Source organism: Pseudomonas sp. SWRI18, from assembly GCF_014268345.1.
Classification (GTDB): Bacteria; Pseudomonadota; Gammaproteobacteria; order Pseudomonadales; family Pseudomonadaceae; genus Aquipseudomonas; species Aquipseudomonas cedrina.
On record NZ_JACCQQ010000002.1, the window covers coordinates 342851 to 400521 of the forward strand.

The 57671-nt window shown below is 62.3% G+C and carries 46 protein-coding genes (1 of these 46 cut by a window edge); 14 read left to right on the forward strand and 32 right to left on the reverse strand.

Features of this window, described 5'->3' with window-relative positions:
• Window positions 1-150 precede the first annotated feature (150 nt).
• The 3 genes from hemE (at window position 151) to H0Z09_RS04210 (ending at window position 2054) form a co-directional block, all read left to right on the forward strand.
• Complete coding sequence (hemE, locus tag H0Z09_RS04200; RefSeq protein WP_186687677.1) at window positions 151-1218, forward strand: uroporphyrinogen decarboxylase; 1068 nt, start codon at window positions 151-153, stop codon at window positions 1216-1218.
• A 135-nt stretch (window positions 1219-1353) separates the two neighbouring features.
• On the forward strand, window positions 1354-1605 hold the full coding sequence (locus H0Z09_RS04205; protein ID WP_169375921.1) for a helix-turn-helix transcriptional regulator: 252 nt from the start codon (window positions 1354-1356) through the stop codon (window positions 1603-1605).
• 29 nt (window positions 1606-1634) lie between these two features.
• Window positions 1635-2054: a hypothetical protein gene (locus tag H0Z09_RS04210; protein WP_238340196.1), complete on the forward strand. Its 420-nt coding sequence runs from the start codon at window positions 1635-1637 to the stop codon at window positions 2052-2054.
• Window positions 2055-2083: 29 nt separating this feature from the next.
• Here H0Z09_RS04210 and H0Z09_RS04215 read toward each other — a convergent pair whose 3' ends face one another.
• Window positions 2084-3358, reverse strand: coding sequence for an MFS transporter (locus H0Z09_RS04215; protein WP_186687679.1), 1275 nt, complete (start codon window positions 3356-3358; stop codon window positions 2084-2086).
• A gap of 124 nt (window positions 3359-3482) precedes the next feature.
• Between H0Z09_RS04215 and H0Z09_RS04220 the strand changes: the two genes are divergently transcribed.
• Window positions 3483-4376 (forward strand): LysR family transcriptional regulator, encoded by an 894-nt coding sequence (locus H0Z09_RS04220; protein ID WP_076951756.1) that lies wholly within the window; start codon window positions 3483-3485, stop codon window positions 4374-4376.
• 86 nt (window positions 4377-4462) lie between these two features.
• Window positions 4463-4849, forward strand: coding sequence for a type II toxin-antitoxin system PemK/MazF family toxin (locus H0Z09_RS04225; protein WP_186687680.1), 387 nt, complete (start codon window positions 4463-4465; stop codon window positions 4847-4849).
• Window positions 4850-5052: 203 nt separating this feature from the next.
• Here the strand turns inward: H0Z09_RS04225 and H0Z09_RS04230 are convergent, their stop codons facing one another.
• The 20 genes from H0Z09_RS04230 to H0Z09_RS04325 all read right to left on the reverse strand — a co-directional run bounded on the left by H0Z09_RS04230 (window position 5053) and on the right by H0Z09_RS04325 (window position 22500).
• Window positions 5053-5505 (reverse strand): hypothetical protein, encoded by a 453-nt coding sequence (locus H0Z09_RS04230; protein ID WP_186687681.1) that lies wholly within the window; start codon window positions 5503-5505, stop codon window positions 5053-5055.
• A 26-nt stretch (window positions 5506-5531) separates the two neighbouring features.
• A complete protein-coding gene (locus H0Z09_RS04235) occupies window positions 5532-6758 on the reverse strand; it encodes a beta-ketoacyl-ACP synthase (protein ID WP_186687682.1) in 1227 nt (408 codons plus the stop codon).
• A complete protein-coding gene (gene fabG / locus H0Z09_RS04240; protein ID WP_186687683.1) occupies window positions 6758-7486 on the reverse strand; it encodes a 3-oxoacyl-ACP reductase FabG in 729 nt (242 codons plus the stop codon). Before fabG ends, H0Z09_RS04235 begins: the two co-directional genes overlap by 1 nt.
• A complete protein-coding gene (locus H0Z09_RS04245) occupies window positions 7479-7943 on the reverse strand; it encodes a hotdog family protein (protein WP_186687684.1) in 465 nt (154 codons plus the stop codon). The genes fabG and H0Z09_RS04245 overlap by 8 nt, the downstream gene beginning before the upstream one ends.
• The gene (locus H0Z09_RS04250; protein WP_186687686.1) at window positions 7940-9106 is read right to left on the reverse strand and encodes a beta-ketoacyl-[acyl-carrier-protein] synthase family protein; all 1167 of its coding nucleotides are present in this window, start codon (window positions 9104-9106) and stop codon (window positions 7940-7942) included. The genes H0Z09_RS04245 and H0Z09_RS04250 overlap by 4 nt, the downstream gene beginning before the upstream one ends.
• Window positions 9103-9585, reverse strand: a complete 483-nt coding sequence (locus H0Z09_RS04255) for a hypothetical protein (protein ID WP_186687688.1) — start codon at window positions 9583-9585, stop codon at window positions 9103-9105. The genes H0Z09_RS04250 and H0Z09_RS04255 overlap by 4 nt, the downstream gene beginning before the upstream one ends.
• Entirely contained in the window at window positions 9582-10331 is a 750-nt protein-coding gene (locus tag H0Z09_RS04260) for a class I SAM-dependent methyltransferase (protein WP_186687691.1), read from the reverse strand. Before H0Z09_RS04260 ends, H0Z09_RS04255 begins: the two co-directional genes overlap by 4 nt.
• Window positions 10328-11575, reverse strand: a complete 1248-nt coding sequence (locus H0Z09_RS04265; protein ID WP_186687694.1) for a tryptophan 7-halogenase — start codon at window positions 11573-11575, stop codon at window positions 10328-10330. Before H0Z09_RS04265 ends, H0Z09_RS04260 begins: the two co-directional genes overlap by 4 nt.
• Window positions 11576-11608: 33 nt before the next feature.
• Complete coding sequence (locus tag H0Z09_RS04270) at window positions 11609-13921, reverse strand: MMPL family transporter (protein WP_186687697.1); 2313 nt, start codon at window positions 13919-13921, stop codon at window positions 11609-11611.
• Entirely contained in the window at window positions 13911-14573 is a 663-nt protein-coding gene (locus H0Z09_RS04275; protein ID WP_186687943.1) for an outer membrane lipoprotein carrier protein LolA, read from the reverse strand. Before H0Z09_RS04275 ends, H0Z09_RS04270 begins: the two co-directional genes overlap by 11 nt.
• A gap of 29 nt (window positions 14574-14602) precedes the next feature.
• Entirely contained in the window at window positions 14603-15028 is a 426-nt protein-coding gene (locus tag H0Z09_RS04280; protein ID WP_186687700.1) for an acyl-CoA thioesterase, read from the reverse strand.
• The gene (locus H0Z09_RS04285; RefSeq protein ID WP_186687703.1) at window positions 15021-16562 is read right to left on the reverse strand and encodes an aromatic amino acid ammonia-lyase; all 1542 of its coding nucleotides are present in this window, start codon (window positions 16560-16562) and stop codon (window positions 15021-15023) included. Before H0Z09_RS04285 ends, H0Z09_RS04280 begins: the two co-directional genes overlap by 8 nt.
• Complete coding sequence (locus H0Z09_RS04290) at window positions 16546-17481, reverse strand: glycosyl transferase (RefSeq protein WP_186687706.1); 936 nt, start codon at window positions 17479-17481, stop codon at window positions 16546-16548. Before H0Z09_RS04290 ends, H0Z09_RS04285 begins: the two co-directional genes overlap by 17 nt.
• Window positions 17478-18212: a glycosyltransferase family 2 protein gene (locus tag H0Z09_RS04295; protein ID WP_186687709.1), complete on the reverse strand. Its 735-nt coding sequence runs from the start codon at window positions 18210-18212 to the stop codon at window positions 17478-17480. Before H0Z09_RS04295 ends, H0Z09_RS04290 begins: the two co-directional genes overlap by 4 nt.
• Before the next feature lie 63 nt (window positions 18213-18275).
• Window positions 18276-19943: an acyl-CoA synthetase family protein gene (locus H0Z09_RS04300; RefSeq protein WP_186687712.1), complete on the reverse strand. Its 1668-nt coding sequence runs from the start codon at window positions 19941-19943 to the stop codon at window positions 18276-18278.
• Window positions 19940-20485: a hypothetical protein gene (locus H0Z09_RS04305; RefSeq protein ID WP_186687715.1), complete on the reverse strand. Its 546-nt coding sequence runs from the start codon at window positions 20483-20485 to the stop codon at window positions 19940-19942. The genes H0Z09_RS04300 and H0Z09_RS04305 overlap by 4 nt, the downstream gene beginning before the upstream one ends.
• Window positions 20482-20736, reverse strand: a complete 255-nt coding sequence (locus H0Z09_RS04310) for an acyl carrier protein (protein WP_005784088.1) — start codon at window positions 20734-20736, stop codon at window positions 20482-20484. The genes H0Z09_RS04305 and H0Z09_RS04310 overlap by 4 nt, the downstream gene beginning before the upstream one ends.
• 9 nt (window positions 20737-20745) lie before the next feature.
• A complete protein-coding gene (locus H0Z09_RS04315) occupies window positions 20746-21015 on the reverse strand; it encodes a phosphopantetheine-binding protein (RefSeq protein WP_186687719.1) in 270 nt (89 codons plus the stop codon).
• A complete protein-coding gene (locus tag H0Z09_RS04320) occupies window positions 20993-21805 on the reverse strand; it encodes a lysophospholipid acyltransferase family protein (protein ID WP_186687721.1) in 813 nt (270 codons plus the stop codon). Before H0Z09_RS04320 ends, H0Z09_RS04315 begins: the two co-directional genes overlap by 23 nt.
• The gene (locus H0Z09_RS04325; RefSeq protein ID WP_186687724.1) at window positions 21781-22500 is read right to left on the reverse strand and encodes a beta-ketoacyl synthase chain length factor; all 720 of its coding nucleotides are present in this window, start codon (window positions 22498-22500) and stop codon (window positions 21781-21783) included. Before H0Z09_RS04325 ends, H0Z09_RS04320 begins: the two co-directional genes overlap by 25 nt.
• A gap of 348 nt (window positions 22501-22848) precedes the next feature.
• Here H0Z09_RS04325 and H0Z09_RS04330 point away from each other — a divergent pair, with 348 nt between their 5' ends.
• Together H0Z09_RS04330 and H0Z09_RS04335 are read left to right on the forward strand one after the other, a co-directional pair.
• Entirely contained in the window at window positions 22849-23619 is a 771-nt protein-coding gene (locus tag H0Z09_RS04330) for a ParA family protein (protein ID WP_076951778.1), read from the forward strand.
• Between the two features lie 287 nt (window positions 23620-23906).
• On the forward strand, window positions 23907-24128 hold the full coding sequence (locus tag H0Z09_RS04335) for a DUF6124 family protein (RefSeq protein WP_186687728.1): 222 nt from the start codon (window positions 23907-23909) through the stop codon (window positions 24126-24128).
• Between the two features lie 128 nt (window positions 24129-24256).
• Here H0Z09_RS04335 and trxC read toward each other — a convergent pair whose 3' ends face one another.
• The 5 genes from trxC to H0Z09_RS04360 form a co-directional block, all read right to left on the reverse strand.
• Window positions 24257-24691 carry a thioredoxin TrxC gene (trxC, locus tag H0Z09_RS04340; protein WP_186687731.1) on the reverse strand — a complete coding sequence of 145 codons (435 nt, stop codon included), beginning with the start codon at window positions 24689-24691 and terminating at the stop codon, window positions 24257-24259.
• 163 nt (window positions 24692-24854) lie between these two features.
• The gene (locus tag H0Z09_RS04345; RefSeq protein WP_186687734.1) at window positions 24855-26318 is read right to left on the reverse strand and encodes a protein adenylyltransferase SelO; all 1464 of its coding nucleotides are present in this window, start codon (window positions 26316-26318) and stop codon (window positions 24855-24857) included.
• Window positions 26319-26368: 50 nt separating this feature from the next.
• Window positions 26369-29755, reverse strand: a complete 3387-nt coding sequence (gene mscK, locus H0Z09_RS04350; protein WP_186687745.1) for a mechanosensitive channel MscK — start codon at window positions 29753-29755, stop codon at window positions 26369-26371.
• A 49-nt stretch (window positions 29756-29804) separates the two neighbouring features.
• Window positions 29805-31547: a potassium/proton antiporter gene (locus H0Z09_RS04355; RefSeq protein WP_076951784.1), complete on the reverse strand. Its 1743-nt coding sequence runs from the start codon at window positions 31545-31547 to the stop codon at window positions 29805-29807.
• 156 nt (window positions 31548-31703) lie between these two features.
• On the reverse strand, window positions 31704-33329 hold the full coding sequence (locus tag H0Z09_RS04360) for a methyl-accepting chemotaxis protein (protein ID WP_186687746.1): 1626 nt from the start codon (window positions 33327-33329) through the stop codon (window positions 31704-31706).
• A 278-nt stretch (window positions 33330-33607) separates the two neighbouring features.
• On the opposite strand from H0Z09_RS04360, the gene H0Z09_RS04365 reads away from it, so the two are divergent.
• Entirely contained in the window at window positions 33608-33838 is a 231-nt protein-coding gene (locus H0Z09_RS04365; protein ID WP_076951786.1) for a hypothetical protein, read from the forward strand.
• The gene (locus tag H0Z09_RS04370) at window positions 33835-34128 is read left to right on the forward strand and encodes a cell division protein ZapA (protein ID WP_076951787.1); all 294 of its coding nucleotides are present in this window, start codon (window positions 33835-33837) and stop codon (window positions 34126-34128) included. Before H0Z09_RS04365 ends, H0Z09_RS04370 begins: the two co-directional genes overlap by 4 nt.
• A gap of 4 nt (window positions 34129-34132) precedes the next feature.
• Here the strand turns inward: H0Z09_RS04370 and H0Z09_RS04375 are convergent, their stop codons facing one another.
• Together H0Z09_RS04375 and putA are read right to left on the reverse strand one after the other, a co-directional pair.
• Window positions 34133-35935, reverse strand: a complete 1803-nt coding sequence (locus H0Z09_RS04375; protein WP_186687748.1) for an acyl-CoA dehydrogenase — start codon at window positions 35933-35935, stop codon at window positions 34133-34135.
• 1048 nt (window positions 35936-36983) lie between these two features.
• On the reverse strand, window positions 36984-40937 hold the full coding sequence (gene putA / locus H0Z09_RS04380) for a trifunctional transcriptional regulator/proline dehydrogenase/L-glutamate gamma-semialdehyde dehydrogenase (RefSeq protein WP_186687762.1): 3954 nt from the start codon (window positions 40935-40937) through the stop codon (window positions 36984-36986).
• A 458-nt stretch (window positions 40938-41395) separates the two neighbouring features.
• Between putA and putP the strand changes: the two genes are divergently transcribed.
• The 4 genes from putP (at window position 41396) to rlmJ (ending at window position 46710) form a co-directional block, all read left to right on the forward strand.
• Window positions 41396-42880: a sodium/proline symporter PutP gene (gene putP, locus H0Z09_RS04385; protein ID WP_186687765.1), complete on the forward strand. Its 1485-nt coding sequence runs from the start codon at window positions 41396-41398 to the stop codon at window positions 42878-42880.
• A 205-nt stretch (window positions 42881-43085) separates the two neighbouring features.
• Window positions 43086-45086 (forward strand): type VI secretion system tip protein VgrG, encoded by a 2001-nt coding sequence (locus H0Z09_RS04390; protein ID WP_186687768.1) that lies wholly within the window; start codon window positions 43086-43088, stop codon window positions 45084-45086.
• A gap of 15 nt (window positions 45087-45101) precedes the next feature.
• Window positions 45102-45791, forward strand: a complete 690-nt coding sequence (locus H0Z09_RS04395; protein WP_186687771.1) for a DUF4123 domain-containing protein — start codon at window positions 45102-45104, stop codon at window positions 45789-45791.
• An 82-nt stretch (window positions 45792-45873) separates the two neighbouring features.
• On the forward strand, window positions 45874-46710 hold the full coding sequence (gene rlmJ / locus H0Z09_RS04400; RefSeq protein WP_186687774.1) for a 23S rRNA (adenine(2030)-N(6))-methyltransferase RlmJ: 837 nt from the start codon (window positions 45874-45876) through the stop codon (window positions 46708-46710).
• A gap of 183 nt (window positions 46711-46893) precedes the next feature.
• On the opposite strand, the gene msrA is transcribed toward rlmJ, so the two are convergent.
• The 4 genes from msrA to aceE all read right to left on the reverse strand — a co-directional run bounded on the left by msrA (window position 46894) and on the right by aceE (window position 54925).
• Window positions 46894-47541, reverse strand: coding sequence for a peptide-methionine (S)-S-oxide reductase MsrA (gene msrA, locus H0Z09_RS04405; RefSeq protein ID WP_186687776.1), 648 nt, complete (start codon window positions 47539-47541; stop codon window positions 46894-46896).
• 73 nt (window positions 47542-47614) lie between these two features.
• Entirely contained in the window at window positions 47615-50299 is a 2685-nt protein-coding gene (locus H0Z09_RS04410; RefSeq protein ID WP_186687778.1) for a GGDEF and EAL domain-containing protein, read from the reverse strand.
• 316 nt (window positions 50300-50615) lie between these two features.
• On the reverse strand, window positions 50616-52268 hold the full coding sequence (aceF, locus tag H0Z09_RS04415; RefSeq protein WP_186687780.1) for a dihydrolipoyllysine-residue acetyltransferase: 1653 nt from the start codon (window positions 52266-52268) through the stop codon (window positions 50616-50618).
• A gap of 11 nt (window positions 52269-52279) precedes the next feature.
• Entirely contained in the window at window positions 52280-54925 is a 2646-nt protein-coding gene (gene aceE / locus H0Z09_RS04420) for a pyruvate dehydrogenase (acetyl-transferring), homodimeric type (RefSeq protein ID WP_076951797.1), read from the reverse strand.
• Window positions 54926-55308: 383 nt separating this feature from the next.
• Here aceE and glnE point away from each other — a divergent pair, with 383 nt between their 5' ends.
• Window positions 55309-57671, forward strand: the 5' portion of a protein-coding gene (gene glnE, locus H0Z09_RS04425) for a bifunctional [glutamate--ammonia ligase]-adenylyl-L-tyrosine phosphorylase/[glutamate--ammonia-ligase] adenylyltransferase (RefSeq protein WP_076951798.1). Its footprint extends 577 nt past the window's final position; 2363 of the gene's 2940 nt are visible here — the first part of the coding sequence; it begins with the start codon at window positions 55309-55311; its stop codon lies off the right edge, out of view.

Consider the following 57671-nt stretch of genomic DNA (forward strand, 5'->3'; position numbering starts at 1 on the left):
CGCCTTCGCGAGCAAGCCCGCTCCCACATTTGTATTGCGCTGCTTTCAAGGCCGCGACAAATTGACCCGATAGACAAAAGGCACGGCTCACTCCGTGCCTTTTGCGTCGCGCTCTGAGAAAATGCCCGCACTTTTTTTGCGGATGCCGACATGACTGCCCTCAAGAACGACCGTTTCCTGCGTGCCCTGCTCAAGCAACCCGTGGACGTCACCCCCGTGTGGATGATGCGCCAGGCCGGTCGCTACCTGCCGGAATACCGCGCCAGCCGCGCCCACGCCGGCGACTTCATGAGCCTGTGCATGAACCCGGAGTTCGCCTGCGAAGTCACCCTGCAACCGCTGGACCGCTATCCCCAACTGGACGCGGCCATCCTCTTCTCCGATATCCTCACCATTCCTGACGCGATGGGCCAAGGCCTGTACTTCGAAACCGGCGAAGGCCCGCGTTTCAAGAAAGTCGTCAGCACCCTGGCCGACATCGAAGCCCTGCCGATCCCGGACCCGCACAAAGACCTCGGTTACGTGATGGACGCCGTGAGCACCATCCGCCGCGAACTCAATGGCCGCGTGCCGCTGATCGGTTTCTCCGGCAGCCCCTGGACCCTGGCCACCTACATGGTTGAAGGCGGCTCGTCGAAAGACTTCCGCAAGACCAAGGCCATGCTCTACGACAATCCGCAAGCCATGCACCTGCTGCTCGACAAGCTGGCACAGTCGGTCACCTCGTACCTCAACGGCCAGATCATGGCCGGCGCGCAAGCGGTGCAGATCTTCGACACCTGGGGCGGCAACCTCTCGGCGGCGGCGTACCAGGAATTCTCCCTGGCCTACATGCGCAAGATCGTCAGCGGCCTGATCCGTGAACACGAAGGTCGCAAGGTCCCGGTGATCCTGTTCACCAAGGGCGGCGGCCTGTGGCTGGAAAGCATCGCCGACGCCGGCGCTGACGCACTGGGCCTGGACTGGACCTGCGACATCGGCGAAGCCCGCCAGCGCGTCGGCAACCGCGTTGCACTGCAGGGCAACATGGACCCGACCGTGCTGTACGCCAAGCCGGAAGCGATCCGCACCGAAGTCGGGCGTATCCTCGCCAGCTACGGCAAGGGCACCGGGCACGTGTTCAACCTCGGCCACGGCATCACCCCGGAAGTGAACCCGGAGCATGCCGGCGCGTTCCTGCGCGCGGTGCACGAACTGTCCGCGCAGTATCACGAGTGATCGGCGCGCAATAGAAAACGCCCGGGCTATACCGGGCGTTTTTGTTTGGTACCGACGGACATAAGGCACTGGCAATGTCCGTTATTACGGACATGCTGGCGTTTTTAATCATTAAAGTCCGTTATGGGTGACATTATGTTGCTGGCCAATCCACCCGAATTGGGTGACAGAATACGACAGCTGCGTCGCGCCAAAGGCTATAGCCAGGCGCAACTGGCGGAGCGGGCCAAGTGCAACCGCAAGACCATAATGGATCTTGAAGCAGGTGAAAACGTCGCGATGTACACCGTGTTCCGGGTAATTTCTGCGCTGGGAATGGCCCTGGACGTTGTCGATAAACGCATCGATCTCAAGTCCCTGGCCGATCTGGTGGAGCATGATGAGTAGAGTCAAATTACTCAACGTCGTCACCCCCGATGGACATTCAGGCGAACTGTCCAAGGGCTCGCAGTTCCCGTTCGCTTATTCATCCAGTGCAGCTTGCCCCTGTATTCGATGTCACCACCACAACCGTGTATCAGAATTACAATCCCAAGTCCGGTCGTTCCCTGATTGATCGCACGCTGGCAATCAAACTGAACAAGGCCAAGGCGTATCCGGATCGTCAGCAACTCATGGAGTTTGGTCGTAAGCACTGTGCGGTGGAGAAGCCAGGGGTGATCATCGAGCAAATCGCAGAGGCGATGTCCGAGGCGCTCATTACGCATCAAACCCGTATCGACGTTGAGCTGTTTTCGGCAATGCAGGCGGAGTGGGACGGGGGGCGTGCGATGGCGCTCCATACTTCGGTCGGCACCGGTATGAAGCGAAAGCCGGTTGCAAAAAAACCGCTGTAAAGAGGTTTTTCCTGGGCGGTACTGGCACTTCAAGTCGCTGCTTGCCCCAACGGCGGCAACTTCGCCAGCCTCAACGCCACCAGCAATGCGCCGATCAACAACGCCACGATAAACGCCCCAATCCCGTTCCACCCGCCGAAGTGCCAGAAGAACCCGCCCGCCGTCCCGGCAATGCTCGATCCCGCGTAGTAGCTGAACAGGTACAACGACGATGCCTGCCCTTTGGCTTTTACCGCGCGACGGCCGATCCAGCTGCTGGCCACCGAGTGGGCGCCGAAGAAGCCGAAGGTGAAGACCAGCATGCCTGGCACCACCAGCCAAAGTGGGGTGAACAGGGTCATGGCCATGCCGGCGAGCATCAGCGCGATAGTTGCCCAGAGCACGCGGCGGCGGCCCAGGCGGTCGGCCAGGGCGCCGATTTTCGCCGAGCTGTAGATGCCCGAGAGGTACACCAGCGACAGCAGGCCGACCACGGCTTGGCTGAGGTCATAAGGGTCGGCCAGCAGGCGGTAGCCGATGTAGTTGAACAGGGTCACGAACGCACCCATCAGCAGGAAGGCTTCGAGGAACAACCACGGCAGGCCCGCGTCCTTGAAGTGCATGACAAAGCCGTCCACCAGGCTGCGCGGCTTGAGGCTGGTGGCGCGGAAGTTGCGCGACTGGGGCAGGATTTTCCAGAACACCGTGGCGGCGACCAGCGCCAGGGCGCCGATGATCAGCATTGCGGTGTGCCAGCTGACGAAGTCGATCAGCACGCCGATGATCAGGCGTCCACTCATGCCGCCAATCGCGTTGCCACCGATGTAGAGGCCCATGGCCAGGCCGATGTGCTGCGGGTGGATCTCTTCGCTCAGGTAGGTCATGGCCACGGCGGCCAGCCCGCTCAGCGACAGGCCCACCAGCGCACGCATCAGCAGGATGCCTTCCCAATTGGGCATCAAGCCGCTGGCAATGGTCGCCAGTGCCGCGCAGAACAACGCGCAGACCATCACCGGCTTGCGTCCCAGCCGGTCGGAAATCGGCCCGGTGATCAGCAAGCCGAACGCGAGCATCGCGGTAGCCACGGATAGGATCAGGCTGCTCTGCGCCGCATTGATGGAAAATTCATGGGACAACGCCGGCATCATCGGCTGCACGCAATACAGCAGGGCGAAGGTGGCAAAACCGCCGCAGAACAGCGCCAGCACCGTGCGCATGAACATCGGCGTGCCTTTTTCGATGTACGCGTCATTGAGCTGGGCCACCACTTCATCCAGTGCGGTGGGTGGGCGTTCTTGAGCGAGTGGAGCGACAGCAGCTTTCACGGGTACCTCGGGGCATAAGAGCTTGCCAGGAGCGGCAATGCAAAAAAGAATATAGCTGGCTAATGATTCTTTCCAATATATTGTTCGACCTGTTTGATAGCTTTAACGACCTAATGAGGTGTGCATGGAATTGCGTCACTTGCGGTATTTCATCGCGGTTGCCGAAGAGCTGCATTTCGGCCGCGCCGCGCAGGTGCTGGGCATCTCGCAGCCGCCGCTGAGCCAGCAGATCCAGGCGCTGGAACAGCAAGTGGGTGCGCGGTTGTTCGAGCGTACCAATCGTCGCGTCGAGCTGAGCGAAGCGGGCCGGCTATTCCTGCACGAGGCACGGCTGGTGCTGGCCCAGGTCGACAAGGCGGCGGATGTGGCGCGTCGTGCGCAGCTGGGTGAGCTGGGCGAGTTGAAGATCGGCTTCACCTCATCGGCGCCATTCAATGCCAGCATTCCCCAGGCGATCTTCGCGTTTCGCCAGGCGTTCCCGGCGGTGCACCTCAATCTTCAGGAGATGAGCAGCACGGAAGTGGCCGAGTCGCTGGTGGATGAGTCGATCCAGGTGGGGCTGATGCGACCGCTGCCGTTGCCAGACTCGCTGAGCGTGGTCGAGCTGATGCGCGAGCCGCTGGTGGCCGTGTTGAATGCCGACCACCCGCTGGCAGAGGGCAGCGAGCGTGGCGTGCACCTGGCGCAACTGGCGCAGGAACCGTTCGTGTTTTTCCCGCGCGCCTACGGCAGCGGCCTGTATGCGCAGTTGCTAAGCCTGTGCCGTGACGCCGGCTTCAGCCCCCACATCGCCCAGGAGGCGGGGGAAGCGATGACCATCATCGGGCTGGTGGCGGCGGGATTGGGCGTATCGGTATTGCCGGCGTCATACCAACGCATCCGGATCGATGGCGTGGTGTATCGCACGCTGCTGGACCCGGAGGCGGTGACAGCGGTGTGGCTGGTGCAACGCAAGGGCGCGCAGACGCCGATGGCGAAGGCGTTTGTGGAGTTGTTGACGCGTAAGGCAGTGCTGTAGCGCGGACACATATCAGGTAACGCAACCGGCTTAGTTATTCGCCGAAAAGTTACGCAGAATCGCTTTTTCTCAAGCGAGTGATACGGATGGCACTTCTCTATCAGCCCAAGGAGGGCAGCGTGTTGATGTGTGATTTTCGAGGCTATGAGGTCCCGGAAATCATAAAGATCCGACCGGTCATCGTGGTACGCAAGCACCGAACCAATAAGTTGCTGGTGACGGTTGTGCCACTGAGCACCACTGCGCCGCAGACGGTCTTGGAGCACCACCTGCAGCTCGATAGCCATCTTCAAGGAGCAAGCCCTGTCTGCTGGGCAAAATGTGACATTGTGGCGACTGTCAGCCTGGGCAGGCTCGACCGGATCAAAAGCAAAGATCGCCACGGCAAACGAACTTACAAAATCGCTGAACTCACCTATGATCAATTCTTAGCAATAAAGGCGGCGGTGCGCAGTGCGCTGGGGCTGCATTGAGGGATGAACGGCATTTTGCCACGGGTTGCCGTTAAGCTGTTTTCAGGCATACTGCCCACGTTCCCGAAAGGGGCTTGTGAGACTCTGAGGATCCTGGGCAACCAGCCATCGCAGAGCCAGGCAGGACGAGGCGATGACAAGCCAACCTGTTTGTGAAGAGGGCGCCGAGAGGCGCCCTTTGTCGTTTCTGAATCCTGAGTGCCTCAGTTCTGCTTGGTAGTCCCGGTCTGCTCAAACAACTGCGCCGCCGACCCCGCCTCCCCACTCACACCATTGCTGCGCAAGCCCGTCATGATGTCGCGATCCAGGTTGTTCACCCAGCGGTTGTAGTTGCGATGGATCTTGCCGTCCTTGTAGCCCAGCTCGCGGCTGTCGCGGTAGGTGATGGCGTAGCTGTTGCGGGTGTAGCGGATGTCGATGGCGGCGTAATACTGGTTGCGCACATTGATCTCGGCCTGCACCAGTTGCGGGCTCAACCGCTGCACCGTCCAATTGCGCGTTTGCAGGGCGTTGACGATCACCGTTTTCATTTTTTCTTCACTGACCTGAGCGTTGGCCGGCAGGTCGTGCTGGGTATTGAGGATCGGTTTGCTGGTGCAGCCGGCTGTCGTCAGCAGGGCCAGGGTGATCAGGGTCGCGCGTAGCAAGGAAGACATTCCGTTTTCTCCAATCGATTAAAAAGTCAGGACCAGCGGCGGAAGATCAGCGAGGTGTTGACGCCGCCGAAGGCAAAGTTGTTGTTCATCACGTAGTCGTGGTGCATCTCGCGGAATTCACCTTGCACGTAGTCCAGTTCGCCGCATTGCGGGTCGACCGAATCCAGGTTGAAGGTGTGCACGTACTGGTTGCGGTTCATCATCTCGATGCTGAACCAGGACTCCAGCGCACCGCAGGCGCCTAAGGTATGGCCCAGAAAGCTCTTCTGCGAACTGATCGGCATGCGGCTGCCGAACAGGCTGCTGGTGGCCAGCGTTTCGGCGATATCGCCCTGGTCGGTGGCGGTGCCATGACCATTCACGTAGCCGATTGCGCCAGGCTCAAGCCCGGCATCTTCCAGGGCCAGCTCCATCGCGCGGCGCATGGTTTTCTGTTCCGGACGCGTGGTGTGCTGGCCGTCGGCGTTGCTGCCGAAGCCGACCAGCTCGGCGTGGATATGCGCACCGCGCGCCAGGGCGTGTTCCAGTTCTTCGAGCACCAGCATGCCGCCGCCTTCGCCGATCACCAGGCCATCGCGGCCGCTGTCATAGGGGCGTGGACTGGTTTGCGGGGCATCGTTCTTCAGGCTGGTGGCGTAGAGCGCGTCGAACACCATGGCTTCGGTAGGGCACAGCTCTTCGGCGCCACCGGCCAGCATCAACGGCAGGCGACCGAACTTGATCGCTTCATAGGCATAGCCGATGCCCTGGCTGCCGCTGGTGCAGGCGCTGGACGTGGGGATCAGCCGCCCGGTGAGGCCGAAAAAGATGCTGATATTCGCCGCCGTGGTGTGCGGCATCATGCGCACATAGGAGTTGGCATTCAGCCCCTCGGCCACCGAATTGAGCAACATGTTGCCGAACGCCTTGATCTCGTCGGTGCTGCCGGTGGACGAGCCACAGGCCACGCCCATGCGCCCGTCCTTGATCGACTCGTCACCGAGCAGGCCGGCGTCCTGTAACGCCTGTTCCGCCGCCCACACCGCCAGGCGCGAGACGCGGCCCATGCTGCGCAGTTGCTTACGCGTCCAATGGGCGGGCACGACAAAGTCGTCGATCGGCCCGGCCAGGCGCGTGTTCAATTCGGTAAAACGGTCCCACTCGTCCATGCGCCGGATGCCGCTGCGGTTGGCGCGGAAGTTGGCGCAAATGGTGTCCCAATTACCGCCCAGGGAGGTCATGCCGGCCATGCCGGTGACGACGACGCGCTTCATCAGCACAATCCCCCATTCACCGCCAGGACTTGGCGCGTGATATAGCCGGCTTCGGCCGACATCAGGAAGTTCACTGCGCCGGCTACCTCTTCAGGCGTGCCCATGCGCTGCGCCGGGATCATCTTCATCAGCTCTTCCACCGGTACGTTTTCATCCAGCATCGCGGTGTCGATCAAGCCGGGTGCGACGCAGTTGACGGTAATCTTGCGCTTGCCCAGCTCGATGGCCAGGGCCTTGGCCGCGCCGATCAACCCGGCTTTGGAGGCACTGTAGTTAACCTGGCCACGGTTGCCGATCAATCCGGAAACCGAGGTGATGCACACAATGCGCCCGGCGGCGCGACGACGAATCATCGGCATCATCACCGGGTGCAGGACGTTGTAGAAACCGTCGAGGTTGGTGCGCATCACCACGTCCCAATCGTCTTCCGACAACGCCGGAAACGCACCGTCACGGGTCAGACCTGCGTTGAGCACCACGCCGTAATAGGCGCCGTGTTGCTCTACGTCGGCCTCAAGGATTTCCTTGCACGTCGCGCGATCCGCCACATCGAATTGCAGCACCCGCGCCTGGCGGCCCAGCGCTTGAACCTCGGTCTGCACCGCGTCAGCTTCGGCACGGCCACTGCGGCAGTGCAGCACGATGTCATGCCCGGCCTGGGCCAGGCGCAGCGCGATGGCGCGGCCGATGCCACGGCTGGAGCCGGTGACCAGTACGGATTCAGTCATGACGTTCGTCCTTCGATTCAGCTAAATAGTTGGCCGCCTGGGGCGGTCGAAATACATTCAAGCGGGCGCTGGCCTGGATCCCGTTGCCGGTCAGGTGGCATTCGAACACACCCATGCCATTGTCGTCTTCCAGGGAACGCAGGCCGTGGATCGTCAATTCGGCGCCGGCGGGAAAGTGTTCCACGTTGCACTCGAACTTACGTGTACCGAGCAGGAAGCCCAGTTCCACGGCTTCGCCTTTCTGGCGCGCGCGGCAACCGGCATAGGCGGCGACGCTTTGCGCCATCAATTCGATGCCGACCCAGGCCGGAAGGCTGCCGTCCGCGCGGTTGAACAGGCCGCCGGGCTGGACGGTGGTACGGGTGTAAACCTGCTCTTCGTCAAACGACAGCACTTGGTCGATCAGGATCATGTCGCCGGCATGGGGCAGCAGTTCGGCGAGTGGCCAATTGATCATGGGGCCTCTGCGATAATCAGGCTGACATTGTTGCCGCCGAAAGCAAACGAGTTGCTCATCAGGCAGCGTTTTTTCAGGCCGGCTCCAGCCTGCGCCCACTGCAAGGCAGGCAGCAGCGGGTCGGCCTGGCCGTCCCAGACATGCGGCGGCACGCGGTTGTGAACCAGGCTCAACCAGCAGAACGCCGCTTCCAGCGCGCCGGCTGCGCCCAGGGTATGGCCGCTCATGGGTTTGGTCGACGAGCAAGCCACGCCTTGCGGGAACAGGCTGGCGACGGCCAGGCTTTCCATGGCGTCGTTATGCTGGGTGGCGGTGCCGTGCAGGTTCAGGTAGCCGATCGCTTCGGGCTGCAGCCTGGCACTGGCGAGCGCCTTGCGCATCGACTGCAACGCACCCTTGCCGGTGGGTTCAGGCGCGGAGATATGGTGCGCATCGCAACTGGCGCCGCTGCCCAGCAGGGCGATGGGCGCGGGTTCCCTGCTCATCAGGAACAGCACGGCCGCCTCGCCGATGTTGATGCCGTCGCGGTTCACCGAAAACGGGTTGCAGCGCTGGTTCGACACGGCTTCCAATGCGCTGAAGCCATTGAGGGTGAGCTTGCACAGGCTGTCGACGCCGCCGCAAATGACCGCATCGCACAGGCCCAGGTCCAACAGGCGTTGGGCGCTCATCAGCGCGCGGGCGCTGGAGGTGCAGGCCGTGGAGATCACATAGGCCGGGCCGCTCAGTTGCAGCCAGTCAGCCAGGAAGTTGGCCGGGGCGCTGAGTTCCTGTTGCTGGTAGTCGTAGTCGCCTGGGAACCGGTGTTCCCGCAGGTACTGGGCCATGCCGCGACTGGCCTCGTCGATGCCCGAGGTGCTGGTGCCGAGCACGACGCCGACCCGTGAAGCGCCGTAAGTCTGGATGGCGCGGCGGATCTCACCCTCGATCTGCAACGCCGCTTCCAGCAGCAGTTGGTTATTGCGGCTGCGTTGCTGGCCCAATTGCGCCGGGATGGCCGCTAATTCGCCGTGCACACCGGCTACCGGCAACTCGCGCTCCGGCACCCAGCCGCTCTCGGCGCGCATGCCCGAGCAGTCACCGGCAAACAGGCGGCGGCTGACTTCAGCCTGGCCACGGCCAAGGGCGCAGATGATGCCCAGGGCGTTGAGGTAGGCGGTCATCGCGCAGCACCGAGCGGCGTGACGCGGTAGCTCAACGGCTGCCCGGTCATGTTCACGCTGAAGACTTCGGAAGACTGATACACGATCTGCCAATGGCCCGGCAGGGTCCGCGTCAAGTCCCTGGCCTGGGCGCCGGGATACAGCGCACGCACATCATCGGCCGAGGTCAACGCAAACAGCAACGCGGCAAACAGCTCGCGCGCCTGAGGGTTGGGCGGCAGCAGGCCATCGGCCTGCCACTGGCCATCGATCAGTTTTTGCCGGGCCTGGGGGATGCCCAGCGGGTCCATCATCGACCAGCGAATGCCGCCGCCTTCGCGCTGGATCACCAGCAGCCAGTCCTGGCTCTGGCCGTCGGCCAGGCGTTGCACATGCAATTGCAGCGGCAAGGCCAGGGCTGGGGTTTTGCCGGGCAGCGGTGGCTGGCTGGCGCAGGCGCTCAGCAGCATCAGGCAGCCGATCAACAGCATGCGCATCATGGCGCGGCACTCGCCAAAGGTTTGCGTGCCACGCAGTTGACCAGGGTTTCTTCGCGCTGGCCCACCGGTGGCGCCTTGCGCAGGCCCCAGCGCTCCAACAGGCCGAAGTCGCTGGAGCGGCTCCACCACAGATACGGGTACGAGACGTTCTGCGGGCCGAATTCAAAGCCCTGCTCGCGGAGCATCTGCAGGTATTGCTCGGCGCTTTTCTGCACGTGCATCGGGTGGCGGAACAGCCAACGGATCACCCAGGTATCGATATAGGCTTCGGTGGACTCGGCAAACAGCAAGTAACCCCCCGGCTTGAGCACGCGGTAGAACTCCTTGAGTGCGCGATGCTGTTCAACCAGATGGTGGAAGGTCTGGTGGCAGAACAGGATATCGACACTGGCGTCCGGCACTTGCAACGTGGCGCAGTCGCTGCCGATCAACTCGACGGCCAGGCCCTGGCGCGCGGCTTCTTCGCGGCTCAACTCCAGGCTGTGAAGATCAGCGTCCAGGCCGATCAGCCGCCCAGGCGCGAACACTTGGTGCAGCAGCGTGAAGGATTTGCCCTGGCCGCAACCGGCGTCCAGCAGCACCGGTGCCTGGGGCAGCGGTTCGGTAAACAGGCTGCGCAGGTCGTTGATCGCTACACGCAACACGCGGTGCTGCCAGGTGTGGCTGCGCAGGAACCAGAAGCCGAACCGGGTTTCTTCGACGTAGTTGCTGCTCAAGCAGGTTTTTTCCAGCGGCGCGCTGCTCATACCGGCTCACTCGCACAGATTTCCGACAACATCCGCAACCGTCGCTTGGGCTCGTTCACGAACGGGTTGCGCTCATCCCATGCGTACCCGGCAAGGATCGCGCTGATCATGCGCCGAATCTCCGGCGAGCTGCCCGGGTGGAAAATCACATCCTGGAAGGTCCCGGCGTACCAGCCCTCGACGTAGCAGCGGAAGGTTTCGACGCCGCGCTTCAAGGGCTCGGCGAACTCGGTTTGCCAGTCCACGGTTTCGCCTTTGAGCTGACGATGCAACACGCCGGCCGCCATGCTCGCCGAGCGCATGGCAATGGTCACGCCGGACGAAAACACCGGGTCGAGAAATTCCGCGGCGTTGCCCAGCAGTGCAAAACCCGGACCGTGCAGGGTTTTGACATTGGCCGCGTAGCCGCCGATGGTCCGCGCCGGCGTATCCCATACGGCGTTGTCCAGCACGCCGGACAGGCTCGGGGTTTCGTCGATAAAACCGCGCAGGCAGGCGTCGAGGTCAGTGTCACGGCCTTCGAAATGCGCCTTGGCCGCGACCACGCCGACCGAGCAGCGGCCGTTACTGAACGGAATGGTCCAGAACCAGATATCGCGCTGTGTCGGGTGAGTCGTGATCAGGATCTTGGTGCGGTCGAAGCCTGGGTGTTCGATCCGATCTTCAACGTGGGTGAACACGGCCTGGCGCACCGGGAAGTCCGACGGCACGTCCAGGTCGAGCAGGCGCGGCAGCACACGGCCGTATCCGCTGGCGTCGAGCACGAATTTGGCTTTGAGGTGGTACTCGCTGCCGTTTTCACGGCGAACGTGCAGGTAGCGGCACTCGCCCTTGAAATCGACGCCGACGATGGTTTCGCCGTAGCGAATCTCCACGCCCTGCAGCGCGGCCTGATCGGCCAGCAACTTGTCGAACTCGCCACGCTGCACCTGGAAGGTGGTGGGCTTGCCGTGGCTGAAGGTGTCGCCGAAATCAAACGCGCTGTAGCGCTCGCCCCAGGCGAACGCGGCGCCGGTTTTCAGTTGGAAACCCGCGGCCTGCACGGCCTCGAGCATGCCGGCCTCTTCGATAAAGTCGATGCAGTGGGACAGCAGGCTTTCGCCAATCGAGAACCGTGGGAAATGCTGGCGCTCGATGATCAATACATCATGCCCATTGCGCTTGAGCAGCGCGGCGGCGATGGCCCCGGATGGACCGGCACCGATCACCACCACCTGGCGACGTTCCATTTCAACTGTGGGCACGAGGGCTCCTTGCCGTTCTGGCGATAATCACATTCATAAGGCGTGTTTCTGTTGTCCGGCCCAGGGCGCCAGCATAAAGCTGAATGCCAGGCCCAGGCTGACCGATAGGCCGAAATTACTCACCGCCGGCGTGCTGGACACCGCCAGCAGGCCAAAGGATAACCAGGTCGTCAGCGCCGCCAGCAAGGTTCCCAACAGGCTGACCGCGGGGCCGCCGATCTGCTCGCGCATCAGGATCGCATAATCGACGCTGATAGCCGTGACCAGCAGCAAGCCGAACAGGCTGAACAGCGTCAGCGGCTGGCCCAGCCAGCCGAGGCTGGCCAGGCTGCACAGCGCCGCCAGCAGCGGCAGGGCGACGATGCGCAAGGCCCCGCCAAAACCGAACGGCAGGATCAGCAGCAGTACGATCAAAACACAGGACATCAGTTTCAATTCGGCGGCGCTGATTTGCGTGTCGGCGAACACCCGGTTCAAATCGCCCAGGCGGTCCACTAACTGCACACCCGGTAAGTCCAGTGCCTGCACCCGCAGCAAGGCCGGGTTGTTCAAACCTTGCAGGCTGACCATTGCCGCCACGCCACCTTCAACCGGGCCAAGCCACAGGGTGCGCCACGGTTCGGCCAGCGGGCCTGCCAGCGCGTCATCGATGTCCTGGGTGGGCAGCGCTTGCAGTCGCGCAACTTCGGCCTGCAGCGCACTGGCGGGCACGCCGAGATCGAGCAGCGGCTGCCAGTGTTGCGGCAGTTGGTTCAGCGCATCGCGCAATTGTTGTTGCTCTGCGGGCAGGCTGACCAATTGATTGAGCGCCAGGTAGCCCTTGAGTTTGTCCATGTTCACCAGTTGGTCCAGGCGCTGCGCCAACGCAGCCTGGCGCTCCAGCAACTGCTGCTGGGTGTCTGCGCGCACCAGGAAGAACTGGCTGGTGGGCTGGAACCCGGTAATGCGCGCCACGGCCTGGGCTTCCTGCAGCAATTGCGGCGGCGCGCCGATCCATTGGCGAATATCATTTTTGCTGTTCAAGTGCCATAAGCCACCTGCGCAAAACAGCAGCAGCGCCCCCAGCAATACCGGGCTCGGCACGCGCTTGAGCAAGGATGCACGCGCGCGCCACATCCCTTCGGCGATGCGCAGCGGCCATTGCGCCGGGCGCAGCTCTGCGCCGTTTAGCAGTGCCGGCAACAGGCACACGGCGCACAAGTAAGCGCCGACCAACCCCGCGGCAGAGAACACCGCGATTTGCGTCAAGGCCGGAAACGGCGTCCAGGCCAGCGCCAGATACCCGATGCAGCTGGTCGCCAGGCTCAGGCTCAAGCCTGGCAGCGTGAGGCGCAACGCCGGCCAACTGCGCCATGGCCGCAGGCTCCAACTTTTCGACAAGTAATGCAGCGGGTAGTCCACCGCCACGCCGATCAGGCTGGAGCCCAGTACCAGCGTCATCACATGCATATGGTCAAACAGCGCAACACAGGCCACCGCGCCAAACAGCATGCCCACCAGCACCGGCACAAAGGCCAGCAGCACGCGCCAACGGCGGAACGCCAGCAACAGCAGTAACAGGATGCCGAGGGTGGCGCCGCCGCCGACCCAGGTGATTTCCCGTGTGGCTTGCTGTTGACTATTGGCGGCGTAGAGCAAGCCACTGGCGGCGAGCAACTGTGCACCGTGCCCGGCGGCCTGCTCGCGGCTGGCCTGGAGCAGATCCGCCACCTGCAGCGGCAGTTTCATATCGAAGGCATTGCCGGTGGTGCGCGCGCGCAGCAACACCCAGCTTTTGCCGTCGGCATCGGCGATCAACGCGCCGCTGCCGATATCCAGCTGCACGGCGCCGCGCTGCGGCTGGCTGTTCTGGATGCGCCCGGTCAGGCCCAGCCAGTCGTCCTGGCTGGGCACCAGGCTGAAACCGGTAAAGGGGTCGAACAGCGCCTGTACGCGCTGTTGGATAAACGCGTCAGGGTGCTCGATCAGCTGCTCACGGTCCTTGGCCGAGAGCATGGCCAGGCGCCCGCGCAGCAATTGCTCGCGCAGTGCCGGCAAGTCGGCTTGCAGGTTCCATTGCACCTTTTCAAACAACCCGCTGGCCTGCCAGCGCTCGCCCAATTGTTGGGCCACGGCCACGGCTTGCTGGCGGTCGGCATGCCCGACCAGCACCAGCATTTCGCGGTTCAGCGGTTCTTGCATGCGTTGTTCGGCCTGCTGTTCCAGCGCATCCGGCGTGCTGCCCGGCACCAGTTCCATCAGGTTGGCCGACAACGGCGCGCCGTGACGCCACTGCCAGCCGGCCAGGGCCAGCATGGCGACCAGCAGGATCAGGAACAGGCGCGGCAGCAGGCGCTCACTGGGCAAAGTCGTGTTGCTCCGCGTCAGTCAAGGGTTGGCTCGCCGTGCTGTCCTGCATGCGCAGCAGGGTGCTGTCGCCCTGGGTTTCCAGCAATTCGATTTTCTGCACCAGTTCGCCACCGTCGATATTGATCTGGGTGAAGACTTGCTTGAGCAGCAGCGAGCGCGGCACCAGGGTCAATGTCCACTGCTTGGCCTCGCCTTGCAGTTGCAGGTCGAAATCACGCTGCAAGCCGCTGCTGTCGCCCTGGAGCACGGCGAGGAACAGGCGGTTCTGCTCGGCGCCGGCGCTCTTGTTCGGCAACAGTTGCCAGCCATTGGCGTCACGCCGGGCAATGCCCTGGGCGCTGATGCGGTAGTCCTGTTGCAGCGGGGTTTTGAGCAGCCACAGCAGGCCATGGTCCTTGGCCAGGACGAAGGTGCCTTTGCTGACGAGGGGCTGGGGCAGGGCGCGCAGGTGTTTTTCCTGGGTGAAGTTGCCGTGGATGACGGTGGGTTTTGCGAGTTGGTCGCTGAGTTGCTGCAGGTCGAAAGCCTGGGCCAGGCCCGGAATACTTAATAGCAGGATTAAGGCGATCCCTGTGGGAGCGGGCTTGCCCGCGAAGAACCTGAGAGCGCCGCGTAGCATCAGGCGACCCGCATTATCGTTAACGTCCATCGCGAGCAAGCCCGCTCCCACAGGGGATCTCATTTCAAGGCTCTCTCTACGGCGTTTGTGAATACGGTTGGGGAGGCGAGCTGCATCTCGCGGGTCGCGACTTCCACCGCCACCTGCACGGTGCTGGCACGGGTCAACCGCTCGCCGCTGGCCACATCGGTAATCAGGTAATTGACCTTCAAGCGGTTCTCCCATTCCACCAGGCTGGCGCGTACGTTGATGGTCTGGCCAAACACCGCGCCACGCACATAGCGCAACTGCATGTCGATCACCGGCCAGGCATAGCCGGACTCGAGCATCGCTGTGTAGTTGTGGCCGATCTGGTCCAGCAGCGCGCAGCGCGCCACTTCCAGGTACTTCACGTAATGCCCGTGCCACACGACATTCATGGTGTCGACGTCAAAAAACGGCACGAGGATTTCAGTGTCGCAATGCAGCACGCCCTGGCTACGCATGCAGCCTCCAGTGTTGCTCGGCTATACGTTGCAGGCACAGGCGCAGTTCGCCCTCCAAGGCGCGGTCTTCGATGACCGGGGGGAAGTCTTTTGCGAGTGCTTCATGCATCGCCGCCAGCGCCGGCGGCAGTGGCCGCGCATCCTCGGCCTGGGCGCGCAGCCACACACCCTGGTTGGCGGCAAGCAAGGTCGCGGCGGCGACTTGCTCGGTCAGCTCCAGCACGCGGATCGCATCGCGGGCAGCAATGGTGCCCATGCTGACCTTGTCCTGGTTATGGCACTCGGTGGAGCGCGAGAACACGCTGGCCGGCATGGTGTTTTTCAGCGCTTCGGCGGTCCAGGCGCTGGTGCCGATCTGCACGGCCTTGAAGCCATGGTTGATCATCGCGCGGTCGGCCGGGGCACCGGACAGGTTGCTCGGCAGGCCGTGGTTGTAGCGCACGTCCACCAGCAGTGCGAGCTGGCGGTCGAGCAGGTCGGCGACGTTGGCAACCAGGGTCTTGAGGCTGTCCATGGCAAAGGCGATGTGCCCGCCGTAGAAGTGCCCGCCGTGGAGCACGCGCTCTTCTTCGGCGTCGATGATCGGGTTGTCATTGGCGCTGTTCAGCTCGATCTCGATGAAGGAACGCAGCCAGTTCAGGCTGTCGGCCAACACGCCGAGCACATGGGGGGCGCAACGCAGCGAGTAACGGTCCTGCAGGCGATGCAGCGGCGCGGTCGGCGCGTCGATCGCCAGGTCCTTGCGCAGCCACGCGGCGACTTGCATCTGCCCGGGGTGCGGCTTGGCGGCGAACAGGCGCTCGTCGAAATGTTCCGGGTTGCCTTGCAACGCCACCACGTTCATCGCGGTGATGCGCGTGGCCAGTTGCAGCAAGTAGTCGGCACGGGCGAAGGCCAGGCAGGCCAGGCCGGTCATCACGGCGGTGCCGTTCATCAGCGCCAGGGCTTCCTTGGGGCGCAGCACCAGCGGCTCCCAGCCCAGTTCACGATGTACATCGGCGGCTTGGCGGCGTTCGCCACGGAACATCACCTCGCGCTCGCCGGAGAGGGTCGCGGCTACGTAGGACAGCGGCGTCAAATCACCGCTGGCGCCCACCGAACCCTCTTCCGGGATCAGCGGCAACACGTCGTGTTCGAGGAACGCATGCAGGCGCTCGAGCAGTTCCACGCGCACCCCGGACACGCCGTGGCACAGCGACTGCAACCGCGCGGCCAGTACCGCCCGGGTGGCTTGGGCATCGAGCAACTTGCCCAGGCCGCACCCATGAAAGGTGTACAGATGACGCGGCAAGGCCTCGACGTGCTGCAACGGCACGGCGACCACGCAGGAGTCGCCGTAGCCGGTGGTCACGCCGTAGATCACGCCTTCCTTGTCCAGCAGCGAATCGAGGAACTGCGCGCCCTTGGCGATGCGCTGGCGATACGCGGCATCGCCCTGCAATTGGGGCGGCGCCTGACGGTTGGCCAAAGCCAGCACGTCTTCGATGCGCAATGCGCGTTCGCCAAAGGTTACCGGCTCAAGATGCGTGGTCATCGGTCTTCCAGAAAGGGTAAAAGTTGAACCATTGTTGGGGCGCTTCCAGGCAGAACTGGCCCAGGCGTGCGGCATAGCGCGCGGTCCACAGGGCAATGACCTGCTCGCGGGTGCTGCGTTTCCATTCGATCAACTCGGCGAAAGGCTCGATGCTCAGGCGATAGCGCCGCCCGTGCTTGAGGCACATCAGCAGGTTCACCGGGCATTTGAGCAGGCCGGCCAGCAGCCACGGCCCCTGGGGGAATGCGGCGTCGTGGCCGAGGAAGTCTACGCGCACCGTGCGCCCGCCGTGCAGCGGCACGCGGTCGCCGGCAATCGCCAGCCACTCACCGTCGTCCAGGCGCTGGCTGAGCTGCAGCATGGTGGCCGGGTCCAGTTCGCTGACCTGGATCAGGCGCAAGTGGGTTGCCCCGGCTTCGCCCAGCAGGCGGTTGAATTGTTCGGCGTGTTTGGTGTGCACCAGTACGTTCATGGTGACTTGCTCACCGATCTCGGCGAGGGCGCGGCACACTTCCAGGTTGCCCAAGTGCGCGCCCACCAGCATCTGCCCGCGGTCGCCACGCAGTTGCCCGCGCAATTGCGCCGGGTCGTTGATCTCGATCTGTTCCAGGCGCAGCTTGCCGTTCCACACGTCGAGCTTGTCGAGCAGCGAGTCGGCAAAGGCCATGAACTGACCGAAGACCTTCCAATGAGTGGGGCGCAACGCGTCACGCCCGCTCCAGTCGGCCAGGCGCTGTTGGTACTGCCAGGCGCTGCGGCGCGCGGTGCGGCCGAACAGGAAAAAGTACAACACGATGCCGTACAGCACCGGGCTCAGCACTCGGCGGCCGAGCACCTTGGCGGCGAACGCGGTGAATTTCATCAACCAGTAGCTGCCGCGTTCCTCGCGGTCGGCCCAGTGTTTGGTGCTGTCGCTCATGCCTGCCACCGTCGCCACAGAATCATCGGCGCACGCACCAGCATGCCGAAGAACAGACGGGTGTGCATCGCCGAGATGCGCACGTTGTCGTGGAACAGGCGAAAGTGCGACAGGCCGTCGGCGGGGTAGTGCACCTGAGTCGGCAGCCAGCGCATCGGCTGGTTGCGCCAGGCCAGGCGCACCAGGATATCGGAGTCAAAATCCATGCGCGTGCCGATGTAGGCCGAGTCCATCAGTGCCAGCACCGGTGCCAGCGGGTACACGCGAAAGCCGCACATCGAGTCGCGAATCTGCAGCGACAGGGTGTTGATCCACACCCACATATGGGTCAGGTAGCGCGCGTACAGGCGGCCTTTGGGCACGCTGTCGTCGTATTCGGGGTAGCCGCAGATCACCGCGTCGGGATGCCTGCGCGAGAGGTCGAGGAAAGTCTCGACTTCGCGCAGGTCGTGCTGGCCGTCGGCGTCCACTTGCAGGGTATGGGTGTAACCCAGGCGTGCGGCTTCGCGGAAACCGGCCATCACCGCGCCGCCTTTGCCCTGGTTGCTGGGCAGGGTCAGCAGGGTGACGTTGTCGAGCGTCGCCAGTTGCGCCAACACCGCTGCGCAAGCCGGGCTGCTGCCGTCGTCGACCAACAGGCAGGGCAGGCCGTTGTTCAACAGGCGGTGGACCACGGCGGGCACGGCGGCTTCGTGGTTGTAGACCGGGATCAGGGCGCAGGGGTTATGCATGGCGGCCCTCACTGACAGGACCAGCATATGTGCCGAGCGGGCCCGCTTGCCACAAAAGCTTATTCACTTGGCCTCTCCCAGCACTATCCGCCCGCTGGAACAGGCCGCGACCCCATTGCGATAGGCGAAATACAACTTGCTGCGTTCCGGGTCAAAGCGCAGGTGCAATTCGATGTGATCACCCGGGCGCACCAATTGCTGAAACTTGAGCACCTCCATGCCGGCAAACGTCGCCGGCAAATCGAGCAGTTGCTGGCCCAGGCTGAATGCCCATTCCACCTGCACCACCCCCGGCAGCACTGGCGTGACCGGGAAGTGCCCGCTGAAGTAGGCGAGGTCCGGCGGGACGCTCAGTTGCAAGGTCCATTCGCCGTCGGCTTCGACTTGTTCCAGTACGTCGGGCGTTTTCGGCCTGGAGGCCAGCAGCAGCGCCTCCACGTCGGCCTGAGGCAGCTTGCCTTGGCTGTTCAGCGGCAGTTGCCGCAGCAAACGCCAGCGCCGCGGCAGCGCCAGGGCTTCGCAATGTTGGCTCAAATGTTGGCGCAGTGTCTGGGTGAGTGCGCGCCGACCCTGATTGCGCAGGGCATGCAAGCCCTCGGCGCTCAGCACCACCAGGGCGCCGAGAGAGGCGCGGTTTTCCTGCACCACCCCCAGACGGGTTTCCGCGACCCATGAATGGGCCACCAGTGCCTGTTCCAGCATGGGCAGGGAGATGCGTTTTTCTTCCAGCTTGACGATTCGGTCCAGGCGGCCCAGCAGCTCGAAACGGCCATCGGCATGGATGCGCGCGGCGTCGGCGGTGTGTTCGATATGCCCGGCGGGCAGGTAGGGCGAAGCGATGCGCAGGGCGCCGTCGGCGTCCTGGCTCAGCTGCACATCGGCGAACGGCTGCCAGGGCTGCGCGCCTTGGCGCCAGGCGATGCCACCGGTTTCCGAGCTGCCGAGAATTTCGGTCGGCCATTGCTGCAAACGGTCGTACAGGCTGCCGGCGGCTTCCACGGGCAACGCGCCGCCGGACGAAAACACCCGCGATACCTGGCTCAGCGCGGGCCAGTCGAGGTTGTCGCCCATGCGCTTGAGCAGCGCCGGGCTGGCGACCCAGGCAAAGCGTGTGTGCTCGCGGCTGGCGCGCTGCAAATCCTCGGGGAAGGCCAGTTGCTTGCGCACAAACGTACGACCGGCGCACAGCGGCCATAGCACCCGGAACAGCAAGCCGTAGATATGCTGGGTGGCGACGCTGCCAATGATGCAGGCGTCTTTAAGGTCCGTGCCCCACAGCGTTTCCAGGGCTTGGACTTCGTTGGCCAGCTGGCGCAGGGTCTTGTCGATGCGCTTGGGTTCGCCACTGGAGCCGGAGGTGCACAGGCTCAGTTGGCAGGCATCCAGGTCCAGCACGGCAGCGCCCAACGGTGCTTGATACAGCGCGTCCAGGTCGACCGCTTCGGTCAGCCAGGCATCGACTACCGCGTCCCAGCGTTGGCGGGTCTGGGGTTGCAGGTCGGCGGGCAGCAGCACGCTGACCCCGGCGCGCCAGGCGGCCAGCAGGGCAATCGCCAGCAGGCCGGCGTCTTCCAGGTGCACGGCCAGGCGCCGAATACCCCGCGCCTGCAGCCCCGCCGCCAGGCTCAGGGCCTGCTCCCACAGCTGTGCGTGGCTCATTTGAGGTGCGGTGGTCACCCAACGCTGTTGCAGCGGCTCAAGCAGCAAGTGCTCAAGTTTCAACCCATTCATACGCGGCCTCGAACCCTTTGTCGTACCAGCCATTCCACGGCAAACAACAGCCCCATCAACCCGTAGGCGATCAGGCCGTTGTACAACGTCCACCAGCTCAGCGGCGCCCACAGGGTGAGGGCGGCCGCGAGCAGGCCATTACACAAAAAAAACACACTCCACACCACGGTCACCTGGCGGGTATACACCACGGCGTGGGGCGGCAACACCGGATCGGTCATGCGCGCCAGGCGCTCGACCATCGGCGGGCCGTACCTGAGGCTCAAGCCAAACAACGTCAACATGAATGCACTGACCAGGCTCGGGTACCAGCGCAGCAGGTGCGGGCTGTCGAACCAGGCCAGCGCCAGGCAGAACACGATCACCGCCGATGCCATCCAACGGCTGCCGGGGCGTCGTGCAGCGGTCAGCGCCCGCAACAGCCACAGGCTGCCCAACAGCAGGCCGAACTGCCACGGCGCAAAGTGCTCGGTGCCGAAATACACCGCAAAGGGGTACAACAGCCCCGCCAGCAACAGACCAAGGCCAATCAGCCGGCTCATGCGGCCGGTTGGACCAGACGGTACACCGCCTCAACCACGTCGTTCACGGTACGCACCGCCTTGAATTCTTCGGCGGCGATCTTCTTGCCGGTCTGGCGCTTGATATGGTCGATCAAGTCCACGGCGTCGATGCTGTCGATTTCCAGGTCCTGGTACAGGTTGGCGTCAAGGGTGACGCGTGCAGGCTCCAGTTCAAACAGTTCCACCAAGGCGTCGCGCAAGGTGTTGAAAATATCGTCACGAGTTTGCATGGTCCGGTCTCAAGCTGCCTGTCTGGCTGTGACGAACGCCGCAAGGCAGGCCACGTTGGTGAAGTGATTGCGGGTGTCCTTGGCGTCGGCATCGATTTTGATGCCGTACTTTTTCTGAATCGCCAGGCCCATTTCCAGGGCGTCTACCGAATCCAGGCCGAGGCCTTCGCCGAACAGGGTTTGCTCGCTGTCGATGTCGTCGACACTGATGTCTTCCAGGCCCAGGGCCTCGATGATCAGCATCTTTATGTCGTGCTCAAGGCGGTGTTGGTCGCTCATCTTCGGCGAGCTCCTTAATAAAATAGTCATGCAGGTAATCGTTGAGCTTGCGTGAGGCCTGGGGCGCGGGCCCCAGTGTTGCGAACGCCTGTGGTTCTATATCGGCACCTACGCGCAAACTGAAGTGAAAACGGCGTTTGGGGATGCGATACCAGGGTTCGGCCTTGGTCAAGGTGGTGGGGCTGACCTTGATCACCACGGGGGTGATGATTGTCGCACCCCGCAGCGCAATGGCGGCGCCACCGCGATGAAAGGCGGGTGTGGCGCCGGGCGTGGTGCGGGTGCCTTCGGGAAAGATGATCAGGGTCTGGCCCGCGCGCAGGGCGTCGGCGGCGGCGTCGAGCATGTCCGCGCTGCCGTCATTGCTGATGTAGCCGGCATCCCGTACCGGGCCGCGGGTGAACGGGTTTTGAAACAGGCTCTGCTTGACCACGCAGTTGGTTTGACGCATCAGGCCGATCAGGAACACCACGTCGATCAACGAGGGGTGGTTGGCGACAATCATCTGGCCGGGGCGGCCGAGGTTTTCGGCGCCTTCGACACTGTAGGTCAGCACGCCCGCGCGCTGCATCAGGCGGATAAAGAACCAGAACAGTTTACTGATGGTATGACGGGCGCGGCGCTGGTGTTTTTCGGCGCTGCCCGGCAGGCAACTGAGCAACGGAAATACCAGCAGGCGCAGGCACAGCCCGCCGACGCCGAACAGCGCGAAGCTGGCGGCGGTGGCGAACAGGCGCCAGTAATAGGCGTCCCGTGGTTTATCGGTCACGACTTGCGTTGCCAGTTCCATACGCGGTTCTTCCAGGCATGTTGGCAGGCGACCTGTTCGGTGAGCAGGGTGCGCAGCAGGTTCAGGGCGTGAGGCCACTGGGTTTGAGTGAGTTGGACCGCGCTGCCATTTAGTTCCAGTTGCCACTCGTCGCCAGGTGTGAGCAGCAGGCCGACGGCGTAGGGGAAGGGCACATCAACGATCCAGCTGGCATAGGCGTCGGGCGCCTGTTCTTCGGTGATCACCAGCAAGACCGCCGCAGCCCCTTCGTTGAGCAGCGCGGCGGCTTCGAGCATGCCGTGTTCCAGGCCATCGCCGGCGGCCGCCAGGGCGGTCATTTCGCTGGTTTCATTGCGCAGGATCGACCACAAGCCAATCACCGCGTTGTGCACCGACAGGCTGAACTGGGTTGGCGAAAGTGGCTGGTCGTTGGCCAGGTCGCTGAGGATATCGAGGGTGCGCGGGGTCTCGCCGTGCCGGGACACAAACACCAGGGGCAGGTCCTCAAGGCCTTCGGCCAACGGCCAGCCTACGCTGAACGCCATGCGCGCCAGGCGGCTCAGGCGGCGGCGCTGCATGGCCGGCAGGAACGACACGTCGGGGCATGCCTGGCTTACGGGCAGCAACACCGGGGCGTGGCACCAGGCATGCCAGTCGTCCACGCTATCGAGCCCTGGGGCCCAGGCGCGCCATTGCGCGATATTGAAAGTGATCACTGAGAAGGTATCCCGCCCCTGCGGGCTTCCATGTGCAGCCATTGGCCCCCGAGGCAGGGGCAGGGAACGATGGCCGAATGGCGCGCATTATCCCGGTGCCGTGGGGTTCTAGCAAACATTGGTAATGAATTGTGCACGGCCAATTACAAAATAGTCGGAAGAATTCACAGATTGTCCTTTACGTCGCGCTGGATGGGTTGTCGGACCGTTCTTTTTGCCTCGTCGGCTGCGTATGACACTCAGGTCGCCAATGGTTCCGTGATGCTGTAATGCATGGACGAACGAGGTAGCTAACAGTCGCTTTTGCCCTCTACACTCGGACATTCATTGATACACGGAGGTTTTTCCATGCGGCGTGTGGTGTTCAATCAGAAAGGCGGCGTCGGCAAGTCCAGCATCGCCTGCAACCTGGCAGCAGTCAGTGCCAGTGAAGGCTATCGAACCCTGTTGGTGGACCTCGATGCACAGGCCAACTCAACCCAGTACCTCACCGGGCTGACCGGCGACGATATCCCCATGGGGATCGCGGATTTTTTCAAGCAGACCCTGTCTTCCGGGCCGTTTTCGAAGAAGAACAAGGTGGATATCTACGAAACGCCGTTCGACAACCTGCATGTCATTACCGCAACCGCCGAACTGGCGGACCTGCAGCCCAAGCTGGAAGCCAAGCACAAGATCAACAAGCTGCGAAAACTGCTGGATGAGTTGAGCGAAGATTACGACCGGATCTACCTGGATACACCGCCGGCGCTGAATTTTTACGCGGTTTCGGCGTTGATCGCGGCTGATCGCGTGCTGATTCCGTTCGATTGCGACAGCTTCTCGCGCCAGGCACTGTATGGTTTGCTGGCTGAAATCGAAGAGCTGAAGGAAGACCACAACGAAGGCCTGGAAGTCGAAGGCATAGTGGTCAACCAGTTCCAGGCCCGGGCGAGTTTGCCGCAGCAAATGCTTGATGAGTTGATTGCCGAAGGCTTGCCGGTATTGCCGGTGTACCTGGCCAGTTCCGTGCGCATGCGCGAGTCGCACCAACAGAACAAACCGCTGATCCACCTCGATCCACGGCATAAGTTGACGCAACAGTTTGTGGAGTTGCATAACCTGCTGGAAAACGCGTGATCTGCCAGGCGCAACAGAACTCCATGTGGGAGCGGGCTTGCTCGCGAAAGCGGTGTATCAGTACCCAATGTGCTGAATGACACACCGCCTTCGCGAGCAAGCCCGCTCCCACATTTGGACTGCATTCATGCAAGGAAATAGTCGTATTGCGCAGTTGCCTACAGCTGCCTCGGAATCCGCTGGCTTGTGCGTTTGGATGGGCCTCTCTTAAGGTTCACGGGCCGCTGAATGTTCAGTGGTCGGGTTTAGTAGCCCGTGGTGAGACGTCCCCTACTCGGAGACGATCCATGCTTAACCTTTATACCGTTGCTCCCAACCTCCCCACCGAAACCCTTGTCCTCAACAGCTACGAAACCTTCTCTTCCGTGCGCACCTTGCTACTCAACCTGTCCAACGACCTCACCGGCGAGCACCGCGACGTGGCTTTGGCCATCCACCAATTGAGCGAACTCGGCGTACTGCTGGTCGGCCAGATGATGGACCGTGAAGCCCCGCTGACCTCAGGTTAAACGCGGTCAAAATGTGGGAGCGGGCTTGCTCGCGAAAGCGGTAGGACAGTGCCAGATGCGGTGACTGACACTCCGCCTTCGCGAGCAAGCCCGCTCCCACATTGTCCAGCATTGTTCAGGAGATTGGGCTACACACCCTGGCCCCGCAACCAACTCATCAATTGCGGCAGCGCAAACGCCCCGCTCTGGCGCGCCACTTCCCGGCCATTCTTGAACAGGATCAAACTGGGAATCGAGCGAATCCCCAACTGCGCCGACAACTGCTGGTTGGCCTCGCTGTCCAGCTTGGCCAGCCGGCACTTGCCCTCCAATTGCCCGGCCGCCTGCTCAAACACCGGCGCGAACGATTTGCACGGCCCGCACCAATCGGCCCACACATCCACCAGCAACGGCAGGTCGCCCTTGATCTGGCTGGCGTAGTCGCCCTGTTTCAATTCAAAGGGTTTGTTCAACAAAACCGGCTGCTTGCAACGCCCGCACTTGGGCGCGTCACCCAGGCGCTCAGCGGGGATCCGGTTGAGGCCGTTGCAATGCGGGCAGGGTATTACGAGAGGTTCGGACATCGGAGGCTCCTGGGGTGTTACCAATAGGCTCAATCTGGAGCCAGCAATGCGGTTTATCAAGCCGGATGAAAAGGACAACCCATGAACGACGACCTGAAACTCACTATTGAGCACGGGACGCTGAGCGCTTCGGCGTTTCAGTGGAAGCCCTCATTTAAAGGTTTCACGACGAACAACTAATCTCCAAATGCTTGCCCCAATCCGGCGGCCGCTGTGCGTACTGCTCCATTCCTACCTGTTCTTCAAACGGCTTGGAAAGCATCTCATGCAACCGCCGCACCTCGCTGTAATCCCCTGATTCAGCCGCAGTGATGGCGTTCTGCGCCAAGTAGTTGCGCAAGATATACAGCGGGTTCACCGCATGCATCCGCTCACGACGCTGCTCCTCGCTGTAGTCCCCGTCTCGTTCAACGCGCGCCTTGTACAGCTCGGCCCAGGCGTCAAACCCTGCCAGGTCGACAAAATCATCGCGCAGCTTCGCGACCGCCAGTGCCGCCGATTCATCCCCCAGGCGGCGGAAGAACAGCGTGTAATCCACGCCGCTGTTCTGCATCAGCTTCAGCAGCCGTTCCACCAGCTTCTGGTCGTCGTCCTCGGAGCTGGTCAACCCCAGTCGTCGGCGCATCAAATCCAGATAGTTCGCCTGATACAGTGGCAGGTACAGGCCCAGCGCTTCCGTCAGGGCCTCAACGCTGATAAACGGCGTCAGCGCCTGTGCCAGCGCGCTGAGGTTCCACTGCCCGATCGGCACTTGGTTGCTGAAGGAGTAACGCCCTTCATGATCCGAGTGGTTGCAGATGAAATGCGCGTCGAAGTCATCGAGGAACGCAAATGGCCCGAAGTCGAAGGTGATGCCCAGGATCGACATGTTGTCGGTATTCATCACGCCGTGGCAGAAGCCATAGGCCTGCCATTTGGCGATCAGTTCGGCGTTGCGCTCCACGATTGCGTGGAACATCGCCAGGTAGGGCTCGGGCTGTTCCTGGCATTCGGGGTAGTGCAGTGAAAGCACATGCTCGGCCAGCGCCTTCTGCTGCTCGGGTTTCTTGGTGTAGTAGAAATACTCGAAATGCCCGAAGCGAATATGGCTGCGGGCCATGCGCAACACCATTGCGCCGCGTTCCTGCTTTTCACGCCACACCGGGGTATCGGAGCCGATAACGCACAACGCGCGGCTGCTGGGGATGCCCAGCGCATGCAGTGCTTCGGAGGCCAGAAACTCGCGGATCGAAGAGCGCAACACCGCGCGGCCATCGCCCATGCGCGAATAAGGCGTTTGCCCGGCGCCCTTGAGGTGCAGGTCCCAGTGTTCGCCGGCCTGGTTATACACCTCGCCCAGTAACAACCCGCGGCCGTCGCCCAGTTGCGGGGTGTAGCCGCCGAATTGATGGCCGGAATAGACCATCGCCCGCGGTTCTGCCTCGGCCCACAGCTTGTGGCCACCGAAAATGTCGGCAAACAGCGGTGTTTCGGCCACCGCCGGGTCGAGGTCGAGCAACGCCATGGCGGCGTTGCTGGCGACCACCAGGCGCGGGTTGTCGAGGGGTTCTGGCAGTACGTGGGTTGAGAACGCGTCACCCAAACGGGCAAAGCGGTTGTCGAAAATCAGTTCGTCGAGGGCTTTCACCGGCTACCTCCAGCGGGATGCCCCCAGCAGTTTTGCTGGGGGTAAGTGCGTTAGTCGAGTTTGCTCGGCGGGGGTTCCGGCGCATCTTCGACTTTACCGGCAGGCGGCTCTGGCGCGTCCTGTTCGGGCGCGGGCGCGGCGACGATGGTCTTGCGCTCGTCTTCCACCGGCACCAGCTTGTACTCCTGGCCGTGCATGTTCTTGAGGTACACCTCCATCTGTCGGAACGAGATGTTGATGTGCTGCTTCTTGAACTCACGGTTGATGTAGCGGTTGACCTCGTCCAGCACCGGGTTACGGTCGCCCAGGTCGCGCACGTGCATGCGCAGCTCGTGGTCGAGGGTGCTTTCGCCGAAGTTGAGGAAGTAAACCAGAGGCTCCGGCTCCTTCAGGACCCGAGGGTTTTCCCTGGCGGCCTTGAGGAGCAATTCCTTCACCAAATCCAGATCGGAGCCGTAGTCCACGCCCAGTTTCAGGGTGACGCGGGTGACCGTGTCGGTCAGCGACCAGTTGATCAGTTGCCCGGTAATGAACGTCTTGTTCGGGACGATGATGTCCTTGCGATCAAAATCCGTGATCGTGGTGGCACGGATGCGGATCTTGCTCACCGTGCCCGACAGGTTGCCGATGGTGATGGTGTCGCCGATACGCACCGGGCGTTCGAACAGGATCATGATGCCGGAGATAAAGTTGGCGAAGATCTCCTGCATGCCGAAGCCCAGGCCCACCGACAGCGCCGCCACCAGCCATTGCAACTTGTCCCAGCTCACGCCGAGGGTGGACAGGGTCGAGACAAAGCCGACGCCGGCGATCACATACGACAGCAACGTGGTGGTCGCATAGGCGCTGCCCTGGGCCAGCTCCAGCTTGGACAACACCAGCACTTCGAGCAGGCCCGGCAGGTTGCGCGCCAGCGCGAAGGTGATGCCGACGATGATCAGCGCACCGAGGAAATCGCCGATGCTGATCGGCACCATGCTCACGTTCGCACCGGTACCGCTGGTGTATTCGTACAGGGTGACGTTATCCAGGTAGGAAAATACCGAGATCAGGTCGGACCACACCCAGTACAGCGCCGCAATGAAGCCGCCGAGCAAGGCCAGGCGGATCAGGCGCAAGGATTGCTCGTTGACCTTTTCGATGTCCAGGGTCGGCTCTTCGACCACCGCTTCGCCTTCGCCCGCTTCCTTGGCGGCCTGGCGCTTGGCCAATGCGCGGGCATAGGCCAGGCGCCGCGCGGCGACGCTCAGCCAGCGCACGAAGGTGGCTTCGATCACCAGCCAGAACATCAGCAGGTACAGGGTGTTGATCAGCCGGTCGCTGAGCTTGAGCGCGGTGTAGTAATAACCAAACAGCACCGCGATAAACAAGGCGACCGGCAGCGCGGTAAACAGCAGGCCTATGGCCTTGCGAAACAGCGAGGCTTTTTCGTGGGTCGGGCTGTTGAGCAGCAGGCGACCCAGCAGCCAGGCCATCAGTGCATAGCACGTGAGCACAACGCCGATGCCCAGCACATCGTCGGCCAGTGCCGCCGGCTGATGCTCGGCGATCGCCACCACCGCCACCAGGGCCAGCACCACCAACCCCAGCTTGCGCACCCAGCCTTGCAGGAATTCGACCTGGGGTTTTTCCCAGCGGAAATGCAACTCCGCCACGCCGCCCGGCGCCAGGATGCGGTAAGCGGTGTAGAACACGAGCCAGGCCTGGGCGATCTGCAACAGCGCGGCGCCCAGGTTGGCGTTCTGCCCGCGGGCGTCGATCTGCAGCGCATAGCCGCACAGCGCCAAGGCCAGGGACACCGGCATCGCCAGCAGGATATTGATCAGGATGGCCTGCGGCGTATGCCATTGGCTGTCGCGCTTGAAGTGGCCGATGTCCAGGTGAACCTTGTTCAGGCGCTGGTACAGGGCCTTGCGCCGCCACAGCAGCGCGCCGATCAACAGCAACAGCGGCAGGAACAGCAGCGGGCGCTGGGTCAGGCCGTCATACAGTTCGCTGACGCTGGAGGCCCAGGGCAGGGTGGCGATCTGCTTGCTCAGGTGCGCCGGGACCGTTTCCAGCCACTCGGTGTCCAGCGGCTTGTTGCTGGGGATCCAGAACATCTGCTCGTCCAGCGTCGCGCGCAGGGTTGTGGCGGTGCTGAGCAGTTGTTTCTGGTTCAGTTGCAGGGTGATGGATTCGTTAAGCAGCGCACTCAGCTCACGGCTCAGGCGCTCCAGCAAGTCGCTGCGGGTGATCGCAAGTTCCAGCAAGGTGCGGCGCAGTTGCGGGGTCACGTCTTCCGGCGCCTGGTTTGCCAGCAGGTTATCCACATACGCGCTGGGGGAGCTGATCAGCTCGCGCTGCTGGTTGACCTCGAACTGGTACAGGCGAATGTTGGCGATGTCGTCCGCCAGGTCGCGGTCCACCGTCAGGCGCGGCAAGGCCTGCTTCTGCTTGTAGAGGATCTTGGACAGCAACAGGCTGCCCTTGAGCACGTTGATTTGCTCGTCCAGGGCCGAATCGCTCTGGGTCACGGTGTCCAGTTGCTGCTTGGTCTGCAGGTTTTTCTGGGTCAGGTCATTGAGGCGGTCGGTGCTTTTGAGCAGGTAGTCGGACAGCTTCAGGTTGGCCGCGCTTTCCGTGGCCAGCAGGCTGCTGCCGCCGGCTTTCTGCGCTTCGATGGACTGCTGGGTCACGGTCTGCTGGGACTGGGCCAGGCGCTTCTGGTTGATCAAAGTTTGCAGGTCTTGGATCTCTTGCTCCAGGCGCGCGGTTTTTTCCTGGATCAGGTCGTGCTGGCTATTGCCAAGGTCTTGCAGTTGGCTGTTGCCGGCCAGTTCCTGGCGGCGTAGCGGTATCAGCGCGTTCAGGGCCGCGAGTTCGGCGTTCAGTTGGTTGCGCTGGTCAACGCTGAGGGCTTTGCCGTTGTCTTTGCCTGCCTTGAGCGTCGAGTTGATTTGCAGGATACGCGTCTGGCTGCTGCTGATTTCAGTCTGGGCGCGCTCGGGGCGAGTCTGCGCGGCGATGGTCAGGCTGTTGGCTTCGGACAGTGCCTTTTGCAGGTCGCCTTGCTGGGTGGAGCGCTGCACCAGCAGTTGCTCGAGTTGCGGCACTGGCAGGGTGGCGTAGCGTTGGGCGACCGGAATGACTTTGGTTGCCTTGAGCCGGACCAACTCGCGCTGGTTCTCGGTGGTCTGGCGCGGGGCGTCTTCCAGTTGGCGCTTGAGGTCGATCAGGCGCTGTTCGTAGTCCTGCTTGTTGGCCAGGTAGGTCAAGGTTTGTTGCAGAATGGCCTGCAACGCCTTCATGTCGGCGTCGGGCAGCTTGCGGTCGGGCAGCTTGTCCAGGGTTTGCTGGACAGCATCGGCGCTGGGCGGGTCGGCGGCGTGAACGGTGCCGACGCAAAGGGTCAGGCCCAGCAGGGCAGTGGCGAGAAAAGTGCGCAGGGTTGGCATAGAGACCGGTCTTGCAAGGTGAAGAATCGGGGCATCGTTGCCCCGCAGTTTAGAGGAAGAGCCCGGGGCCCGGGCGACTTCCTTCGGGGAATCTGACGCCGACTTTGCCGATCTTGTTCCCGTCCATGACCGCGACGGTCCAGATGGTGTTGTTCCATTCCACCTGGTCGCCGACGATAGGGGCGCCGCCGACTTTTTGGGTAATGAAACTGCTCAGCGGCATGTCCGGGTCGATGCCATCGAGCTTCAGGCCGTACAGGGCGGAAACCGCGCCCAGCTGGGCGTCGCCTTCCAGCACGAAGTCGCCGAAGAAGCGCAGGTCCAGGCCGCGTTGCGGCGCCTGGCTGAACAGTTTGCCCAGGGCCGGCAGGTTATGTTCGTGACCAATCACGCAGAGCAGATCGCCGACTTCCAGCACCGTGCTACCCGACGGGTGGAGCAGTTGCTGGCCACGGAACAGGGCGGCGATCCGCGTGCCCTCAGGCATTTTCAACTCGCGCAGCGCGGCGCCGATGCACCATTTTTCGGCGCCCAGGCGGTAGACAAACAGCTCCCACTCGCTGGTGACGTGTACTTCCAGAGCGGCGCGGGAGATGGGCGCCGGGTCCGGCGGTACGGTGACTTTGAGCAGCTTGGCCACCCACGGCAGGCTCGTGCCTTGCACCAGCAGCGAGACCAGCACGATAAAGAACGCCAGGTTGAAGTACAGCTGCGCATGGGGCAGGCCGGCCATCAGCGGGAACACCGCGAGGATGATCGGGACCGCGCCGCGCAGGCCGACCCAGGCGATAAAGGCCTTTTCGCGGTCATGGAACGCCTTGAACGGCAGCAGGCCGACCATCACCGACAGCGGCCGCGCGAACAGGATCATCCACAGCGCCAGGCCCAGGGCCGGCAGCGCGATCGGCAGCAAATCATGAGGCGTAACCAGCAGACCCAGCACCAGGAACATGCCGATTTGCGCCAGCCAGGCCATGCCGTCGAGCATGTGCAAAATGCCGTGACGGCTGCGCACCGGGCGGTTGCCGATCACCAGGCCGCACAGGTACACAGCGAGGAAGCCGCTGCCGTGCAGGGCGTTGGTCAGGGCGAAGACGAACAGGCCGCCGGCGATCACCAGGATCGGGTACAGGCCGTTGGCCAGGTTGATGCGGTTGACCATCTGCAGCATCAGCCAGCCGCCGCCGAGGCCGACGATACCGCCGATGCCGAATTCGCGGATCAGATGGGTCAACAGGCTCCAGTGCAGGCCGGTCTGGCCGCTGGCGAGCATGTCGATCAGGGTGACCGTGAGAAACACCGCCATCGGGTCGTTGCTGCCGGATTCGATTTCCAGGCTGGCGGAGACCCGTTCGTTCAGGCCCTTGCCGCCGAGCAGCGAAAATACCGCCGCCGCGTCCGTCGAGCCGACAATCGCGCCGATCAATAAGCCCTGGATGATATTGAGGTCAAACAGCCAGGCCGCGGCCATGCCGGTGAGGCCGGTGGTGATCAACACCCCGACCGTGGCCAGCGACAACGCCGGCCACAGCGCCACGCGGAAACTGGCCACCCGGGTGCGCAAACCGCCGTCGAGCAGGATCACCGCCAGGGCGAGGTTGCCCACCAGGTAGGCGGTCGGGTAGTTGTCGAAGATGATGCCGCCGCCATCGACGCCGGCGATCATGCCCACGGCCAGGATGATCACCAGGATCGGAATTCCTAAGCGGGACGAAAGAGAACTCACCAGAATGCTCGCACTCACCAGCAACGCGCCGATCAAGAACAGGCTGTTGATGGTCGTCGCATTCAAAGGCAGTACTCCATGGCAAACAAGACGGGGCGCAAACTGACCATGCAGTCTGCGTGCCAGCGATTCTAACCTGTTGAATTGCTGCGCTGTCAAAAAGCTTTTTCTGATTCGCGCATAACTAAATGTGGGAGCGGCGTCGGTTTGGCAGGCTTTATTTCAAAGGCGGAAGCGGCCGACCATCCCGTTCAAATCCACCGCCAGGCGCGACAGTTCACTGCTCGCCGCGCTGGTCTGGCTGGCGCCGGTCGCCGATTGCACCGACAGGTCGCGGATATTCACCAGGTTGCGGTCCACTTCCCGTGCGACCTGGGCCTGCTCTTCCGCCGCGCTGGCGATCACCAGGTTGCGTTCGTTGATCTCGACAATCGCCGTGTTGATGGTATCCAGCGACATCCCCGCGCCTTTGGCGATGTTCAACGTCGATTCCGCACGTTCAGTGCTGTTGCGCATTGAATCCACCGCATGTTCGGTCCCGGCCTGAATGCTGCCGATCATCCGCTCGATTTCGCTGGTCGACTGCTGGGTGCGGTGGGCCAGGGCACGCACTTCGTCGGCGACCACGGCAAAGCCGCGGCCGGCTTCACCGGCGCGTGCCGCTTCGATCGCGGCGTTCAGCGCCAGCAGGTTGGTCTGGTCGGCCAGGCCGCGAATCACGTCCAGCACCTTGCCGATATCGCGCGACTCATTGGCCAGGTCGCCAATCAACGTGGCCGTGGCCTGCACGTCGCCGCTCATGCGCTCGATGGCGCTGACGGTTTCCTGCACCAGGTCGCGGCCATCACCGGCGGACAGGGTGGCGTTGCGCGAAGCTTCGGAGGTGCTCACCGCATTGCGTGCAACTTCTTCGACGGCACTGGTCATCTCGTTGACGGCCGTGGCGGCTTGTTCGATTTCGTTGTTTTGCTGGGTCAGGCCACGCGCGCTTTCGTCAGTCACGGCGTTGAGCTCTTCAGCCGCCGACGCCAACTGGGTGGCTGAGCCGGCGATGCGCTGCAAGGTGTCGCGTAACTTGTCCTGCATCTTGGCCATGGCGGCCAGCAGGCGCCCGGCTTCGTCGTTGCCGTCGACCTTGATCGGCCGCGTCAGGTTGCCTTCGGCCACTTCTTCGGCAGCTTCCAGTGCCTGGGAAATCGGCAAGGTGATGCTGCGGGTCAACAGCCAGGCGAACAACAGGGTCAGCAGCGTGGCGATCACCAGCAGGCTCACCACCATATTGAAGGCCATGCTGTATTGGTCCTCGGCCTCCTTGTTGGTGGCCAGGGCCATCTCGTTATTGATGTCCAGCAGGCGCGTGAGCACGGCGTTGACCTGTTCGGAGTTGCTGAGCAAATCGGTGTTAAGCAGGCGGCGCAGCTCTTCCACCTGATTAGCCCGTGACAGGCTCTTCATGCGCTCTTCGATCTGGTGGTACTGGCCGAGCAGGCGCACGTATTCGTCGTAGGCCGCGCGCTCTTCGCGGCCCTCGATCAGTTTTTCGTAGATGTCCTGCGCCTTGCGAATCTGTTGGTTGCGCAGTTCAAAGGCTTCCAGGGTTTTTTGCTGGACTTCCGGCTCACGGTTGGTCAGCAGGCGGTACGACAGCACCCGCAGGCGCAGCGTCAGTTGGGTGAATTCATCGAGGGCGCGGATGCTCGGCACGCTGGACAAGGTAATGTCTTCGGTGGCGCTACGGATTTTGCTCATCTGGTTCAGGGCGAACACGCCGAGAAACAACATCAACGCGCCGATAAACGCGAAGCCGAGGAAGGCCCTCGGAGCGATATTCATATTACGAAGCGACATGCGGGAAATCCTGAGGGGAAGCGCGATCCGTGCGGCCATGAAACAGGGTGTGCTTCTCTATCGGACCTGCGACTAAAGTCTAAAGGGAGGTGTGCGTTTTTGTCGCATCTGACGAGGGGTTTGGCCGATTCAGGAACCAGATCGGGTAAATGCAGTCACTAAGGCTCGAAAGTGCGGCCCGGCCCTTAAAAATCGGGCTGCGCGCCGGGGATAACCCTGGCATCCGAGGTGAATTTTCTTTATCGTCACCGCCCTTTGAAAAAGCCCGAGAAATCAAAATGTTAGAAGCATCCCTCAGCCAACTGGAACAACTGGTCAGCGACCTGGTACAGCAAAACCAGGCTCTACTGGGCACCAACGAATCCCTCAAGGCAGAACTGGCCCGCGTCAAGGATGAGAACGACAGCCTGCAACTGAACCTGATGGAACAGGAAGAAAAGCACGGCGCCACCGCCGCCCGTATCCAGGCGCTGGTTGAGCGCGTGAGTGCAGGTCCTGTCAGCGCATGAGCGAAGGGATAAAGGTCGTTTCGATTCTCGGAGAGGATTACTCGATCAAGGCACCGGCCGGGGAAGACAAGACCCTGATGCATGCCGTGACAATGCTCAAGGCGTCCCTTGCCACCACCAAGAAAAAGTACCCGACCCTGATCGGTGACAAATTACTGGTGCTGGCGGCGCTGAACCTGTGCGCCGAGCAGATCGAAATGCAGCAGGCTCACCAGCAGGAACTCGACCGTTACCAAGAGCAAGTCAGCGCCACGGTCGATGTCATCTCCAAGGCGATTGGCCAGCCCTGAGGGCTTAGAACCACTCGTCCTGCATACCGAGGCACGTATCATCGCGTGCCTCGAGAATGGCCAGTTCATGATGGCAGCTCGGTACTTCCCAGGTCAGGAAGTACCGGGCAGCCTGGAGCTTGCCTTTATAGAAGGCCACATCCGCCGCGTTGCCCCGGGCCAGCCCTTCTTCGGCGCGAATCGCCTGTTCCAGCCAGCGCCAGCCAATCACCGTATGCCCGAACACCTTCAGGTACAGCGCCGAATTCGCCAGGCTGCTGTTGACCCTGCCTTGGGCGAGGTCCGTCAGCAGGCCGATAGTCACGCTTTGCAAGCGGTTGACCAACTGTTCCAGCGGCTCCCTTAGCAGGGTGAGGCCTGGGTATGCCTGCGCACGGGCACCGGTTTCGGCCATCAGTCTTATTAATTGCTTCAAGCCCGCACCACCGTTCTGCCCCAGTTTGCGCCCCAGCAAGTCCAGGGACTGGATGCCGTGGGTGCCTTCATGGATCGGGTTCAGGCGGTTATCGCGGTAATACTGCTCTACCGGGTATTCGCGGGTGTAGCCGTGACCGCCGAGAATCTGGATCGCCAATTCGTTGGCCTTGAGGCAGAACTCCGACGGCCAGGATTTGACGATGGGCGTCAGCAGGTCCAGCAGTTCGTGGGCGTGCTTGCGTTCGTCTTCGGTGGGCAGCGTGGTGGTGTCGTCGAACAGCCGGGCGGCGTAGAGGCCGAGGTCGAAGGCGCCTTCGACGTAGGCTTTTTGCGTCAGCAGCATGCGCTTGATGTCAGCGTGCTGGATGATCGCGACCGGCGCCGTTGCGGGGTCTTTGCTGTCAGGCAAGCGGCCCTGCGGGCGTTCGCGCGCATATTCCAGCGAGTAGAGGTAGCCCGCGTAACCGAGCATCACCGCGCCCATGCCCACGCCGATGCGCGCCTCGTTCATCATCTGGAACATGCAGCTCAACCCCTGGTGCGGCTTGCCCACCAGATAGCCGACGCAGTGGCCGTTATCGCCAAAATTGAGCGCGGTGGACGTGGTGCCGCGCCAGCCCATCTTGTGGAACAGCCCTGCCAGCAGCACGTCGTTGCGCTCGCCCAGACTGCCATCGTCGTTGACCAGGAACTTGGGCACGATAAACAGCGAAATGCCCTTCACCCCAGCCGGCGCATCCGGCAGCTTGGCCAGCACCATGTGCACGATGTTTTCCGACAGCGGGTGGTCGCCGCCGGAAATGAAGATTTTATTGCCCTTGAGTCGATAGCTGCCGTCGGTCGCTGGCTCTGCGCGGGTACGAATATCCGACAGGGAGGAGCCGGCATGGGGTTCGGTCAGGGCCATGGTGCCGAAGAAACGGCCGTCGATCATCGGCTGCAGGAAGCGTTGTTTCTGCTCCTGCGTGCCGAAGCTTTCGATGAGGTTGGCGGCGCCCATGGTCAGGAACGGGTAGGACGTGGAGGCGGCGTTGGCGGATTGGAAGTGGGCGAAGCAGGCCTGGGACAATAACGTCGGGAGCTGCATGCCGCCGGCTTCAAAACTGCGGGCCGCGTTGAGGAACCCGGCCTCGAGGAAGGCATCTACGGCCGGTTTCACTTCCGGAATCAGGATGGCCTGGCCGTCTTCGTAGCGCGGTTCGTTTTCGTCGCTTTTGCGGTTATGCGGCGCGAAGTACTTTTCGGCGATGCTGCGTGCGGTGCTGATCGCGGCATCGAAGGTCTCGCGGTTGTGTTCGGCAAACCGCTCGCGCTGGGTCAGGCCCTCGGCATCGAGGACTTCGTACAGCTCGAAAGCCAGATTGCGGGAACTGAGCAGCGTCTCGGACATGGCGGCTTACCTATGTGGGAATAGGGACCGAGTCTAAGTGCGCAAATGGAGGGTGGATAGCAAGATTGATCTGGGTGATGGAGAGGCAGAACGAACACGGTCCATGTGGGAGCTGGCTTGCCTGCGATAGCCATGGGTATCTACACAACTTTCAACGGTGTGCGGCGAGGAGCTTGCTTGGCGGCCTTCGGGCCGACCGTTTTTTTGGGTTTGACCGAGTACATATCCGTTGCTGCGGTAACGGCGGCTTAGGGTTCCGCCCTTACGGCGGGTCACTTTTTGAAGAGCGCAAAAAGTAACCCAAAACGCTTCGCCCCACCACTCGGTGCCTCGCCTAGGCTCGGCATGCCCGTAATCCGACATTGATTTGGGGGGCCGCCGCCACGCGCCATCCATGGCGCGGGGCGGCTAAACCGGCGTCCTGCCGGTTTACCCCCCAAATCAATATCGAATTACGGCCAGCGTGGTTGACGGGGCGCCTCAGATCAAGATCAAAAACAAAGCGCGGCGGCCTTAGAGCCGACCGGTATTGATGTCGAACTCGGTTCAAAATGTGGGAGCTGTCGAGCCCCAGCGAGGCTGCGAAGGCGGCGGCACTGCTGGCATTTTTTTCGCCTGACCCACCGCTTTCGCAGCCTCGCTAAAGCACGACAGCTCCCACAGGGAGATTGGTCAACTGAAAGTTGGGTAGATATCCATGCAGCGATGAGCATAGGTATCTACACAATTTGGGCTCGACGCTGAAACCGCAGTGAATGGGCTGTTGTGGCGAGCGGGCTTGTCCCGCGTTGGGCTGCGAAGCAGCCCAAGTAAGCAGAATGCGGTGTATCAGGCACTCCGCAGAAGGCTGGTTTTAGGGCTGCTTCGCAGCCCAACGCGGGCGGTGCGACGATTCGACAAGCCCGCTCGCCACAGGGGAACTCGCCAATCTGTGAAAGATGTGTAGATACCTATGCCGCGAAGGGGCAGTGTCAGTCGACATCTCTGTCGCTGACTCACCGCTATCGCAGGCAAGCCAGCTCCCACAGGGTTTACCGCGTTGTGTCAGTTAACCGATGGTCATCAGGCTGGCGTTGCCACCCGCCGCAGCGGTGTTGACGCTCAACGCACGCTCGATCACCAGGCGCTCCAGCGCAATCGCCGTTTCACCCTGCGACAAACCATGCACCCCGACAATCGCGCCGCCACGCTGCGCCACTTGCTGGCACACCGCACGCAGTTGGTCGGAATCACCGTGATGCAGGACCGCGTCGAACACCACCTCGTCCTTGGTCCAGTCGGCCACGCGCTTGACCTTCGCCTGAATCTCCTTCGGCAAGCGTGGGAACAGCGCCTTGGTCAGCTCGGTTTCAGGCCATACAGCCGAGCCACCCACCGCCAATACCGCCGCCAGTTGCGTCAGCAGATCGCCTTCCACGTCCGCCAGGCATAGCACGTGCTCGCGGGGCAGGATGGCGTAGCTGTTGCGCTCGCCGGTCGGGCCGGCCAGGTGGCGGGTGATACCGCTTTGGGACTGCGCGGCGAACTGGCTGCACAGGGCGCTCAGTTCGCTGAACTGATTGCTGTCGGCCCAGGCTTTCAGTGCGGTGAGCGGTTGGCTCATGGCGTCGCGCAGACGTACGTCCGGTGCGGCCAATGCGTCGCCGCGTACGAAGGATTGCTCGATCGCATCGGTAGGACGAGTCGACAGCAGGCGGTACAGGTACAGCGGACCACCGGCTTTCGGGCCGGTACCCGACAGGCCTTCGCCGCCGAACGGTTGTACGCCGACCACGGCGCCGACAATGTTGCGGTTCACATACACGTTACCGGCATTGACGTTGTCGATCACCTTGGCGATGGTCTCGTCGATGCGGGTGTGTACGCCCAGGGTCAGGCCGTAGCCGGACGCGTTGATCTGGCCGATCAGCTGGTCGATCTCTTTGCGCTTGTAACGCACCACGTGCAGCACCGGGCCAAAGATTTCGCGTTGCAGTTCGTCGAAGCTTTCCAGTTCGATCAGGGTTGGCATCACGAAGGTGCCGCGCTTGATCTCTTCGCCATCAGCGATAGCCACTTGGTACACAGTGCGGCCTTTGTCGCGCATGGCCTGGATGTGTTTCTCGATGCCGGCCTTGGCTTCGGCGTCGATCACCGGGCCGATGTCGACGGACAGGCGCTCCGGATTGCCCAGGCGACATTCGGCCATGGCGCCCTTGAGCATTTCGATCACGCGGTCGGCCGAATCTTCCTGCAGGCACAGTACGCGCAGCGCCGAGCAGCGTTGGCCGGCGCTGTCGAAGGCCGAGGACACCACGTCGATGACCACTTGTTCGGTCAGTGCCGAGGAGTCGACGATCATCGCGTTCTGGCCGCCGGTTTCGGCGATCAGCGGGATCGGACGGCCCTGGGCGTCCAGGCGGCCGGCGACATTGCGCTGCAGCAGGCGCGCCACTTCGGTGGAGCCGGTGAACATCACGCCCTTGACGCGATCATCACCCACCAGCCGCGCGCCGACGGTTTCACCCTGGCCCGGCAGCAGTTGCAGCACGCCTTCGGGAATGCCGGCTTCGAGCAGGATGCGCACGGCTTGCGCGGCGACCAGCGGGGTCTGCTCGGCAGGCTTGGCCAATACCGGGTTACCGGCGGCCAGCGCGGCGGCGACTTGACCGCTGAAGATCGCCAGCGGGAAGTTCCACGGGCTGATGCACACCACCGGGCCCAGTGGGCGGTGGGCGTCATTGGTGAAGTCGTTGCGCGCCTGCACTGCGTAGTAACGCAGGAAGTCCACGGCCTCGCGTACTTCGGCGATGGCGTTGGCGAACGTCTTGCCGGCCTCGCGAGCCAGCAGGCCCATCAGCGGCTGGATCTCGCCTTCCATCAGGTCGGCGGCGCGCTCCAGAATCGCGGCGCGTTCGGCGGGCGGAGTGGCCTGCCAGATCGGACCGGTGCTGATGGCGCATTGGATGGCGTTGTCGACGTCTTCGACAGTGGCTTCCTGCACATGACCGACCACATCACGCAGGTCGGACGGGTTCAGTACCGGTGCCGCCACTTCATTGCTGGAGGTGCAACCGAGCATCGGCGACGCTTTCCAGTGGTTGTGCGCGGTGGCCAGCAGAGCGCAGGACAGCGACGCCAGGCGGTGTTCGTTGGCCAGGTCGATACCCGCCGAGTTGGCGCGGTCGCTGCCATACAGGTCGCGCGGCAATGGAATACGCGGGTGCGGCAAGCCGAAGCCGCCTTCCTGCGTCGCCATTTGCTCGATGTTGGCCACTGGATCGGCCACCAGTTCCTGAATCGAGATGGTGTGGTCGGCGATGCGGTTGACGAATGAGGTGTTCGCGCCGTTCTCCAGCAGGCGACGCACCAGGTACGCCAGCAATGTCTCGTGGGTGCCGACCGGCGCGTATACACGGCACGGACGGTTCAGCTTGCCTTCGGAAACCTTGCCGACAACCTGCTCGTACAAGGGCTCGCCCATGCCGTGCAGGCACTGGAATTCGTACTGGCCGGGGTAATAGTTCTGACCGGCGATGTGGTAGATGGCCGACAGCGTGTGGGCGTTGTGCGTGGCGAACTGCGGGTAGATGACTTCCGGCACCGACAGCAGTTTGCGTGCACAGGCAATGTAGGAAACGTCGGTATACACCTTGCGGGTGTACACCGGGTAGCCTTCCAGGCCCTCGACCTGGGCGCGCTTGATTTCGCTGTCCCAGTACGCGCCTTTTACCAGGCGGATCATCAGGCGATGGCGGCTGCGGCGTGCCAGGTCGATTACGTAGTCGATCACGTACGGACAACGCTTCTGGTACGCCTGGATCACGAAACCGATACCGTTCCAGCCGGTCAGTTGCGGCTCGAAGCACAGGCGTTCGAGCAGGTCCAGCGACAGCTCCAGGCGGTCGGCTTCTTCGGCATCGATATTCAGGCCGATGTCGTATTGCTTGGCTAGCAGGGTCAAGGACAGCAGGCGCGGGTACAGCTCATCCATCACCCGCTCGTACTGCGCCCGGCTGTAACGCGGGTGCAATGCCGACAGCTTGATGGAGATGCCCGGGCCTTCATAAATCCCACGGCCGTTGGAGGCTTTGCCGATCGAGTGAATGGCTTGTTCGTACGAGGCCAGGTACTTCTGCGCATCGTGTTCTGTCAGCGCCGCTTCACCGAGCATGTCGTAGGAGTAGCGGAAACCCTTGGCTTCGAACTTGCTCGCATTGGCCAGGGCTTCGGCGATGGTTTCGCCGGTGACGAACTGCTCGCCCATCAGGCGCATGGCCATGTCGACGCCCTTGCGGATCATCGGCTCGCCGCTTTTGCCGATGATGCGGCTCAGGGACGAGGTCAAGCCCGCTTCGTTGTGCGTGGCGACCAGCTTGCCGGTCAGCAGCAGGCCCCAGGTGGCCGCATTGACGAACAGCGACGGGCTGTTGCCCAGGTGCGGATGCCAGTTGCCGGTGCTGATCTTGTCGCGGATCAGGGCGTCGCGGGTGCCTTTGTCCGGGATGCGCAGGAGCGCTTCGGCCAGGCACATCAGCGCCACGCCTTCCTGGGACGACAGGGAAAATTCCTGCAGCAGGCCCTGAACGATACCGGCACGGCCACCGGCACTCTTCTGGTTACGCAGTTTTTCGGCAATCGAGGCCGCCAGCTTGTTGGTGGCTTCGGCCATCGCGGCCGGCAGGCGCGCCTGCTCGATCAGCATCGGCACCACTTCCGGCTCGGGGCGGCGGTAGGCGGCGGTGATGGAGGCGCGCAAAACGGACTGCGGCAGGATGCTTTCGGCAAATTCGAGGAAGCACTGGTGGGCGTGGTCGGCCTGGACTTCGCCAGCGTCTTCAGCGCTGCTGCTGCTCAGGCCATTGAGTTCGGTCAGGGTTGCACCACCCTCCAGTTTCTCCAGGTAATTGAAGATCGCTTGTTTGATCAGCCAGTGTGGCGTGCGATCAATGGAGGTCGCGGCGGCCTTGAGGCGCTCGCGGGTCGGGTCGTCAAGTTTGACCCCAAGGGTGGTCGTAGCCATTTTCTTATCCTCATGGGTGCCACTACCGAGTGGCATCAGCTGGCGCCAAGATTAGCTTTGCGCATGCGCAGGTGCAACCGGGTGCAACCCATTTTCTTCAGGAATTTTTTGCTCGTGGTCGGGAAAAAAACACATCGCCGACCGATTGCGCTTCTGCTTGGTGCGTTTGCTTCTGAGTCGGGCTGTTCTTGCTCCGAAAAGGAGCAAAAACGAGGTGTTTTCCGAGTTTTACACTAAGGTGCAACTTATTCTCGCGAAACTGGTTGCACCTTATTTGCTTTGTGAATAGCATTCGCGCCCAAGGTGCAACCACTCAGCGAGTCGGTTCATCGGCTGGCGGCTTTCCTGGGGAAACGCCAGTCATAAATGCGCGGCACGCAGCTACGTCTTCCTACTTGCAGTAGGTGGCCGTCTGACAGACCGCCGCTACATAAAAACAAAGCCAGGGCGTCACTCTTATGAGCGTTAGTAATCCAACCCTGATCACCTTCGTGATCTACATCGCAGCAATGGTGCTGATCGGCTTCATGGCCTATCGCTCCACCAACAACCTTTCCGATTACATCCTCGGCGGTCGCAGCCTCGGTAGCGTGGTGACAGCCTTGTCCGCCGGCGCCTCCGATATGAGTGGCTGGTTGCTGATGGGCCTGCCCGGCGCGATCTACATGTCCGGCTTGTCGGAAAGCTGGATTGCCATCGGCCTGATCGTCGGTGCCTACCTCAACTGGCTGTTCGTCGCCGGTCGCCTGCGGGTACAGACCGAGCACAACGGTGACGCGCTGACGCTGCCGGATTACTTCTCCAGCCGTTTCGAAGATAAAAGCGGCCTGCTGCGGATCATCTCCGCTGTCGTGATCCTGGTGTTCTTCACCATCTACTGCGCTTCCGGCATCGTGGCCGGTGCCCGCCTGTTCGAAAGCACCTTCGGCATGTCCTACGAAACCGCATTGTGGGCCGGCGCCGCAGCGACCATTGCCTACACCTTCGTCGGTGGTTTCCTGGCGGTGAGTTGGACAGACACCGTACAAGCCACGCTGATGATCTTCGCGCTTATCCTTACGCCGATCATCGTGCTGCTGGCCACCGGTGGCGTCGACACCACCTTCCTGGCCATTGAAGCCAAGGACCCGACCAACTTCGACATGCTCAAGAACACCACCTTCATCGGCATCATCTCGCTGATGGGCTGGGGCCTGGGTTACTTCGGCCAGCCGCACATCCTCGCGCGTTTCATGGCGGCCGATTCGGTGAAGTCGATCGCCAAGGCGCGTCGCATCTCCATGGCCTGGATGATCCTGTGCCTGGGCGGCACCGTGGCCGTGGGCTTCTTTGGTATCGCCTACTTCTCGGCGCATCCTGAAGTGGCAGGTGCAGTGACCGAAAACCCTGAGCGCGTGTTTATCGAACTGGCAAAAATCCTGTTCAACCCATGGGTTGCCGGTGTTCTGCTGTCGGCCATTCTCGCCGCCGTAATGAGCACCCTGAGCTGCCAACTGCTGGTGTGCTCCAGCGCGCTGACCGAAGACTTCTACAAGTCTTTCCTGCGCAAAAACGCCTCCCAGCTCGAGCTGGTGTGGGTCGGTCGCCTGATGGTGCTGCTGGTCGCCTTGATCGCCATCGCCATGGCCGCCAACCCGGAAAACCGCGTGCTGGGCCTGGTGAGCTACGCCTGGGCCGGCTTCGGCGCTGCGTTCGGCCCTGTGGTGCTGATCTCGGTGATCTGGAAACAGATGACCCGCAATGGCGCGCTGGCCGGCATCCTGGTCGGCGCGGTCACGGTGATCGTGTGGAAACACTTCGAGCTGCTGGGCCTGTACGAAATCATCCCAGGCTTCATCTTCGCCAGCCTCGCGATCTACTTCGTGAGCAAGATGGGCGCACCGACCGCGGGTATGGTCGAGCGCTTTGATGCGGCAGAAAAAGACTACAACCTCAATAAGTAATTCGGCGGGCGTTAAGCGCCCCACGAATTGAAAAAAAGGCTCGCGTCCTACGGATGGCGGGCCTTTTTTGCGTGTGTGCTTTGCGCCGGTCCTAAGAAAAATCGGACGTGTGCGTGTAGGGCTTTACTGTTTTTCCAGAGGTGTGCTCGGCAGAGCGCAGCGCTGATGCAGAATCCGCTACCCACCCCTCGCAGAGAAACACCGGATGTTCGCTCCTGCCAATCAAAGTGCCTTTACCCTGACCCTCGACGGGGAGCCCAGTGAACTCAAGGTGTTCGAGTTCAGTGGTGTTGAATCCATCAGCCAGCCCTACCGTTTTGATCTGGAGCTGGTCGCCGAGCGGCCCGATCTCGATTTGGAAAGCCTGCTGCATCACCCGGTGTACCTCGGGTTTGATGATCGCGGCCATGGTGTCCATGGTCTGGTCTACCGGGTGGCGCAGGGCGATTCCGGGCGGCGGCTGACGCGTTACCAGATCAGCCTGGTGCCACAGCTCGCGTATCTGGCGCACAGCAGCCACCAGAGGATCTTTCAACATCAGACGGTGCCGCAGATTATCGCCCGGGTTCTGGAAGGGCAGGGCATTCACAGCGATCGTTTCGAGTTCCGGCTGAGCGGCACCTACCCCGAGCGCGAGTACTGCGTGCAGTTTGGCGAGACGGACCTGGCTTTCATTCAGCGGCTTTGCGCAGAGTTGGGCATTCATTATCACTTCCAGCATTCGGCCGAAGGGCATGGGCTGGTATTCGGCGACGACCAGACGGTCTTTGCCCAGGCGGATCAGCCGACGCCCTACACCCCGGGCTCCGGGATGGTGGCGCAAACCCCGGCGATCAAGCGGTTTGCGCTGCAGGTGCAAGCCCGCACCACGGCGGTGAACCTGCGTGATTACGACTTTTGCAAGCCGCGCCTGTCGCTCGAAAGCGCGGTGTCCGGCGAGCAGCTGCCCAAGCTCGACGTGCAGGATTACCCCGGCCGCTTCAGCGATCGCGCCCATGGCAAATACCTCGCGCAACGCAGCCTGGAGCGTCATCGCAGTGACTATCGCATCGCCCATGGCAGCGGGGATGAGCCCGCTTTGGTAAGCGGCCGGTTCCTCAAGCTGGCCGGCCACCCACGTGACGACTGGAACGGCCTGTGGCTGGTCACGCAAGTGACCCATGCAGGCAAGCAGCCCCAGGTGCTGGAAGAACTCGTAACCGAAGTGGCAGGCGGGGATATGCGCCAGGGGTATCGCAACGAATTTACCGCCATACCCTGGGATGCGGTCTTTCGTCCCGCCTTGCCTGAGCAGCCTCGGCCGACCATTGCCGGCTACCAGAACGCAGTGGTCACCGGCCCCGCCGACAGCGAAATCCATTGTGATGAATATGGCCGGGTCAAAGTGCAGCTGGCGTGGGATCGCGCCGGGGAGCATAACGAACATTCCAGCTGCTGGCTGAGGGTGGCCAGTGCCTGGGCGCATGATCGCTATGGTTCGGTATTGATTCCACGGGTTGGCATGGAAGTGCTGGTGGGTTTCGTCAATGGCGACATGGACATGCCGCTGGTGATGGGCTGCCTGGCCAACGCGGCCACGCAGGTGCCCCTCGATTTGCCGGCGGACAAGACCCGCAGCATCTTGCGCAGCCAGAGCAGCCCCGGTGGGGGCGGCTATAGCGAGCTGCGCATCGAGGATCGCAAGGGTGCCGAAGAAATCTACCTGCGTGCACAGCGGGATTGGACGCAGCATGTGCTGCATGACCACCGCGTGACAGTGGGCGGTGAGTCGCACCACGAACTGCAAGGCGAAGAACAGCGGATCACCCACGGTAATCGCCTGACCGATCTCAAGCAGGATGACCACCTGGTGGTCGGCGGTTCGCAGCAGGTGCATGCCGGACAAACCATTCGGATTGGGGCAGGGCAAAGCATCGTCATCGATGCGGGCGCGACTGTCACGATTCAGGCCGGCGGGCAGTCGATCACGCTGTCTGCAGGCGGCATTTTCAGCAGTGTACCGATCCAGCTCGGTAGCGCGCCCGTTGCCGCGTCCGCGCCGTTGGTCCCAGGAGCGAAGGCGACTTTGCTGGCCGTGCTTGCTGCACCGCTGAGCCGCGTGCAAGTCGCCAGCCTGAAGCGCAGTGCGCCATTTTGCGAAGAGTGTGAGCGTTGCAGGAACGGCCAGTGCGATCTCCCCCGGCACAGCCATGGGATCCAACCTTGAAGGAGCTTTATGTCGATGCATCCACCTATGCCTGGTGAACAGATCTTCGCGGTACTGGGCGCCGCCAGCGACGCCAGGCCCTTGGAGGCTTGGCGGGCACTTAGTGCGGCAGCCGCGCCGCAGCCTGTCTGGGCCGGCACGTCTTATGCGACATGGGATGAGGTGATGCCCTATGTGGGCATCGTCGAGCCGGGCAGCCCTTTCCTTGAGTGGGTGGCCTCCACCGACGCAACGGACTGGGGTTGGCTGGGTATGTCTACCAGCCCGTTGGAGGTGGTGGTCGCACACCTGCGAAGCCTGACCAAGGTGATCTTGCCCGATGGCCAGGAAGTGTTTCTGCGTTTCTGGGACGGCGCACAGATGTTGCCGATCCTGCAGCAGCTGGGTGATGACATGGGCGAGGTGTTGCCGGTATTCCAGCGTTATGTGATCAATGGCCAGGCGCTGACCGTTGCGCCCCGCCCGGTCACTCCCGCCAAGGCAAGCCCATGGTGGCGCGTGCCGGCAGCGTTACTGGAGCACCTGGCCGAGCAATCGCCACAGACCCTTGTCGGCAACCTGTTGCAATGGCTCGAAGAACAGCGCCCCGACCTGTATACCGCCTTCCCGTTGGCGACCTTGCGGCACAAGGTCGCCTACTTCGTGGGTAGCCGAGAGATCGACCATCAGGCGCTGGCCGACTACCTGGCCCCGGAGTTGGGGTGATCCACATAAGCACCGCCCGGCACGCCGGCCTGCACCTTTGCTCGCGCAGCAGGTAAACTCCGCCCCCTGCGCAGGAGCAACCATGAATTATCGTCACGCCTTTCACGCCGGCAACCACGCCGATGTCTTCAAACACCTGACCTTGACCCGCCTCATCGCCTTGATGTCGCGCAAGGAGCAGCCGTTCTCCTACCTGGACACCCACGCCGGCATCGGCTTGTATGACTTGCAGGGCGACCAGGCCAACCGCACCGGTGAATACCTGGAAGGCATCGCGCGGCTGTGGGGCCAAAGCGACCTGCCGCCGCTGACCGCCGATTACATGCGTGTGCTGCATGAGATGAACTCGGATGGCGAGTTGCGCTACTACCCCGGCTCGCCGGAATTGGCGCGACGCCTTACCCGTCCGCAGGATCGTGTGCTGCTCAATGAAAAGCACCCGGAAGACGGCGTGCTGCTCAAGGACAACATGAAGGGCGACCGTCGCGTCAAAGTGCACCTGGGCGAAGGCTGGCATGTTCCGCGCGCCTTGCTGCCGGTGCCGGAAAAGCGCGCGCTGATGCTGATCGATCCTCCGTTCGAAAAGCTCGACGAGATGCAACGCTGCGCGGCGTCCCTCAAAGAGGCGGTCAGCCGGATGCGCCAGACCGTCGCGGCCATCTGGTACCCGGTAAAGGATCAGCGCCTGTTGCGCCGTTTCTACCAGGACCTGGCCGGCACCGGTGCGCCCAAGTTGCTGCGTGTGGAGCTGCTGGTACACCCGCTGGACACGCCCAACACCCTGACCGGCTCGGGCCTGGCAATCGCCAATCCGCCGTGGGGCCTGGAAGAGGAATTGCGCGAGCTGCTGCCGTGGTTGTCCAAGAAGCTTGGCCAAACCCAGGGTGGCTGGCAGATGGATTGGCTTATAGCTGAATAGTTAGATATCGAGCCATACACAAAACCAAATGTGGGAGCGGGCTTGTGTGGGAGCCGGCGGTTCGACGCCTCGACTTGCCCGCGATGCAGGCACCTCGGTGTGTCAGTCACACCTCGGTGATGCTATCGCAGGCAAGCCAGCTCCCACACAAGCCCGTTCCCACATGTTGAATTGCGCTGGCCTTCAGATCGGGCAGGTCACGCCTGTGCCGCCGATCCCGCAATACCCCTGCGGATTCTTCGCCAGGTACTGCTGGTGATACGTCTCGGCGAAGTACACCGTCGGCGCTTCGTCGATTTCGGTGGTGATCTGGCCCAGGCCGGCCTTGGTCAGTTCCGCCTGATAGGCGTCGGCGCTGGCTTTGGCGGCTTCCAGTTGCTCCGGCGTGGTCGCGTAGATCACCGAGCGGTACTGGCTGCCAATATCGTTGCCCTGGCGCATGCCCTGGGTCGGGTTGTGCAGTTCCCAGAACATCTTCAGCAAATCTTCGTATTTCACCTTGGCCTGGTCGTACACCACCAGCACCACTTCGCTATGGCCGGTCAGGCCCGAGCAGACTTCTTCATAGGTCGGGTTTGGCGTGTAGCCGCCGGCGTAACCCACCACGGTGCTGACCACGCCGTCGCGTTCCCAGAATTTACGTTCCGCGCCCCAGAAGCAGCCCAGGCCGAAGATGGCGAAGCCGACGTCGTCGATAAAAGGGCCGAGCAACGGGTTGCCGTTGACGAAGTGAGTCTCTGGCAATGCCATTGGTGTTTCACGGCCAGGCAACGCTTGTTCTTGAGTAGGCAGCACGTTTTTGTTCACCAGAATTTCCGAGCGCAAGACCATGATCAGTCCTCCCAGTCAGATTTGAGTTAGGTATGGAATCCGACCGCCAGTGTGCCCGAGTGTTGCCGCGCTGTCAGGCGATTGGCCCGCGCGGGTAGCGTTTAAGCTTTTCGAGCAGCTCTGCGCCGGGGATTGGCCGGTCGAACAGGTAGCCCTGGCCCACGTCGCAACGGTGCCGGCGCAGGAAGGCCAGTTGCTCGGCGGTCTCGATGCCTTCGGCAACGACCTTGAGCTTGAGGTTGTGAGCCATGGCGATCACGGCCGAGGTGATTTCCATGTCGTCCTGGTTATCCGGGATTTCGTGGATGAAGCTGCGGTCGATCTTGATGATGTCGATGGGAAATTTTTTCAAATAGCTCAGCGACGAGTAACCGGTGCCGAAGTCATCCATGGCCAGGGTCAGGCCAAAGCTCTTCAGTTGATCCAGTTGCAGGCGCGTGTCCTCGGTGGCTTCAAGCAGCAAGCCTTCGGTCAGTTCCAGCTCCAGCAGGTTGGCCGGCAGTTGTTCTTCCTTGAGGATGGTGGCAATCGAGGCCACCAGGTCCGGGTCGGAGAACTGCTTGGGTGACAGGTTGATCGCCACCTGCAAGTTGCCCATGCCGCCGGCGCTCAGTTGCTTGCTCATGCGGCAGGCCTGGCGCGCGATCCATTTGCCGATGGGGATGATCAGGCCGGTTTCTTCAGCCACGCTGATGAACTGGTCGGGACGGATCATGCCCTTTTCCGGGTGGTTCCAGCGCAGCAGCGCTTCCATGCCCAGCAGGCGGCCGCTGCGCAGGCACAGCTTGGGCTGGTAGAACACGTCCAGCTCGTTCTGGGTGAGGGCGCGGCGCAGGTTGTTCTCGACGAACAGCTTATAGCTGGCCTCGGCATTCAGCGCCTCGGTAAACACCTGGACCTGGTGTTTGCCGTTGGCCTTGGCCTTGTGCAGGGCCAGGCCGGCGTTGCGCATCAGGGTCTGCGGGTCGCGGCCATGCAGCGGCGCGCAGGCAAGGCCCACGGAGCCGGTGACGCTGATCAACTGGTTGTCGACGAACATCGGTTTGTCGAGGGTCGCCAGCAACTGGCTGGCCACCTGCTGGCCGCTTTCCAGGTCGGTGTCATCAAGCAATACCGCGAATTCGTTACTGGCGAACCGCGCCAGGCTGCCACCGGTGCTCAGGCTGTTACGCAGGCGGCGGGCCAGGCTGATCAGCAGCTTGTCGCCGGTCTGGTGGCCCAGGCTGTCGTTGATGCGCTTGAAGTTGTCGATGTCCACCAGCAACAAACTGATAGGGCTGTCGCTGTCACGGGCAAAGCGCTCATCGAGGTTGCGGATGAAGGCCGGGCGGTTGCCCAGGTTGGTCAGATTGTCGGTATACGCCAGGCGCTCAATGCGCTGCTGGGCCAGCTTGGCCTGGGTGATGTCTTCGTAGATGCCGATGTAGTGCGTCAGCTCACGGTTGTCGCCATACACCTTGGAAATCGACAACTGGCCCCAGTAGGGTTCCAGGTTTTTGCGGCGGCTCTTGAATTCGCCTTGCCAGCTGTTGCTCTTGGCCAGTGCCGACGGCGCGTCGAACAGCAATTCGCTGAGGTTCTCCAGGGCCGGCAGTTGCGCCAGGCGGTGGCCGTGGACTTCTTCGGCGCTGTACTGGGTGATGGCGGTAAAGCTCGGGTTGACGTACTCCACCACGCCGTCACAGTTGACCAGCAGAAAGGCGTTGGCGCTTTGTTCCACGGCCCGCTGGAACAGGTGCAAGGCGCTGGTGGCGGTGCGCCGGTTGTGGTTGTTGATAACCTGCGCGAACTGGTCGGCCAGCTCGCCGGCAAAGGCGATTTCGTCGGCCTGCCAGGCGCGCGTACTGCCGCTTTGCTCCAGGCACAGCACACCGACGACCTGGCCGTCGACGCGGATGCTCGCGTCGAGCATGGCGTGGATGTCTTTGTTCTCAGCCATTTCGCGGGTGCGCGGGTCGCGCAAGGCGTTGGTGGCGTCGATGGCCCGGCTGGTGTGCAAGGCTTCCAGGTAATCGGGAAAGCAGCTGGCGTCAATGGGCTCGGGCATGTGGTGTTGCTGATCGTCACGGTGATAGGCCGAGATCGGCACCAGGCGCTGACCCTCAAGGTTCCAGATGCTCGCGCAATCGATCTGGTAGACATCGCAGGCGCTGCGGGTGATCAGCTCGGCGGCTTCCTGCAGCGAATTGTTGATGGTGTAGCGCTGGCGGGCCAGCAGCAGGATCAACTCCTGCTGGGCGCGCACGCGCTCCAGGTGCTGCAATTGTTCCTGCTGTGCGCGCTGGTTGAGTTCCAGGGCGATTTGCAGGCGGCTGTTCTGGTTTTCCAGGTCTTGCGTGGGCGCGGCCGCGGGAATTTCGCTGAACAGGCCATCGACCACCATCAGGTAGCCGCGCAGCAGGTGGCGATTGTGCTGTTTGTAGGCTTCGCCCATTTCCAGCAGGCTCAGCGGGCCGTCGTTGGTGTGCAACGTGTAGCGCACCAGGTAATGGGGGCTCAGGGCCAGTTGCTGCTGGATGGTGTCGTGCAGTTGATAACGCGCTTGGGGTTCCATCAGGCTGGCGTAGGGCGTACCTAGCAGGGCGCACAGTTCGACTGCCGGCAGGCCGAATTGGCGCTCGCAATTGGGGTCGAGGTAGAGGAGGGCCCAGCTTGCCTCATTAAGCCGCTCGAAACGCAGCATACCGAGGCGCGAAGGCACCGGTAACTGCGTCACTACCTCGGCCGCCATTCGGGCGACATCGGGTTGGCTTTTCATGGGACGGACTCACTTGAAATTACGCGCACGGCGCCGGGCTCACGCCCTCTTTTCTGTTGCCTGCGGCAAGGTTGCATCATGCGGCGCGGGCTGACAAGAGAGGATGAAGGCTAAGTGCTATAAGGGGTGTATCGGCCGCGAAAGGAATTTCTACAGTCGAGAGGTGGAAGGTGTACAAACCTGTCTTGTATGTCCAGCTTTGTGCCCGAAAACCGGCAAAAAAAAGCCCGGCCAAGTGGCCGGGTTGAGGTACGAGCGTGGCGCTCGGAAATCGGTGCAACCAGGCCTCCCCGGTCAAAAGGAGGCCTGTTGGTGCTTACAGCAGGATGGTGCGGATGTCGTTCAGCAGCTGGCTCAGACGCTGTGTGAAGCGAGCGGCAGCGGCACCGTTGATCACACGGTGATCGTAGGACAACGACAGCGGCAGCATCAGCTTCGGTTGGAACGCTTTACCGTCCCACACAGGCTGGATGGTTGCCTTGGATACGCCCAGGATCGCCACTTCCGGCGCGTTGACGATTGGCGTAAAGCCAGTGCCGCCAATGTGGCCGAGGCTGGAGATGGTGAAGCACGCACCTTGCATATCGTCCGCGGTGAGCTTCTTGTCACGGGCCTTGGCAGCCAATGCAGCCGCTTCGGCAGCAAGTTGCAGCAGGCTTTTCTGGTCGACGTTCTTGATGACCGGTACCAGCAGGCCATCCGGAGTGTCGACGGCAAAGCCGATGTGTACGTATTTCTTGCGGATGATCGCCTTGCCGCTCGGCGCCAGCGAACTGTTGAAGTCCGGCAGTTCCTTGAGCAGGTGCGCACAGGCCTTGAGCAGCAGTGGCAGCACGGTCAGTTTCACGCCGGCCTTCTCGGCCACGGCTTTCTGCGCAACGCGGAAAGCTTCCAGGTCGGTAATGTCGGCCTGGTCGAACTGGGTCACGTGCGGAATGTTCAGCCAGCTGCGGTGCAGGCTCGACGCGCCGATTTGCATCAGGCGGGTCATCGGCACTTCTTCGGTTTCGCCGAAGCGGCTGAAGTCGACGACCGGGATCGGCGGAATGCCCGAACCACCGGTAGCCGCGCCGCCAGCCGGTGCTTCCTTGGCCTTCTGCATCATGGCTTTGACGTAGACCTGCACGTCTTCCTTCAGCACCCGACCGTGCGGGCCGGTGGCCGACACAGCGTTGAGCTCGACACCAAATTCTCGGGCCAGCTGGCGTACGGCCGGGCCTGCGTGAACCTTGGCACCGCTTGGCGCTGGCGCGGCAGCCGCCGGGGCCGGTGCGGCCTCGGTTTTCGCAGCAACAGGTGCAGGGGCGGCAGCGGCCGGAGCAGCTTCAGCCTTGGCGGCAGGGGCAGCAGTCGGAGCTGGCGCAGCGGCCGGTGCAGCGCCTTGTACTTTCAGCTTGAGGATGAAGTCACCGGTGCCGACTTCGTCTTCCAGCTTGACCGCGATGCTCTCCACCACGCCGGCAGCCGGCGATGGGATTTCCATGGAAGCCTTGTCGGACTCCAGGGTAATCAGCGACTGGTCGGCTTCGACGGTGTCGCCGACCTTGACCAGCAACTCGATGATCTTGGCCTTGCCCGACGAGCCGATGTCCGGGACGTGAATGTCCTGGACCGTGGCGGTGGCAGGTGCGGCAGCCGGGGCTGGAGCAGCCTCGGCAGCAGCGGCAGGCTTTTCAGCGGCAGGCGCAGTTGCCTCGGCGGCAGGTGCGGCTGCGGCAGGCGCCGCATCCGCGGCACCTTCGATTTCCAGCTCAAGTAGTTCGTCGCCTTCTTTCAGACGGTCGCCCAGCTTTACTTTCAGGCTCTTGACCACGCCGGCCTTGGGAGCAGGAATTTCCATGCTCGCCTTGTCCGACTCAAGGGTCAGGATGCTCTGGTCGGCTTCGACGGTGTCGCCGACCTTCACAAACAGCTCGATTACTTCACCTTCACCGCTGCCGATGTCAGGTACGCGAATGAGTTCGCTCACAAAAAGTCTCCTCAGCAGTCCAGTGGGTTGCGTTTTTCCGGGTTGATCCCGAACTTGACGATGGCATCGGCCACCACCTTGGGTTCGATCTCACCACGGTCAGCCAAGGCTTCCAGGGCTGCCAACACCACGAAGTGACGGTCGACTTCGAAGAAGTGACGCAGCTTCTTGCGGCTGTCACTGCGACCGAAACCGTCGGTGCCCAGGACTTTGAATTCCTTGGACGGGACCCACTGGCGAATTTGTTCAGCAAACAGCTTCATGTAGTCGGTGGAGGCAATGACCGGACCTTTACGGCCGTTCAGGCACTCTTCGACATAGCTCAGTTGTGGCTTCTGGCCTGGGTGCAGGCGGTTGTTGCGCTCTACGGCCAGGCCGTCGCGGCGCAGTTCGTTGAAGCTGGTGACGCTCCACACGTCGGCGCCGACGTTGAACTCGTCACGCAGGATCTTCGCCGCTTCACGCACTTCGCGCAGGATGGTGCCGGAGCCCATCAGCTGTACGTGGTGCGCCGCTTCCTTGGTGTCTTCTTCGAGCAGGTACATGCCCTTGATGATGCCTTCTTCCACGCCGGCCGGCATGGCTGGCTGCTGGTAGGACTCGTTCATCACGGTGATGTAGTAGAAAACGTCCTGCTGCTCTTCGGTCATCTTCTTCATGCCGTCCTGGATGATCACCGCCAGCTCGTAGCCGTAGGTTGGATCAAAGGTGCGGCAGTTCGGGATGGTGGCAGCCAGGATGTGGCTGTGACCGTCTTCGTGTTGCAGGCCTTCGCCGTTCAGCGTGGTGCGCCCGGCGGTACCGCCGATCAGGAAACCACGGGTACGGCTGTCGCCGGCGGCCCATGCCAGGTCGCCAATGCGCTGGAAGCCGAACATCGAGTAGAAGATGTAGAACGGCAGCATCGGCTGGTTGTGGCTGGAGTACGACGTACCGGCAGCGATGAAGGAGCTCATGGCGCCCGCTTCGTTGATGCCTTCTTCGAGGATCTGGCCCTTCTTGTCTTCCTTGTAGAACATCACCTGGTCTTTATCGACTGGCTCGTAGAGCTGGCCGACGGAGGAGTAGATGCCCAGCTGACGGAACATGCCTTCCATACCGAAGGTACGGGCTTCGTCCGGGATGATCGGTACGATGCGCGAACCGATTTCCTTGTCCTTGACCAGCTGCGCGAGGATCCGCACGAAGGCCATGGTGGTGGAGATTTCACGGTCGCCCGAGCCGTCCAGGATAGCCTTGAGGGTATCGAGTGGCGGGGTCGGGATGCTGACGCTCTTGGCGCGGCGCTGCGGCACGAAACCGCCCAGTGCGGTGCGACGCTCGCTGAGGTAGCGGGCTTCGGCGCTGTTCGGCTCCGGCTTGAAGAACGGCAGGTTCTCAAGCTCTTCGTCCTTGACCGGGATGTCGAAGCGGTCGCGGAACAACTTCAGGCTGTCGACATCGACTTTCTTGGTGTTGTGCGCGGTGTTTTTCGCTTCGCCGGCACCGGTGCCATAACCCTTGATGGTCTTGGCCAGGATAACGGTCGGTTGTTCCTTGTGGTTGACCGCTTCGTGGTACGCCGCGTAGACCTTGTACGGGTCGTGGCCGCCACGGTTGAGCTTCCAGATCTCGTCGTCGGACAGGTCCGCAACCATCGCCTTGAGTTCAGGCGTGTTGAAGAAGTGCTCGCGAACGAACGCGCCGTCTTTGGCTTTGTAGTTCTGGTACTCGCCGTCGATGACTGCGTCCATGCGACGTTGCAGGATACCGTCGACGTCCTTGGCCAGCAGTGGGTCCCAGAAGCGGCCCCAGATGACCTTGGTCACGTTCCAGTGAGCGCCGCGGAACACGCCTTCGAGTTCCTGGATGATCTTGCCGTTGCCGCGAACCGGGCCGTCGAGGCGTTGCAGGTTGCAGTTGATGACGAAGATCAGGTTGTCCAGCTTCTCGCGGCCGGCCAGGGAGATGGCGCCCAGGGATTCCGGCTCGTCACACTCGCCGTCGCCCAGGAAACACCAGACTTTCTGCTTGCCTTCAGGGATGAAGCCGCGGGCTTCCAGGTACTTCATGAAGCGTGCCTGGTAGATCGCTTGAATAGGGCCCAGACCCATGGAAACGGTCGGGAACTGCCAGAAATCAGGCATCAGCCAAGGGTGCGGGTAGGACGAGAGGCCCTGACCGTCGACTTCCTGGCGGAAGTTGTTCATTTGCTCTTCGGTGATACGGCCTTCCATGAACGCACGGGCGTAGACGCCTGGCGAGGTGTGGCCCTGGAAGTAGATCAGGTCGCCGCCGTGTTCGTCGGTCGGGGCCTGGAAGAAGTAGTTGAAGCCGATGTCATACAGGGTTGCGCTGGAAGCGAAGCTGGAGATGTGACCGCCCAGGTCAGAATCTTTCAAGTTCGTGCGCATTACCATCGCCATGGCGTTCCAACGTACCAGCGAGCGAATGCGGCGTTCCATGAACAGGTCGCCAGGCATGCGTGCTTCGTGGGTAACGGGGATGGTGTTGCGGTATGGCGTAGTGATGGCGTAGGGCAGTTGCGAGCCGCTGCGGGTCGCGAGTTCGCCCATACGGGTCATCAGGTAGTGAGCACGGTCTTCGCCTTCTTTGTCGAGAACCGATTCCAGGGCGTCCAGCCATTCCTGGGTTTCGACGGGATCGAGGTCTTGCATGGCTTGCTCCAGGGCGGAAAGGCTACCAGAATCGGTTGCCTGAAGTTTGCGACTGGCCTTGTGGGCAGACGACATAAATTCTTGGATGGCCGAAGGTTGCTTCGGCGTCCTGTAGTTTTACTACAAATCGTCGGCCATTTCAGCCTTTCGAATGTATATACGAGTAGTAAAACTACACAAGACTGAGCGTATGGCTCGGTCTGGCTGGTGAGCATAATCGTTATTGTTGATCTTTTGCGAACAAGAAAAGGTAGATGTTTAATGTTCCCTGCCAACAACTTTGATTTTTCAGCTATTTATAACCTTTGTTCGACAGTCCTGCATGTAGCGTCGGTATCACGTCCACGGCAACAAGCCATTTACGCGCCGATCAAGGATAGACCATGAGCCTGCCAACATTGGCCGAATTGCCAGCCATTCTCTTGCCAAAAGCCCAGCGGGCCGAGCAGTCATTTCGTGACGCCGTGGCCGCGCTGGAAGACGATCATGGACTTTCTGCGTGGACGTCGCAACGGTGGGCCGACTTTGCCCGTGTGTGCGCCGCCAGTGATTTCGTCATTGAACAGAGCCTTCGTGACCCTTTGATGTTGCTTGAGCTGGTGGCCTCGGGCGAGCTGGACCGGGGTTTCGCGCCCGGTGAGCTGTGCGGGCAGCTGGCTGGCGCCGTGCAACAAGCCGAAACAGAAGACGAGCTGGGCCGTGCGCTGCGTCGCCAGCGTACCCGCCAGCAAGTGCGCATTATCTGGCGCGACCTGACCCGCCAGGCGGACCTGGTGCAAACCTGCCGCGATCTGTCCGACATGGCCGACGCCAGCATCGACCAGGCCTACCAGTGGCTGTACCAGCGCCACTGCGCGCAGTTCGGCACGCCTACCGGCCGGCGCAGCGGCGAGCCGCAGCACATGGTGATCCTCGGCATGGGCAAGCTCGGTGCGGTGGAGCTGAACCTGTCGTCGGATATCGACCTGATCTTCGCCTACCCCGAAGGCGGCGAGACGGTCGGCGTGAAACGGTCCCTGGACAACCAGGAGTTTTTTATCCGCCTTGGTCAAAAACTGATCAAGGCTCTTGACCCGATGACCGTCGACGGCTTCGTGTTCCGCGTCGACATGCGCCTGCGCCCCTACGGTTCGGCCGGTGCGCTGGTGCTCAGCTTCAACGCGCTGGAGCAGTATTACCAGGACCAGGGCCGTGACTGGGAACGCTACGCCATGATCAAGGCGCGGGTGGTGGCGGGCGACCAGGTGGCGGGCGCGCAGTTGCTCGACATGCTGCGACCGTTCGTCTACCGCCGCTACCTGGACTTCTCCGCCATTGAAGCGCTGCGCACCATGAAGCAGTTGATCCAGCAGGAAGTGCGGCGCAAGGGCATGGCCGACAATATCAAGCTGGGTTCGGGCGGCATCCGCGAAGTGGAATTTATCGCCCAGGCATTCCAGCTGATCCACGGCGGCCGCGACCTGAGCCTGCAGCAGCGGCCGCTGCTCAAGGTGCTCGGCACCCTGGAAGGCCAGGGCTACCTGCCGCCGGCGGTGATTGCCGAACTGCGCAATGGTTATGAATTCCTGCGCTACACCGAACACGCGATCCAGGCGATTGCCGACCGCCAGACGCAAATGCTCCCGGACAGCCCGGAAGACCAGGCGCGCATTGCCTTTATGCTCGGTTTTGCCGACTGGGCCGCGTTCCATGAGCGCCTGATGCACTGGCGCGGCCGGGTGGATTGGCACTTCCGCCAGGTGATCGCCGATCCGGATGAAGAAGAAGGCGAAGAAAGCGAATTGGTCGTAGGCGGTGAATGGTTACCGCTGTGGGAAGAATCCCAGGATGACGAGGCGGCCTGCCGCCAACTGGCCGAAGGGGGTTTCACCGACGCAACCAAGGCCCTCAAGGCGTTGGCCGGCCTGCGCAACAGCCCGCAACTGCGTGCCATGCAGCGCCTGGGCCGCGAACGCCTGGACGCGTTTATCCCGCGTCTGCTCGCCCAGGCGGTCGAACACGCCAACCCCGACCTGGTGCTGGAGCGCGTGTTGCCGCTGGTTGAAGCCGTCGCCCGACGGTCCGCCTACCTGGTACTGCTCACGGAAAACCCCGACGCCCTGCGCCGGCTGTTGACCCTGTGCGCTGCCAGCCCGTGGATCGCCGAGCAGATCACGCGCTTTCCACTGTTGCTCGACGAACTGCTCAACGAAGGCCGCCTGTTCAAGCCACCCTTGGCGCCTGAGCTGGCGGCCGAGCTACGCGAGCGCCTGACGCGCATTCCCGAGGACGACCTTGAGCAGCAGATGGAAGCCTTGCGTCATTTCAAGCTGGCCCACCGCCTGCGCGTGGCGGCTTCGGAAATCGCCGGCAGCCTGCCGCTGATGAAAGTCAGCGACTATCTCACCTGGCTCGCCGAAGCCATTCTCGAACAGGTGCTGGCCCTGGCCTGGCGCCAGACCGTAGCGCGGCATGGCTCGCCACAACGCCTGGACGGCACCCTGTGCGATCCCGGGTTCATCATTGTCGGCTACGGGAAAGTCGGCGGGATCGAACTGGGGCATGGTTCGGACCTGGACCTGGTATTTATCCACGACGGCGACCCGCAGGCCGAAACCGACGGCGCCAAGCCGATCGATGGCGCGCAGTTCTTCACGCGCCTGGGCCAGCGCATCATCCACCTGCTGACCACCCAGACCAACTCCGGCCAGCTGTACGAAGTCGACATGCGCCTGCGGCCTTCCGGCGCCTCCGGGCTGCTGGTCAG

What these genes read in the sequence shown, in the direction of transcription:
- H0Z09_RS04280 (WP_186687700.1), bottom strand. Translation starts at nt 15,028, where the DNA reads ATGCGTAGCCAGGGCGTGCTGCATTGCGACACTGAAATCCTCGTGCCG.
- H0Z09_RS04235 (WP_186687682.1), bottom strand. Translation starts at nt 6,758, where the DNA reads ATGAAGCGCGTCGTCGTCACCGGCATGGCCGGCATGACCTCCCTGGGC.
- H0Z09_RS04255 (WP_186687688.1), bottom strand. Translation starts at nt 9,585, where the DNA reads ATGATGCGCATGCTGTTGATCGGCTGCCTGATGCTGCTGAGCGCCTGC.
- mscK (WP_186687745.1), bottom strand. Translation starts at nt 29,755, where the DNA reads ATGCCAACCCTGCGCACTTTTCTCGCCACTGCCCTGCTGGGCCTGACC.
- H0Z09_RS04310 (WP_005784088.1), bottom strand. Translation starts at nt 20,736, where the DNA reads ATGCAAACTCGTGACGATATTTTCAACACCTTGCGCGACGCCTTGGTG.
- H0Z09_RS04360 (WP_186687746.1), bottom strand. Translation starts at nt 33,329, where the DNA reads ATGTCGCTTCGTAATATGAATATCGCTCCGAGGGCCTTCCTCGGCTTC.
- H0Z09_RS04365 (WP_076951786.1), top strand. Translation starts at nt 33,608, where the DNA reads ATGTTAGAAGCATCCCTCAGCCAACTGGAACAACTGGTCAGCGACCTG.
- H0Z09_RS04260 (WP_186687691.1), bottom strand. Translation starts at nt 10,331, where the DNA reads ATGAGCAGCGCGCCGCTGGAAAAAACCTGCTTGAGCAGCAACTACGTC.
- H0Z09_RS04285 (WP_186687703.1), bottom strand. Translation starts at nt 16,562, where the DNA reads ATGACCACGCATCTTGAGCCGGTAACCTTTGGCGAACGCGCATTGCGC.
- trxC (WP_186687731.1), bottom strand. Translation starts at nt 24,691, where the DNA reads ATGTCCGAACCTCTCGTAATACCCTGCCCGCATTGCAACGGCCTCAAC.
- fabG (WP_186687683.1), bottom strand. Translation starts at nt 7,486, where the DNA reads ATGACTGAATCCGTACTGGTCACCGGCTCCAGCCGTGGCATCGGCCGC.
- H0Z09_RS04330 (WP_076951778.1), top strand. Translation starts at nt 22,849, where the DNA reads ATGCGGCGTGTGGTGTTCAATCAGAAAGGCGGCGTCGGCAAGTCCAGC.
- H0Z09_RS04250 (WP_186687686.1), bottom strand. Translation starts at nt 9,106, where the DNA reads ATGACCGCCTACCTCAACGCCCTGGGCATCATCTGCGCCCTTGGCCGT.
- H0Z09_RS04375 (WP_186687748.1), bottom strand. Translation starts at nt 35,935, where the DNA reads ATGTCCGAGACGCTGCTCAGTTCCCGCAATCTGGCTTTCGAGCTGTAC.
- H0Z09_RS04220 (WP_076951756.1), top strand. Translation starts at nt 3,483, where the DNA reads ATGGAATTGCGTCACTTGCGGTATTTCATCGCGGTTGCCGAAGAGCTG.
- msrA (WP_186687776.1), bottom strand. Translation starts at nt 47,541, where the DNA reads ATGGTCTTGCGCTCGGAAATTCTGGTGAACAAAAACGTGCTGCCTACT.
- H0Z09_RS04335 (WP_186687728.1), top strand. Translation starts at nt 23,907, where the DNA reads ATGCTTAACCTTTATACCGTTGCTCCCAACCTCCCCACCGAAACCCTT.
- hemE (WP_186687677.1), top strand. Translation starts at nt 151, where the DNA reads ATGACTGCCCTCAAGAACGACCGTTTCCTGCGTGCCCTGCTCAAGCAA.
- rlmJ (WP_186687774.1), top strand. Translation starts at nt 45,874, where the DNA reads ATGAATTATCGTCACGCCTTTCACGCCGGCAACCACGCCGATGTCTTC.
- aceE (WP_076951797.1), bottom strand. Translation starts at nt 54,925, where the DNA reads ATGCAAGACCTCGATCCCGTCGAAACCCAGGAATGGCTGGACGCCCTG.
- putP (WP_186687765.1), top strand. Translation starts at nt 41,396, where the DNA reads ATGAGCGTTAGTAATCCAACCCTGATCACCTTCGTGATCTACATCGCA.
- H0Z09_RS04275 (WP_186687943.1), bottom strand. Translation starts at nt 14,573, where the DNA reads ATGGACGTTAACGATAATGCGGGTCGCCTGATGCTACGCGGCGCTCTC.
- H0Z09_RS04315 (WP_186687719.1), bottom strand. Translation starts at nt 21,015, where the DNA reads ATGAGCGACCAACACCGCCTTGAGCACGACATAAAGATGCTGATCATC.
- H0Z09_RS04230 (WP_186687681.1), bottom strand. Translation starts at nt 5,505, where the DNA reads ATGTCTTCCTTGCTACGCGCGACCCTGATCACCCTGGCCCTGCTGACG.
- putA (WP_186687762.1), bottom strand. Translation starts at nt 40,937, where the DNA reads ATGGCTACGACCACCCTTGGGGTCAAACTTGACGACCCGACCCGCGAG.
- H0Z09_RS04305 (WP_186687715.1), bottom strand. Translation starts at nt 20,485, where the DNA reads ATGAGCCGGCTGATTGGCCTTGGTCTGTTGCTGGCGGGGCTGTTGTAC.
- H0Z09_RS04290 (WP_186687706.1), bottom strand. Translation starts at nt 17,481, where the DNA reads ATGAGCGACAGCACCAAACACTGGGCCGACCGCGAGGAACGCGGCAGC.
- H0Z09_RS04210 (WP_238340196.1), top strand. Translation starts at nt 1,635, where the DNA reads ATGGACATTCAGGCGAACTGTCCAAGGGCTCGCAGTTCCCGTTCGCTT.
- H0Z09_RS04300 (WP_186687712.1), bottom strand. Translation starts at nt 19,943, where the DNA reads ATGAATGGGTTGAAACTTGAGCACTTGCTGCTTGAGCCGCTGCAACAG.
- H0Z09_RS04390 (WP_186687768.1), top strand. Translation starts at nt 43,086, where the DNA reads ATGTTCGCTCCTGCCAATCAAAGTGCCTTTACCCTGACCCTCGACGGG.
- H0Z09_RS04205 (WP_169375921.1), top strand. Translation starts at nt 1,354, where the DNA reads ATGTTGCTGGCCAATCCACCCGAATTGGGTGACAGAATACGACAGCTG.
- H0Z09_RS04370 (WP_076951787.1), top strand. Translation starts at nt 33,835, where the DNA reads ATGAGCGAAGGGATAAAGGTCGTTTCGATTCTCGGAGAGGATTACTCG.
- H0Z09_RS04245 (WP_186687684.1), bottom strand. Translation starts at nt 7,943, where the DNA reads ATGATCAATTGGCCACTCGCCGAACTGCTGCCCCATGCCGGCGACATG.
- H0Z09_RS04320 (WP_186687721.1), bottom strand. Translation starts at nt 21,805, where the DNA reads ATGGAACTGGCAACGCAAGTCGTGACCGATAAACCACGGGACGCCTAT.
- H0Z09_RS04395 (WP_186687771.1), top strand. Translation starts at nt 45,102, where the DNA reads ATGCATCCACCTATGCCTGGTGAACAGATCTTCGCGGTACTGGGCGCC.
- H0Z09_RS04295 (WP_186687709.1), bottom strand. Translation starts at nt 18,212, where the DNA reads ATGCATAACCCCTGCGCCCTGATCCCGGTCTACAACCACGAAGCCGCC.
- H0Z09_RS04410 (WP_186687778.1), bottom strand. Translation starts at nt 50,299, where the DNA reads ATGAAAAGCCAACCCGATGTCGCCCGAATGGCGGCCGAGGTAGTGACG.
- H0Z09_RS04225 (WP_186687680.1), top strand. Translation starts at nt 4,463, where the DNA reads ATGGCACTTCTCTATCAGCCCAAGGAGGGCAGCGTGTTGATGTGTGAT.